Origin of the sequence: Facklamia sp. P12932, assembly GCF_050409545.1 — a bacterium.
Lineage (GTDB): Bacteria > Bacillota > Bacilli > Lactobacillales > Aerococcaceae > Facklamia.
In genome coordinates this window covers 1-57,233 of the sequence record NZ_JBNUPG010000005.1, presented here as the reverse complement: position 1 = coordinate 57,233, position 57,233 = coordinate 1, and the positions used below count along the sequence as shown (strand labels likewise).

Sequence of the window (57,233 nt, the reverse complement as noted above, 5' to 3'; positions counted from 1 at the left end):
ACAGCGAATTACCAAGGGAAAGAAGTGCTGGTAGTAGGTATCTTACGTGGAGCCGCTCTTTTTATGGCAGATTTAATCCGTCAGATGGATTGCTATGTAGAAATTGACTTTATGGATGTTTCAAGTTATGGATCAGCTACAGAGTCTTCTGGTGAAGTCAAAATAATAAAAGACTTGAATAGCAGTGTAGAAGGCAAGGATATCTTAATAGTCGAAGATATTATTGATACTGGAAGAACTTTAAAGTATATCATGGATCTACTAAACTTTCGTAAAGCCAATTCTATCAAAATATGCAGTCTACTAGATAAGGCAGAGCGTCGTATAGAAGCAGATGTCAAAGTAGACTATGTCGGAGTTGAAGTTCCTAATGAGTTTGTAGTAGGATATGGATTAGATTATGATCAAAAATATCGTAATCTACCTTATATTGGGGTCTTAAAAGCTGAAATCTATTCTTAAAATAGTCAGTGAGACTAATTATTTTTATCAAAAGATTAAGTATATTTTTAATCAATAATCGAAGTTAAGGAGAAAGAAACGAATGCAAAAACCTAATCCAAATCGAAATCCCTTTCGAAATCCCTTTCGAAACACCCTCGTTTCTATTTTAATCGGTTTGGCTATTTTAGGCGGCTTTAGTTTAATGACAGATGGTGGATCGTTTTTAAATTCTACTAAAAAGATCACGATATCTGAATTTGTTCAACAACTTGAAGCCGATAAAATTGCTGAATTTGAGATGCAACCGGGAGCAGGAGTTTATCATGTGAAAGGTAAGTATCAACCGATAGAAGCTGAAAACAAAACGAGTGATAAAGCGGTTGAAGTCATCAAAGGTGATAGTAAAACTCAATTGTTTGAGACAGATATCTTACCAAATGATTCGACCATTAGCCAAGTGACTGAATTAGCCAAAGAGAAAAATGTAAAATTTAAATCAATGCCGGAGTCTTCAGCAGGTATTTGGTTAAATTTTTTACCTATCCTACTATTACTGATTCCTAGCTTTTTCTTGATGTATACCATGATGCAAGCTAGTGGTGGTGGCGGAAAGGGTGTCATGAACTTTGGTAAGTCTAAGTCTAAAGATGTCTCAAAACAAAAAGTCAAAGTTAGATTCTCTGACGTTGCCGGTGCCGATGAAGAAAAACAAGAGCTAGTTGAAATTGTTGAGTTTTTAAAAGAGCCTAAGAAGTTTACAGCTCTAGGTGCAAGAATACCAGCTGGAGTGCTTTTAGAAGGACCTCCAGGTACAGGTAAAACCTTACTTGCAAAAGCCGTTGCTGGTGAAGCAGGTGTGCCTTTCTTCTCAATCTCAGGTTCTGAGTTCGTCGAAATGTTTGTTGGAGTGGGAGCTTCACGTGTCCGTGATTTATTTGAAAATGCAAAAAAAGAAGCACCAGCTATTATTTTTATTGACGAGATCGATGCTGTAGGCCGACAAAGAGGAGCAGGTATGGGTGGGGGCCACGATGAACGTGAGCAAACACTTAACCAACTGCTTGTTGAAATGGACGGCTTTGAAGGAAATGAAGGTGTCATTGTTATGGCTGCGACTAACCGTTCAGATGTCTTGGACCCGGCTCTTTTACGTCCTGGGCGCTTTGACCGTCAAATACTAGTAGGCAATCCAGATGTTAAAGGCAGAGAAGCCGTGTTGAAAGTTCACTCTCGTAATAAAAAGTTAGCTTCTGATATTGACTTGAAAGTGATTGCTCAACAAACACCCGGTTTTTCAGGAGCCGATTTAGAAAATCTTTTAAACGAAGCAGCTTTAATTGCAGCCCGCTTTGACCGTAAAGAAATTACAGCGCCTGATTTAGACGAAGCACATGATCGTGTGATTGCAGGACCTGCTAAAAAAGATGCTGTCGTTTCGGAGCGTCAAAGAAAAACGGTTGCTTACCACGAAGCAGGACATACTGTAATTGGTATGGTTTTAAGTGAAGCCCGTACAGTCCATAAGGTGACTATCGTTCCACGTGGTCGTGCAGGTGGCTATGCTATTATGCTTCCTAAAGAAGATCAATACATTGTTACCTATAAAGAATTATTTGAGCAAGTTGTAGGTCTTTTAGGAGGTCGTGCGGCGGAAGAAATTGTCTTTAACCATCAGTCAACAGGAGCCAGTGATGACTTCCGTCAAGCGACAGCTATAGTACGTAGTATGGTGACTCGTTACGGGATGTCTGAAACAATTGGAACCGTTCAATATGAGAGTGATAGCCAACCATTTGCAGGACGTCGCTATGGTACAGAAGACCATACCTCTTATTCTGAGCAAGTGGCTTATGAAATTGATAAGGAAATTCACCGTATTATGAAGGAAGCTTTAATGGAAGCTTATCGTATTATTAATGAGCACCGAGAACAGTTAAATCTGATCGCAGAAAAGCTCTTAGAAGTTGAAACCTTAGATGCTCGCCAAATTAAAGCTCTTTTTGAAACAGGTGAAATGCCTAAATTAGATGAAACGGAAGCAGCAGAAGTTGTGGAAGATCCGTCTGACTTTGAAGAGTCTAAACAAAAATCTTTGGAAGATGACCCTAAAGAAAATTCTAACGAAGATTTGGATTCAAAGGACGAAGTCAAATAGTTAAGTTAAAAGACAGGCCCTCGCCTGTCTTTTATCATCGAATGAAATAGAAAGAAGGGAAAAAATGAAAGGGCAGTTAATCAAAGCATTAGCTTTTGATGATCAAATACGCGTATTTGTAGTAGATGCGACGGACTTAGTTAAGCGAGCACAAGAAAAACATCAAACGTGGCATACGGCTACAGCTGCATTGGGGCGAAGCTTGGTTGCTACAGCTCTCTTGTCAGCCAATCTAAAAGGGGATGACCACCTGCTTGTTCAGATTAAAGGTAATGGTCCTTTAGGATTAATCTCTTGTGATGGCGATACCCAAGGTCGAATTAGAGGGTATGTATCAAATCCGAACGTGGCTTTAGAGTTAAATAGTAAAGGCAAGTTGGATGTAGCGAGAGCGGTTGGGCTTCCTGGTAGTTTGAAGGTCAGTAAATACCTTGCGGATTCAGAAGCTTTTACTGGCCAAGTTGAGCTTATTTCAGGTGAACTGGGCGAAGATTTTACTTACTATATGGCAGTATCGGAACAAACTCCCTCTTCTATTGGCTTGAGTGTGCTTGTCAATCCAGATGAATCAGTTCAATCAGCTGGGGGCTTTATGATTCAAGTTTTACCTGGGACATCTGACGAAGTGATTGATCAACTGGAAACAAGGATTAAGTCGCTTGGTTCGTTGTCAGAGTTAATCGACGGATCAGAAGCGATTACAGATCTTTTGGATTCATTAGTTGGATTGAATAATAGCCGAGTTATTTCGCAGCAACCAGTTGAATTTTATTGTCCATGTAGTAAAGAGCGCTTTCGTAAGTCACTTGCAGTTTTGGATTCTAATATGTTACAGCAAATGATTGACGAGGATAAGGGAGCAGAGGTTATTTGCCAATATTGTAGTGCGACTTATCAATTTAGTGAAGAAGAATTAAAAGCGATCTTAGCTAATCAATAAGATCGCTCTATTATCACCATGACAAACTGAACGACTTCATGTAAAATGAAAGGGACAGTATAAAGAAATAGTGGGAGGAAAGCCAATGTCTGATGTAAAAGATAATCCAGAATTTGAAGAATTAAATGACCAGTTAGTAGTCAGAAGACAAAAGATGCAAGAAATGTCTGAAGCAGGAGTCAATCCTTTTGCTGCAGGATTTGAACGCAGTGACTATTCAAAGGCTTTAATTGAAAAGTATGATCACTTATCCAAAGAAGACTTGCAAGAAAAAGAAGCGATTGAAGTTTCTATTGCTGGCCGTATCGTTTCTAAGCGCGGAAAAGGAAAAGCAGGTTTTGCTCACCTGTTAGACATGAAAGGTAAGTTGCAGATTTATGTTCGCCAGGATCAAGTGGGTGAAGCTGCCTTTACTTGGTGGAACGCTGCCGATTTAGGAGATATTGTGGGGGTTCGCGGTAACTTGTTTAAGACAAAAACAGGGGAACTTTCAGTTAAAGCAAAGGAGTTTATTCCTTTAACAAAAGCTTTAAGACCACTACCTGATAAATTCCATGGTTTGACAAACGTTGAACAGAAATATCGCCAACGTTATTTAGACCTAATTGCCAACGAAGAAAGTTTTGATCGCTTTGTCAACCGTTCAAAGATTATTCGCGAAGTGAGACATTATTTAGACGATTTAGATTATCTAGAGGTTGAAACTCCTGTCTTACATAATCTAGCAGGTGGAGCGTCAGCTAGACCTTTCATTACACATCATAATGCATTAGACATGGAACTATACTTACGGATTGCTTTAGAATTACATTTGAAGCGTTTAGTAATAGGCGGTATGGAAAAAGTATACGAAATCAGTCGTGTCTTCCGTAATGAAGGAATTGATACTACCCATAACCCTGAATTCACTATGATTGAAGTGTATACAGCTTATACAGTTTATACGGATATTATGGACTTAACAGAAGGGTTGATTCGCCATGTTGCCAAGAAAGTCTTAGGGACTGCTATGATTGATTATGATGGTAAAAAGGTAGATTTGGAAACGCCGTGGGCACGTCGCCATATGGTTGATTTAATTAAAGAAGAAACTGGTGTCGATTTCTGGCAAGAGATGACTCTAGAAGAAGCTAAAGCTTTAGCTAAAGAACATCAAGTCCCAGTTGAAGACCACGATTTGTCAGTAGGACATATTATTAATAACTTCTTTGAAGAAAAGGTAGAAGATACATTAGTTCAGCCTACTTTTGTTTATGGACATCCGGTTGAAATTTCACCATTGGCTCGAAAAAACGAAGAGGATCCACGTTTTACCGACCGCTTTGAATTGTTTATTGTTGGTAAAGAATATGCGAATGCCTTTACAGAGTTAACGGATCCAATTGATCAAAGAGAACGTTTTGAAGCTCAAATGGCAGAAAAAGATGCTGGAAATGACGAAGCGCATCCAGTTGACGAAGATTTCTTAGAAGCATTAGAGCACGGAATGCCTCCAACTGGAGGTTTAGGAATTGGTATTGACCGTTTAGTAATGTTATTAACGGATTCACAATCCATTCGTGATGTCCTCTTATTCCCAACATTAAGAAATAATTAAGAATTGAATTGATTAAGAAATTACCACAAACTGGATAGAGATTTGTTTGTGGTGTTTCTTTTGAAATAGTTAAAAATCTAAACCTCTCAACATTAAATAAAGGAGAATACTATGAATACAAGTAGAGCAGAAGCGTTTAGCGATGGAGTTTTAGCAATTGTTATTACTATCATGGTTTTAAAATTACAACCCCCAGCTAGTTTAGACCTAGCTGGATTGAAAGAAATATATCCGACTCTATTAGCCTATATACTAAGTTATGCATATGTGGGGATATACTGGGCCAATCATCATCACTTATTAGCCGTTTTAAAAACAGTCAATGGTAAAATTTTATGGCGTAACTTATTTTGGCTCTTTTTTATGTCTTTGATACCAACTTTCACGGAATGGATGGGCTTAAACCCTTCTGTTAAACTACCAGCCTTTTTTTATGGATTCATCTTACTAATGTGTGCTGTTTCTTATAATATTTTACAAACAGAAATTATTCGGGTGAATGGCAAGGATTCAGATTTAGCTAAAAAGATTGGCAAGGATTTCAAAGGGAAAGGTTCGATTGTTTTTTATATTCTTGCTTTGATTTTTGCTTTTTATCAGCCTCTAATTTCTTATCTAATATATGTGGCGATAGCTTTATTATGGATTATTCCAGATAAGCGACTAGAAAGCACCTTTTATAAATAGTCTTTCATTTATTTCTACGAATTTTTAAATATTGATATGGCAAATCATATTTTTTTAATTTTTGCGATTAATAGGTTATTATAGAATTAACACAATTAAGGAGGGCTAGTAATGGAATTTTTAAGAGAAGATCATGCCATTGTTTTACGTAATGAAGAAAACGAGATGATTGCCGAGATAACTTATCGAGATACTGATGATGAAAAGTTAGTGGTGGCTAACCATACCTTTACTTCAGATAGTCTTAGAGGTCAAGGAATTGCTGGTAAGCTTTTAGATGAGTTAGTAGCAGATATGCAACAGCAAGGTAAAAAAATATATCCCAGTTGTCCATATGTCATTAGAAAATTTGATGAGGAAGCAGAAAAATATAGGCATATAGATGCTCGTAAACACCCAGCTTAACAGTTGCTAATCATATAACCAAAAGTAGTTTCATCTACTTTTGGTTTTTTTAAGGTCTTTAATTAGACAATAAAGCGCTTCCGTGATAACCTTTTAATTAGTAGGTCTATTTCAAATATTTTAATAGTAAGTTGGAAAATACAGTGCTTACGACCTAAGTATTGATTTTATTTACAAAATATAGAAAGGAAGGATCAAGATGAGTTACAGTTTTATTGCAAATTTAAGAGAGTTACAAAGTCAAAAAGATTTGATGCGCCTTTCCCTTTATATGCCTACTAATCGTGGAGGTTTAAATAGGCAAGAAGACCTGATTCAATTTAAAAATCTAATTCAGCAAGTTAAATCTAAGCTGGAAGAAGTTGATAAAGATGAAGCAAATAAGATTTTAAAAGAAATTGAAAGAATTCGAAACGATAAAAATTTTTGGGATCAAACTAAAGAAGGTCTAGCCCTTTTTATCAGTCCTAAAGATGTTGAAGTTGCCTATTTACGTAATGAATTTAAACCTTCGATTCATCTAGGAAATGAATTTTATCTTTTACCTTTATTGGCTTATTATGAGGAACTTCATGAAGTAATCATTGCAGATATATCTAAAGATTCGGTGGACTTTTTTGATGCCAACCAGTTTAATGCCGAAGCCCTTACTCTAGACCCTGCGATTGAAGTGAAAGACTTTTCAGAGATTTATGATGATTTAGACGCTGACTCTCAAGTCAATGTACACTCTTATGGCGGACGTCAAGAGCCTGGTATGCATCATGGACACCGAGCTACTCCAGAAGAAAAAGATCTAGATCGCGCAAAATATTTCAATTACTTGCATAAAAAAATGCAAGAAGTAGCTAAACATTATCACCGGCCAATTTTATTAGCAGGAACAGTTGAGAACATAGGCCATTACCAAAAAGTTAATGAAAACACCGCTATTTATTATGATTCAACAATCGACAAACCCTTCCAATCCCTGGATGCTAAAGCGAAAACCAAACTTTTAAAAGAGACCCTTAGTCAAAATCAGCAAGAATTCGCAAAAGAAAAGATTGATCAAATTGAAAAAGCTCGTAATCAAGGGAAAGTCATTCATGATTTTGAAGAGATTAAAGGGCTGATCCATGAAGGGCGTATCGAAGAATGGGTGATTCAATACTTTACAGACAACTTATTAGATGGAGAGGCTTTAAATCATTGGGTGATCAAAGCCATGGATCAAGGGGTTAAAATTTCTCTCGTTTTGGAAAAAGTTGAAGGGATTAAACAACAGTTTTCTGCTCTTTTAAGGTACTAAAAAAGAGATGAATTTATCCCTTTATAGCAAAAGATTACCAAACATTTTGGGCCATGTAATAGAATGAAAGCGATGCATGATTCCATAGTTATGCATCGCTTTTTAATTGTTTAAATAGATAGAGGAGTGTTTCTATTTGAATCGAAAGACATTGACGATAGCTTTTGCCTATGTGGGAGTAGTAACAGGGACGAGACTGACTTCAGGCCAAGAGCTACTGCAATGTTTTATTAGTTTTGGTTCTGTTGGCCTATTCGGCCTATTCTTGGTAGGGCTCATGCATGCCTTAATGGGTGCTATTGTCCGGAGCTAGTTTGCAGCAGCAATTTAATTTAAATAGCATTTGGGGTAGCGCCTTGTGTGTTCTTTTAGTTTTGATTATTGCATCCTTTGATTTTGAAAAATCCAACAAATTATTGTTTTTTTACGCCGGTCTTAATTATTTTATTATCCTAGTTTTTATCGATACTTTATTTAACTATCGGTTTGATTTTGAAAAGATTGAAGTGATGAGTCAAGAACTCAATCAGCTTTTCCCTTCGATAATTTTGCCTAGCTTAAACTATTTTTCAATGTGTTTTATAACGGGTTTTTCCATGGCAGTTGTTATCAGTGGTGATGCCCTGCGCCTTCAGTTTACTTTCGCTTGTGCGCATCGCCTATCTAGTAAGCAACCCGACAAGTTTTATACCTACTATGTAGCAGTTACTTTAGCGGGGTTTGCTCTAAGTTTTTAGGATTTAAAGAATTAGTTGCTAGCATGCATCCTATTTTAGGCTTTATTTCTGTCAAGGATTGCTCCGCTTTCCTCTTTGACAAAAGTAAAGAATTTGAGGGCTAGACGCTAAGACATAAGCATGCCCATTTAGAAGCACCTTGTGTAACATATGTTTGACAACTCTAGAAAAGTTTTTAAAATATATGCGAAATTTAATTGACGAGGAAAAAACTACATGGTAAGATAATAAAGGTGTTTTTATTGACAGATACCTGAAACTCAGTCGTGCTGACTGCTATAGATTCACCCTGAAGCGCAGTTTTGAAAATTTCAAGCCTGCGGAAAATTTATATTTATAAATGACACACTTGGATGTGTGGACTAAGAAAATAATGGAAGGAGGACTTTTGATGCCAACAATTAATCAATTGGTTAATAAACCTCGTAAATCAAAAGTAAGTAAATCAAATTCACCCGCATTAAACGTAGGTTACAACAGCTTCAAACGTTCTAACACAAAAACAATGTCTCCGCAAAAACGTGGGGTATGTACACGTGTAGGGACTATGACTCCTAAGAAACCGAACTCTGCTTTACGTAAGTATGCCCGTGTTCGTTTATCTAACCTTATGGAAGTAACAGCTTATATTCCAGGTGAAGGCCATAACTTGCAAGAGCACAGTGTGGTACTAATCCGTGGCGGACGTGTGAAAGACTTACCAGGGGTACGTTACCATATCGTTCGTGGAGCGCTGGATACTGCCGGTGTTAATGACCGTAAGCAAAGCCGTTCTAAATACGGTACTAAGAAACCTAAATCATAATTATAACAATCACCGATTTTTCGAAAGGAGGAGTTTAAATGACTCGTAAAGGGAATATTCCTAAACGTGAAGTGTTACCAGATCCAATTTATAATTCTAAAGTAGTAACTCGCACAATCAACCGTTTAATGGTTGACGGTAAGCGAGGTAAAGCATCATCTATTTTATATAGTGCATTTGATGTAATCCGTGAACAAACAGGCCAAGATCCAATGGAGGTTTTCGAACAAGCCATTGAAAACATCATGCCATTATTAGAAGTTAAAGCTCGTCGTGTTGGGGGTTCTAACTATCAAGTACCAGTTGAAGTAAGACCTGAGCGTCGTTATACTTTAGCGATTCGTTGGTTAGTGACATATTCTCGTTTACGTGGTGAAAAAACCATGGAACAACGTCTAGCACGTGAAATTATGGATGCAGCAAACAATACAGGTGCTTCTGTACGTAAGCGTGAAGATATGCATAAAATGGCAGAAGCTAACAAAGCCTTTGCGCATTATCGCTGGTAAGATTTATAATGGTATTGTTAACTTAGTGATTCTTTGTTAACAGATAATGATTCAAAAAAGGAAAGAGGGGTAAATATACATGGGAAAAAGAGCATTTTCTCTTGAGAAAACTCGTAACATTGGAATTATGGCCCATATAGATGCTGGTAAGACAACGACTACTGAACGTATCTTGTATTATACCGGTAAGATCCATAAGATCGGTGAGACCCACGATGGTGGAGCTCAAATGGACTGGATGGAGCAAGAGCAAGAACGTGGTATTACCATTACTTCTGCTGCAACAACAGCTCAATGGAAAGAACACCGTGTAAATATCATCGATACACCAGGACACGTGGATTTTACGGTTGAGGTTGAACGTTCATTACGTGTATTGGATGGAGCGGTTGCCTTATTAGATGCTCAATCAGGTGTAGAACCTCAAACTGAAACAGTTTGGCGTCAAGCTACTACCTATGGAGTACCTCGTATTGTATTTGTTAATAAAATGGACAAAATGGGAGCTGACTTTGAATATTCACTAAGAACCCTTCATGAGCGCTTAGACGCAAATGCAGTAGCTATGCAAGTTCCAATCGGATCTGAAGATGAATTCAAAGGAATCGTCGATATTGTTCATAAAAAAGCATATATTTATAATAACGATTTGGGGACAGAAATAGAAGAAACAGATATCCCAGAAGAATATCAAGAAAAAGCTGCTGAATATTATACAACTTTAGTTGAAGCAGTAGCTGATACTGATGAAGAAATTATGATGGCTTATCTTGAAGGGGAAGAAATTCCTGAAGATGTTTTGAAAAAAGCTATCCGTAAAGCAACAGTTAATGTTGACTTATACCCAGTCTTCTGTGGTACAGCCTTCAAAAACAAAGGGGTTCAATTATTACTAGATGGTGTTATTGATTACTTACCAAGTCCACTAGATGTTCCACCAATTATTGGTTTCGAACCAGGAAGTGAAAAGGAAATTGAACACCATGCGGATGACAGTGAGTCATTTGCAGCTTTAGCCTTCAAAGTTATGACAGACCCATTCGTTGGTCGTTTAACTTTCTTCCGTGTTTACTCAGGAACATTGGCATCTGGTTCATATGTTCAAAACGCAACTAAAGATTCGCGTGAGCGTGTAGGTCGTATCTTACAAATGCACGCTAACTCTCGTGAGGAAATTGCTGAAGTATTCTCGGGAGATATTGCTGCAGCTGTTGGTCTTAAGAATACAGGAACTGGAGATACTTTATGTGACCCAGATAACTTAGTTATTCTTGAATCAATGGAATTCCCTGATCCAGTTATTGAGGTAGCGATTGAACCTGATTCAAAAGCTGACCAAGATAAGATGGGCTTAGCCTTAGCTAAGTTAGCTGAAGAAGATCCAACCTTCCGTGCTTCAACTGACCATGAGACTGGTCAGACAATTATTGCCGGAATGGGAGAATTACACTTAGATATCATCGTTGACCGCTTAAAACGTGAATTTAAAGTTTCAGCTACGGTTGGTGCACCACAAGTTTCTTACCGTGAGACCTTCCGTGCCGCGACACAAGCTGAAGGTAAATTCGTTCGTCAATCAGGTGGTAAAGGTCAGTATGGTCACGTTTGGATCGAATTTGAACCAAATGAAGAAGGCGCTGGCTTTGAGTTTGAGAATGCGATTGTTGGTGGGGTTGTTCCTCGTGAATACATTCCAGCAGTAGAAGCAGGATTGAAAGATGCGATGGAAAATGGTGTCCTAGCAGGATTCCCATTAGTAGATATCAAAGCTAAGCTTTACGATGGATCTTATCACGATGTTGACTCTTCTGAAACAGCTTATAAGGTTGCGGCTTCAATGGCACTTAAGGCTGCTGCTAAGAAAGCACAACCTTCAATCCTTGAACCAATGATGGCTGTTGAAGTAACAGTTCCTGAAGAATATTTAGGAGATGTTATGGGACACGTGAACTCTCGCCGTGGACGTATTGAAGGTACTTCAACACGTGGAAACGCACAAATTGTTAAATCATTCATTCCTTTATCAGAAATGTTTGGCTACGCAACGACTTTACGTTCTTCAACTCAAGGTCGTGGTACATTTACAATGCAATTCGACCACTACGAAGATGTTCCAAAATCAATCGCTGAAGAAATCATCAAAAAATACGGTGGGTCTTCAGAAAATTAATCATAAGCAATAAAGGCTTATTAAGAAGAAAGACCAAGGTTAAGGGAAATATCCGTTGAATTCACTTCAATATCTTTGGTATAATAATTTTGATAGATTACATAATCTATAAACACTTTAAAATTAGGGGGATTTACTCAAATGGCAAAAGAAAAATACGAACGTACGAAACCGCATGTTAACATTGGTACTTTAGGACACGTTGACCACGGAAAAACAACTTTATCAGCTGCAATCGCGACTGTATTAGCTAAAAACGGATTCGGTGAAGCTAAGGACTATGCTTCAATCGATAACGCTCCAGAAGAAAAAGAACGTGGAATCACAATCAACACTTCTCATATCGAGTATGAAACTGCTAACCGTCACTATGCACATATTGACGCTCCAGGACACGCGGACTACGTTAAGAACATGATCACTGGTGCTGCTCAAATGGACGGTGCGATCTTGGTTGTATCTGCAGCTGATGGCCCAATGCCACAAACTCGTGAACACATCTTATTATCGCGTCAAGTAGGAGTTCCTTACTTCGTAGTCTTCTTAAACAAAGTAGACATGGTTGACGATGAAGAATTATTAGAATTAGTTGAAATGGAAGTTCGTGACATGTTATCAGAATACGACTATCCAGGAGATGACATTCCAGTAATCGCAGGTTCTGCTCTTAAAGCTTTAGAAGGCGACGAAGCTTATGAAGCTAAAGTATTAGAGCTAATGGAAGAAGTAGATGCATATATTCCAGAACCAGAGCGTGACACTGACAAGCCATTCATGATGCCAGTCGAAGACGTATTCTCTATTACTGGTCGTGGTACAGTTGCTACAGGACGTGTTGAACGTGGACAAGTTCGTGTAGGTGACGAAGTTGAAATTGTAGGTATCGCTGAAGATACTATGAAGTCTACAGTAACTGGTGTAGAAATGTTCCGTAAGATGTTAGACTATGCTGAAGCAGGGGACAACATTGGTGCATTATTACGTGGAGTTACACGTGATGATATTGAGCGTGGACAGGTATTAGCAGCTCCAGGAACTATTACTCCACATACTAAGTTCGAAGCGGAAGTATATGTACTTTCTAAAGAAGAGGGTGGACGTCATACACCATTCTTTACTAACTATCGTCCTCAATTCTACTTCCGTACAACTGACGTAACAGGTGTTGTAGAATTACCAGAAGGAACTGAAATGGTTATGCCTGGTGACAACGTATCTATGACAGTAGAATTAATTCACCCAATCGCTATCGAAGACGGAACTCGTTTCTCAATTCGTGAAGGTGGACGTACTGTAGGTGCAGGTACTGTTACTAAAATTAATGCTTAATTAAATATTAAGAACAAAAGCCAAGCAAAGTACTTGGCTTTTTTATTTTAGATTAATGTTTGTTGTATCAAGCTTAATCATGCTATACTAAAAGTAAATAAAATTTAGAAAGGGGAATGACGATGGATTTTAACAGTGTTGTTAGCTCTATTCCTGGAATAATAGGCTCATTACTTTTATTAATAGCAGCATTGATTTTGGCGCATTTTGCGAGAAAATATGCGATTAAGGCTATGGAGAGTATCGACTTTGACTTGAAATTACAAAAATGGGGGTTAGCTAGAACCGATGAGGAATCTAATGCCTTCTTAGAAACAATAGGCACTTTATTATATTTTATTATTGTACTTTTCTTTGTACCTTTCATTTTAAATGGATTAGGATTGGCAGGGGTTGTTGATCCAATATCTAATATGTTTGCGAAGTTTTTTGCTTACATTCCAAACATTATTGCAGCCGTTTTAATTATATTCATTGGCAACTTATTCTGTAAGTTTGTTAAACAGTTAACGCAAAACTTACTAGAAGGTTTCAATTTAGATAAGTGGTATAGTAAGATGACGGGGCAGGAAGAAAAAGAAAGAGTCAATGATACACATCTAGCTGAAGTGTTTTCGACCGTTGTTTATGTCTTAATATTTATTCCGATTTTAACAGTGGCCCTTGAAACACTAGGTATTCAGACTATTTCAGCACCGATTGTCGGTGTATTAAACTCTGTAATGTCAGCAATTCCTAATATAATTGTGGCAGTTATTCTTGTTTTTGTCGGTGGCTTCATTGCAAAATTGTTAGGTGATTTATTAGAAAGCCTATTAAAGACATCTGGTATCGACCAATATTCAAAATATTTAAATTTTAAAGGTGAAAGCCATATCCAAATTTCAAGCGTGATTGCTCAAGTGGCTAAATCACTATTACTTATTTTCTTTATTGTCGAAGCTATTTCAGTTCTTAACTTAGAAGTATTAAATGCGATAGGCACTTCTATTATTGCCTACATCCCTGATGTAATAGCTGCGGCGTTAATCTTAGCGGTAGGAGTAATTGGTGGTAATATTCTTGCAAGCTTTTTGAAAGAAGTTTCTGGTAGTAAAGTATTTGGAGAATTTGTTCGTTATGCTATTATTGTATTGGCGATTTTCATGACATTGAACCAATTAAAGTTTGCTCCAACAATTGTTAACGCGGCCTTTATTATTATTCTTAGTGCGGTAGCTGTTGCCTTCGCTCTTGCAGTTGGAATAGGTGGTAAGGATTTTGCTGCACGTCAACTAGAAAATATTGAAAAAAGCATTGAACACGAAGAAAAAGAAGAAGAACAGCAAAGATTCTAAAACTAATCAAAACAAAAAGCTCGCTATTCTTAATTGAATGAGCGAGCTTTTTTGTGATTGTAATTACGATTTATTGAATCAGTCGATTATAGTGACCAATGATTTGTTCAGATAACTCTTCAATCGATTGATTCTCTACATTAATCACGGTGGCACCTAGTTGATGATATAAATCATCTGCGAACATCAATTCTTGCTTTACTCTCTCAAGTGAAGAGTAAGTAGCTTTTTCACCTAACCCCATCATTTCGACTCGTTTTTTACGAATGTTTTGGATATATAGAGGAGAGGCAATCAAACCATATATTCTTCGTGAATCAGCCTGATAGATTTCATCAGGAATGTGAACTTCTGGAAAAATTGGTAAGTTGGCTACCTTATATGATTTATTAGCTAGGTACATACTTAAAGGTGTTTTGGAAGAGCGTGAAACTCCTAGCAATACAATGTCAGCTAATTCGAATCCTTTACGATTTTTACCATCATCGTACTTCACTGCAAATTCAATGGCTTGAATACGATCGAAGTAGTGATCATCGAGTCGATGTAGGGTTCCTGATTTTTCAGTAGCTGTCATATTTGTTTTTTGTGAAATAAGGTCTAGAATGGGGTGGATTACATTATGATAATCTAATCCGTTTTTCTTTGAGAACTCACTGGCGTAATTTTCTAGACCTTCATCAACTAAAGTAGTGATTAAAATCGCATTCACTTTAGCAGCCTCTTCAAGTATGGGTTTTAATTCATCCCGGGTGTTAATAAATGGAAATCTTTTTAAACTGATGTTGGTTAACTTTGGGAATTGGGCTAAAGCGGCGTTGGTAGCGCGTAGGGCTGTTTCACCGACAGAGTCGGAAATGACATAGAATTTGTAAGAATTGGTTACTGACATATTATTCCTCCGATTGGCTTAATTCAACCAAAAGATTCACGATATGAGTTTTTGATACTTTGCCAAGTATTTCATAGTCAGCGGTTACGATTGGCAGTGAATCAATCTGGTGTTCAGATATTAGGCGTGCCGCATCAAGCACCGTTTGATCGGGTTGAGCGACAATAATATTTGGCATTCTGGTCATTATAATGGTTAAGGGTGTATCCATTAACTGACCAATCGCTGAGCGGAGTAAATCCTTACGCGACACGATACCTGCTAGCTTGTGGTCTTCTTCATCAATTACATAGATAGAACCAGCATCATACATAAATAAGTGAGTAATTGCGTTTTGGACTGTAGTATCAGGTGTAACTGTGATAGCCTGGACCATAATATCTTTAACAAGATACTCTGAAAATGCTTCATATAATAAGGATTTTTCAGTTAATCCAGAATAAATATAGCCTACTTTTTGACGAGCATCGAGGATGCCCGTCATGGTTAAGACAGCGAAATCACTACGCAATGTTGATTTTGTTAAACCAAGCTTACTAGCAATTTCGTCGCCGGTGATTGGTTCATTTTCTTTAACGATTGAGATGATTTCTTCTTGTCGGGGTGAAAGTTTCATAGTTCCCCTCCTAGTTAATTAATTATACGTTTTTAATAGCGCTTTGTGCAGCGGCTAATTGTGCAATTGGTACACGGTAAGGTGAGCAAGATACATATGAAAGCCCTACTTGGTGGAAGTGTTCAATGGAACGAGGGTCTCCTCCTAGTTCTCCACAAACACCAATTTTCAAGTTTTCTTTCACGGATCGTCCTCGTTCTACAGCTATCTCAACAAGTTCTTTAACAGCAAAAGTATCAATAGTTTGGAAAGGATCATCTTTTAAAATGCCTTGGTCAAGGTATTGATTTAAGAATTTACCAGCGTCATCTCGTGAGTAGCCAAAGGTTAGTTGAGTCAAGTCATTGGTTCCGAACGAGAAGAATTCAGCGTCATTTGCTAATTGATCGGCAATTAAGCATGCACGAGGTGTTTCAACCATTACTCCAACTGTAAATTCCATACTTACCTTTTCTTGCTTTAGAACATTTTCTAAGTGTTCTTTTATTTTTGCTTTCAAGTGAATTAATTCAGCTTGACTACTCACTAAAGGAATCATGATTTCTGGTTTAACTTTAACACCGTCTTTTGCTACTTTCATAGCTGATCGGATAACTGCTTCTGCTTGCATGATATATAAGTCAGGGTAGGACATTCCCATACGACAACCACGGTGGCCCATCATAGGGTTAACTTCCTTCATAGACTGCACCCGGTCACTCAATTCAGAAGCATCAATTTGAAGTTGTTTAGCAACTTGTTTGATTTCATTTTGACCATGCGGTAAAAACTCATGTAAAGGAGCATCTAACAAACGTACTACCACTGGTTTTTCTTGCATTAACTCAAAGATATGTGAAAAATCTTCGGTTTGGAAATTACGGATAGCATCTAAAGATGTTTGACGATCAGCAGGGTTTTTGGCAAGTAAGAATTTGCGGATGGCTATTAGACGGTCTTCTTGGAAGAACATATGTTCAGTTCTAACTAGTCCAATACCAACTGCTCCAAAACGTAAACCGTTTTCAATATCTGAAGCTGTTTCGGCATTCATACGAATAGCTAATTGAGCATGCTGACGAGACCATTCTAAGACCTTATCTAAGTCTTCATTTGCTCCGCCTGCAACTGTTGGGATTTCACCGATGTAAAGACATCCTGTCGTACCGTCTACAGAAATGATATCTCCTTCATTTAGTTGACCACCAGGATAAGATAAAGTCTTCTTATCTTCATTGATGTCCAATTCACTACAACCAGCTACACAGCATTTACCCATTCCGCGAGCAACAACCGCTGCATGAGAAGTCATTCCTCCTTGACTGGTTACAATGCCATTAGCAGAGTTCATACCCACAATATCTTCAGGTGAAGTTTCATGACGCACTAAAATAACTGATTTGCCAGCATCTGCCCACTCTTTTGCAGTGACTGCATCAAAAACGATTTGTCCAGTTGCAGCACCCGGACTGGCTGGCAAGCCCAACTTAGAAACTAATTCAGCTTGATTTAGAGCATTCGGATCAAAGGCAGGGTGTAGCAATGTATGGAGGGATTCTGGATTAATAGTTAGAAGGGCTTGGTCGGGTGATAAGATGCCTTCATTTACAAAGTCCACCGCAATTTTGACAGCTGCTTGAGCAGTCCGCTTGCCATTTCTTGTTTGCAGAATATACAATTTTTTATCCTCAATCGTAAACTCAATATCCTGCATATCCGAATAGTGCTTTTCAAGTTTCTTAGTTAATTCTATGATTTGTTGATAGATGTTAGGGAATTGGTCACGTAGACGATTAATTGAAACAGGGGTACGTATACCAGCAACTACGTCTTCTCCTTGTGCATTAGTTAAGTACTCACCGTATAATTCGTGCTTACCGTTTGCGGGATTACGTGTGAAGAGAACACCTGTACCAGAAGTTTCGCCACTATTACCAAAGACCATTTCTTGGATGTTAACAGCAGTACCTAAGTCATCTGGAATATTGTTTAAGCGACGGTAAACAATAGCCCGTTGATTATTCCAAGATTTGAAGACAGCTTCAACCGCTGCGTAAATCTGTTGGTAAACATCTTGAGGGAATGGATGGTTCAATTCTTCTTGATAGATAGCTTGATAATCTTTAACAATTCCTTTAAGGTGTTCAGCTGTCAATTCGTAATCATAGTGCAAATGATTGTCTAATTTAACTTGCTTAAGAATTTTTTCAAACTTAGCCATATCGATTTCATAAACGACGTTCCCATACATTTGTAGAAGACGACGATAACAGTCGTATGCGAAACGTTCATTGTTGGTGATTTGAGCTAATTTTAAGACATTTTCATCGTTAAGCCCTAAGTTTAATATAGTATCCATCATACCTGGCATAGAGATTTTTGCTCCAGAGCGAACGGAAACTAATAATAATTTTTCTGGATCATTAAAGGTCTTGCCTGAGATTTCTTCAAGATGGCTCACGGCTTCGGCAATTTCATCTTTAAGCTCAGTTTTTAACCCCTTAGCTTCCTCTAAGTATTCCAAACATGCTTGAGTCGAAATAGTAAATCCTTGGGGAACAGGGAAGCCTAGACTAGTCATTTCAGCCAAGTTGGCTCCTTTACCGCCTAATAGATCCTTCATTTTGGCATTTCCTTCACCAAATGCATAAACACGTTTCATCAACAAACCTCCTAAAAATTTAAGTAGTGCAACTTATCGTATTATATAATGCACACTATTACTTGTCAATCTAAAATAAGCCACAAAAATTATTGTTTTTAACGCTATGTAAGTTTAATAGTGTTGCTTATTTAAACGCTAAAATGTTTAATGAAAGCACATGATAAAAAGAAGGGTAAAAATTGTCTTATTTTCGAGAGTATGGTAAAATATAGGCGTACAATTAGCTTGTGAAAAAAACAATTTGGAGGCAGAAATATTTATGAAAGTGATCATCATTGGAACAAACCATGCTGGAATAGCAGCGGCAAATACTTTGTTAGAAAATTATCCAGAGCACGAAATTGTGATGTTGGAACGTAATTCAAATCTTTCTTATCTTGGCTGCGGAACAGCTTTATGGGTAGGTCGTCAAATTGATGATTATAAGGGTCTTTTCTATACAAACGAGGAGGCTTTCGCTAAAAAAGGAGCCCGAATTTATACTGAAACTGAGGTTTCTAACATCGATTTTTCGAATAAAAAGGTATACGCTCTGAAAAAAGATGGCGAAAAACTTGAGGAAAGCTATGATAAATTAATCTTAGCTACAGGATCATTGCCAATCACTCCTAAATTTCCGGGTTATGATTTGGAAGGATTACACTTCTTAAAATTATTCCAAGAAGGACAAGCGGTTGATAAAGCCTTAGCAGATAAAGGGGCAAAAAATGTTTGTGTAATTGGTGCAGGTTATATCGGTGTCGAAATTGCTGAAGCTGCTAAGAGACGTGGAAAAAACGTTCGCATTTTTGATGCTGAAAAAACTTCACTAGCTAGTTACTATGATCCTGAATTCGCTAAGATGATGGACCAAAACTTAGAGCGTAATGGCATATCAACACATTTTGGTGAATTAGTTCAAGAATATATCGGTGAAAACGGTAAAGTTAAGGCTGTGAGAACAGATAAGGGCACTTATGAAGCAGATGTGGTAATTAATTCAATCGGCTTCCAAGCGAATACCGAGTTAGGTAAAGACCATCTCGACTTATTTGAAGGTGGAGCATATCTTGTAGACCGCCATTTTAAAACATCAGATGATGATGTCTATGCGATTGGAGACTGTGCCAGCAATTACTCCAATGCCATTCAGGATACAACATACATTGCCTTAGCTTCTAATGCGGTTCGATCAGGTATTGTTGCAGCTCATAACCTTGCAGGTACTGAGTTGGAAGGAGCTGGTGTACAGGGATCAAACGGAATTAATATTTTCAACTTAAAATTAGTCTCAACTGGTTTGACGTTAAAGGCAGCTGAACTAGCAGGTGTTGATGTAGACTATGTAGAACATGAAGATACACAATTTCCCGGATTTATGCCTGAAAATCATCAAGTCAAAATAAGAATTGTCTATGAAAAGACAAGTCGTCGGATAGTAGGGGCTCAGCTAGCTTCAGATTACGATGTATCTTTATTAATCCATATGTTTTCACTAGCTATTCAAGAAGAAGTTACGATTGATAAGTTGGCCTTATTAGATACCTTCTTCCTACCTCACTTTAACCAACCGTATAATTACATTACTGTGGCTGCTTTAAAAGCTAAAAAACAATTAAAGTAAGATAATTTAAAATCCTCTATATAATAAGGTAGCAATTATGTTTTTCTAGGAAAATTGATATTAGTTTTCCTGCAGCTAAAAAACATAAAAGCTATCTTTTTTTATAAATACTCAAGAAAGCTTTGATTATCGCTTGCATTAGCAATCTATCTTCGGTATAATATCGGTTGTGTCAATTGGAGGGTTCTGCCCCGAAATGGGCACAATCCCTCGAGAAGAGGGAGATATGCAGTGAAACGAGAGGTTGTGACACGCCAGGACAAGTTGCCAAGGGCTGGTTTGTTAGAAATTCTTGTGGAGCAAGTCACATATTTTATATTGACGAAGGAGGAAATAAAAATGGCAAATCAAAAAATTCGTATTCGCTTAAAAGCATATGAGCACCGTGCTCTTGATGTTTCTGCAGCGAAAATAGTTGAATCTGCTCAAAGAACAGGGGCTAAGACATCGGGTCCAATCCCTTTACCAACAGACCGTTCTGTTTATACAGTTATTCGTGCAACACACAAGTATAAAGATTCTCGTGAGCAGTTCGAAATGCGTACACACAAACGTTTGATCGACATCGTTAACCCTACTGCTAAAACAGTAGACGCTTTAATGAAGTTAGACTTACCAAGTGGTGTGGACGTAGAAATCAAATTATAAAAAATAAAATAATGGAGGTGTACTCATGACCAAAGGAATCTTAGGAACTAAAGTCGGAATGACTCAATACTTTACTGAAAATGGTGAATTAATTCCTGTTACTGTTATCCAAGCTCCTGCAAACGTTGTTTTACAAGTTAAAACAGTTGAAACAGATGGCTATGAAGCAGTTCAAGTAGGATACCAAGATTTACGTGAAGTATTGACTAACAAACCACATAAGGGTCATGTAGCAAAAGCTAATGCTACTCCTAAGCGCTTCGTTCGCGAATTTCGTGATGTTGAGCTAGGAGAATATGAAGTAGGGCAAGAAATCACAGTTGAAACATTCGCAGTTGGTGACATCGTCGATGTGACGGGTACATCCAAAGGTAAAGGTTTCCAAGGAGCTATTAAGCGCCACGGACAATCTCGTGGACCTATGGCTCACGGTTCTCGTTACCACCGTCGTCCTGGATCAATGGGTATGGCGTCAGACGCTTCTAAAGTGTTTAAAGGTAAAAAATTACCTGGACAAACTGGTGGCGAACGTATCACTATTCAAAACTTGGAAATCGTATCAATAGATAGCGAAAACAATGTGATTCTTATTAAAGGAAACGTTCCAGGTGCTAAGAAGTCACTCGTTGAAATTAAACAAGCAATTAAAACAGTTAAATAATATCTAAGAGGGGAGGAACGAGCAAATGCCAAAAGTTACATTATTTAAACAAGATGGAACACAAGCAGGAGAAGTTGAATTAAACGAAGCAATCTTCGGAATTGAACCTAATGAAGCGGTAGTTTTCGAAGCAGTCGTAATGCAAAGAGCTTCACTACGTCAAGGGACTCACGCGGTTAAAAATCGCTCAGCCGTTAGCGGTGGAGGACGTAAACCGTGGAGACAAAAAGGAACTGGACGTGCGCGTCAAGGTTCTACTAGATCACCACAGTGGGTAGGCGGTGGAATTGTCTTTGGACCAACACCTCGTTCATACAGTTACAAATTACCTAAGAAAATGCGTCGTTTAGCCTTAAACTCTGTACTATCTCAAAAAGTTATGGTTGAGAAGTTAACAGTTGTTGATGAATTAGTCTTTGACGCACCAAAATCAAAAGAATTCAAAGCGGTATTAAACAACTTAAATATTGATAGCAAAACATTATTAATCTTAGAAGGTGCAAATGAAACAGCGTACTTATCTGCACGTAACATTCCAAATGTAAAAGTGATTGATGATTTGAATGTGAATGTTTTAGATGTAATTAATGCGGATCGTATCTTAATTACAAGAGCTGCGCTTTCAACAGTAGAGGAGGCTTTAGCATAATGCAATTATCAGAAGTTTTATTACGTCCAGTAATTACCGAACAATCAATGCTAGCCATTGATGATAATAAATATACTTTCGAAGTTGACCGTCGTGCTAATAAGACTCACATCAAGCAAGCTGTTGAAGCAATGTTTGAAGGTGTTAAAGTAGCGAAAGTTAATACTATTAATGTAGATGGAAAAGCAAAGAGAATGGGACGTTATCAAGGTTTCACTCGTAAGTACAAAAAAGCAGTGGTTACCTTAACAGAAGATTCAAACCGGATCGAATTGTTTGGCGAAGACGCTGAGTAATTCTGGAAAATATTAAAATAGGAGGGTAACGCAGTGGCAATTAAACATTATAAAGCGACGACTAATGGACGTCGTAACATGACTGGATATGATTTTTCAGAGATCACTACAAAAACACCTGAAAAAAGCTTGTTAGAGTCAAAAAAACAACGTGCAGGTCGTAATGGTCAAGGAAAAATAACCGTACGTCACCACGGTGGTGGAAATAAACGTGCTTACCGTGTGATTGATTTTAAACGTAATAAAGATGGAGTAGTCGGAACAATTAAAACAATTGAATACGATCCAAATCGTACTGCTAACATTGCTCTAGTGCATTATGAAGACGGTGTTAAAACATATATTCTAGCACCTAAAGGCCTTAAAGTAGGCCAAAAAATTGAGTCCGGTGACAATGCGGATATCCAAATAGGAAACGCTTTAGCACTATCTAATATTCCGGTTGGTACAGTTATTCACAACGTGGAATTAAAACCAGGAAAAGGTGGACAATTAATTCGTTCAGCTGGTACAAGTGCTCAAGTTTTAGGACAAGAAGGCAAATACACTCTAGTTCGTCTGAACTCAGGTGAAGTTCGCATGATCTTATCAACTTGCCGTGCAACGATCGGAACAGTTGGTAACGAACAACACGAATTGATTAATATTGGTAAAGCAGGACGTTCTCGTTGGTTATCAAAACGTCCAACTGTTCGTGGATCTGTAATGAACCCTAACGATCACCCACACGGTGGTGGTGAAGGTCGTACTCCAATCGGTCGTCCATCACCAATGACACCATGGGGTAAAAAAGCTATGGGTGTTAAAACTCGTAACGCTAAGAAGAAATCTAGCAAATTAATTATTCGTGGACGTAAGAAATAATAACCAATAAATTCTGAAGGGAGGCTACATTGTGACTCGTAGTTTGAAAAAAGGACCTTTTATAGATGAACATTTAATGAAAAAGGTAGAGGCTCAACAAGATGCCCAAAAAAAACAAGTGATTAAGACATGGTCTCGTCGTTCAACAATTTTCCCTAATTTTATTGGGATGACAATTGCTGTATATGATGGCCGTAAGCACGTGCCTGTATTTATCCAAGAAGATATGGTCGGTCATAAGTTAGGAGAGTTCGTTCCTACACGTACATATAGAGGCCACGTTGACCAAGATAAGAAAACTAAGAAACGCTAATAAGAGGAGGTATATAAGATGTCTGAACAAATTACATCTGCTAAGGCAATGGCAAAAACAGTTCGAATTGCTCCTCGTAAAGCTCGCTTAGTAATGGATCTTATCAGGGGCAAGCAAGTTGGAGAAGCAATGGCTATTTTGAAGTTCACTCCAAAAGCTGGTTCACCAATTATAGAAAAAGTATTAATGTCAGCTATTGCAAATGCTGAACATAATTATGACTTAGATTTAGAAACGTTGTATGTAAGTGAAGCATACGTTAACGAAGGACCAACCATGAAACGTTTCCGTCCTCGTGCTAAAGGGTCAGCTTCACCGATCTTAAAACGTACAAGCCACATTACAATTGTGGTATCAGAAAAAGAGGAGGCTTAATTAATGGGTCAAAAAGTACATCCGATTGGAATGCGAGTTGGCATCATCCGCGATTGGGATACTAAATGGTACGCAGACAAGCAATATGCAGACTATTTACACGAAGATATCAAGATTCGTGAGTATCTCTACAAGAAATTAGCTGATGCCTCTGTATCCGTTATTCAAATTGAACGTGCAGCAAACCGCGTTGTAGTTTCTGTTAACACAGCTAAGCCAGGTATGGTAATTGGTAAAGGTGGATCAGAAGTCGACGTATTACGTGCTGAACTAAATAAATTAACCGGCAAACAAGTTCAATTAAACATTGTTGAAATTAAAGAACCAGCATTAGATGCTAAATTAGTTGCAGAAGATATCGCTCAACAATTAGAAAACCGTGTGGCATTTCGTCGGGCTCAAAAGCAAGCCATCCAACGTGTGATGAGAGCTGGCGCTAAAGGAGTTAAAACGATGGTTTCTGGCCGTTTAAATGGTGCGGATATGGCAAGAACTGAGCACTATACTGAAGGAACAGTTCCATTACATACGCTACGTTCTGATATTGATTATGCTTGGGAAGAAGCAGACACTCAATATGGAAAACTTGGAGTGAAAGTATGGATTTGTCGTGGTGAAATCTTACCAACTAAAAATAACTCTCAGAGAGGAGGAAATTAATCATGTTAGTACCTAAACGTGTAAAACACCGTCGTGAATTCCGTGGTAAAATGCGCGGAGAAGCAAAAGGTGGAAAGCAAGTTGACTTTGGATCATACGGTCTAAGAGCTACAGAAACAGGTTGGATTACCAACCGTCAAATCGAAGCTGCCCGTATCGCTATGACACGTTATATGAAACGTGGTGGGAAAGTATGGATTAAGATCTTCCCTCATAAATCATATACAAGTAAAGCTATTGGTGTTCGTATGGGTAAAGGTAAAGGGGCACCCGAAGGATGGGTAGCACCTACAAAACGTGGAAAAGTTCTATTTGAAATTGACGGTGTGAGCGAAGAGATCGCTAGAGAAGCCTTCCGTTTAGCTTCCCATAAATTGCCAATCAAGACAAAATTTGTAAAACGTGAAGAATATGGTGGTGAATCGAATGAAAATTAATGAAATAAGAGAATTATCCACTGCTGAAATGGTTGAAAAAGAAAAAGAATTCAAGCAAGAATTGTTTAACCTTCGATTCCAATTAGCAACAGGACAATTAGAAAACACTGCCCGTTTACGTCAAGTACGTAAATCTATTGCTCGCATAAAAACAGTCTTGCGTGAGCAAGAATTGTCTAAGTAAAAACGACAAAGGAGGCACATATTAAATGACTGAACGTAACCAACGTAAAGTTTACCAAGGACGTGTAGTGTCAGATAAAATGGACAAAACCATTACTGTGCAAGTAGACACACGTAAAATTCATCCTAAATACGGTAAACGTGTAAAATATTCTAAGAAATATAAAGCTCATGATGAGTTAAATCAAGCTAAAGAAGGCGACATCGTACGTATCATGGAAACTCGTCCATTATCTGCTACGAAACGCTTCCGTTTATTAGAAATTGTTGAAGAAGCAGTAATTATCTAATAATTGCGAAAATCGGAAGGAGGATAACGAAATGATTCAACAGGAAAGTCGATTAAAAGTTGCTGATAATTCAGGAGCTCGTGAAGTGTTGACAATTAAAGTGTTAGGCGGATCAGGGCGCAAAACAGCTAATATAGGCGACGTCATCGTTGCAACGGTTAAACACGCAACGCCAGGTGGAGTTGTCAAAAAAGGTGATGTTGTTAAAGCAGTAATCGTTCGAACTAAATCAGGAGCTCGCCGTAAGGATGGTTCTTATATTAAGTTTGACGAAAATGCATGTGTAATTATTCGAGACGATAAGAGCCCACGTGGGACACGTATCTTTGGACCAGTTGCACGTGAATTGCGTGATAACAACTTCATGAAGATTGTTTCATTAGCTCCAGAAGTTCTGTAATTTTAAGAAAAAGGAGGAAACAGTTCATGCGTATTAAAACAGGAGATAAAGTCCTTGTGATTTCTGGTAAAGATAAAGGGAAACAAGGTACGGTTATTAAAAGTATTCCAAGTGAAGATAGAGTTGTTGTAGAAGGAATTAACATTGCGAAGAAACATCGTAAGCCAAGTCAAACACAAACTGGTGGAATTGAAGAATTCCCAGCAGCGATTCATGTATCAAATGTTCAATTAGTGGATCCAGAAACTGGCGAAGCAAGTCGTGTAGGTTACCGCTTTGAAGATGGCAAAAAAGTTCGTTTTGCTAAAAAATCAGATAAAACTATCAATTAATTAGAAGGGAGGAACTTTAAATGACAAATCGTTTAAAAGAAAAATATCTTAATGAAGTTGCCCCAAAATTGGTAGAGCAATTTAATTATTCTTCAATTATGCAAGTCCCAAAAGTTGAGAAAATCGTAGTCAACATGGGTGTGGGTGACGCAACTGGAAATGCTAAAAACTTAGAAAAAGCAGTGGATGAATTAACTTTACTTTCTGGGCAAAAACCAATCATTACTAAAGCTAAGAAATCAATCGCTGGTTTCCGTTTACGTGAAGGCATGCCAATTGGTGCAAAAGTAACTTTACGTGGCGAAAGAATGTATGATTTCTTAGATAAATTAATCTCGGTCGCACTACCACGAGTAAGAGACTTCCAAGGGATTTCAAGCCGTGCATTCGACGGTCGTGGTAACTACACACTAGGTGTTAAAGAACAATTAATCTTCCCGGAAATTAGTTACGATAATGTAGATAAAGTACGTGGAATGGACATTGTTGTTGTAACTACTGCAAACACTGATGAAGAATCACATGCCCTTCTAAAAGAATTAGGCATGCCATTCAAGAAATAAAGGAGGCATTATCTTTGGCTAAAACATCAATGAGAATTAAAAACCAACGCAAACCAAAGTTCAAGGTTCAAGAGTATTCTCGCTGCGAACGTTGTGGTCGTCCGCACTCTGTGTACCGTAAGTTCAAGCTTTGCCGTATTTGCTTCCGCGAACTTGCTTATAAAGGACAAATTCCAGGCGTTAAAAAAGCAAGCTGGTAAGAAATATATAATTAATCAAAGGAGGTAAATCCACATGGCAATGACAGATCCAATTGCAGATTTTCTAACAAGAATTCGTAATGCAAACAGTGTAGGACATAAAATAGTATCTGCACCTTCTTCAAATGCTAAAGTTGCGATTGCTGAAATCTTAAAAAGAGAAGGTTTCATCAAAAACTTTGAAATCACTGAAGATAACAAACAAAATGAAATCACTATCTTCTTGAAGTATGGCCGTAATGATGAAAAGGTTATTACTGGTATCAAGCGTATTTCTAAACCAGGATTACGTATTTATGCTAAGTCAGAAGATATTCCTAAAGTACTAAATGGTTTAGGGATTGCAATTATCTCAACATCAAATGGTGTGATAACAGATAAAGAAGCTCGTCAACAAGGTATTGGTGGCGAAGTGTTAGCTTATATTTGGTAAAACTTATAAAATTAAAGGAGGTGCAGCCCCTGTGAGTCGTATAGGAAATAATCCCGTAACAATTCCAGCTGGCGTAACCGTTTCAATGGATGGTCATACAGTGACTGTCAAAGGACCAAAAGGTGAATTAACTAGAGAAGTTAGTCCAAACATCAAGATTGAAATTAATGAATCAGAGATTACATTTAGCCGTCCAAACGATTCAAAAGTAAATCGCTCATTACATGGAACAACCCGTTCTTTAATTAATAATATGGTTGTTGGTGTTTCTGAAGGCTTTAAAAAAGAACTTCAATTAATTGGTGTTGGATATCGTGCTCAATTACAAGGTACTAAGTTAGTTCTAAACGTAGGTCTTTCACACTCGGTTGAGTTTGAAGCTTCAGAAGGTGTATCATTTGAAGTTCCTTCAAACACACAAATCATTGTTAACGGTTATAATAAAGAAAAAGTTGGCGAATTAGCAGCTAATATTCGTGGCATTCGACCACCTGAACCATATAAAGGCAAAGGAATTCGTTATGTTGATGAATATGTTATTCGCAAAGAAGGTAAAACTGGTAAATAATCGAATTATTTATCAAATTAAATTCAAAATTAAATTAAAGAGGTGACCATTGTGATTACTAAACCAGATAAAAATAAGTCGCGTAAAAAACGCCATAATCGTATTCGTAATAAGATTTCTGGTACTGCTGAGTGCCCACGCTTAAACGTATTTCGTTCAAATACAAACATCTACGCTCAATTAATTGATGACGTAGCGGGTGTGACGCTAGCAAGTGCCTCTAGTAAAGATGAGTCAGTAGCTAAGGCAAGTAAAACAGAACAAGCTTCTGCTGTTGGAAAATTAATTGCTGAACGCGCTGCTGAAAAAGGAATTAAAGTCGTAGTATTTGACCGTGGCGGATATATCTATCACGGACGTGTTAAAGCCTTAGCTGAAGCTGCACGTGAAAATGGACTCGAATTTTAAGAAAAGGAGGAAACCGATCGATGGTTAATATTAAACCAGAAAATTTAGGTGAAATTGAAGAACGTGTAGTAGCGATTAACCGAGTAACTAAAGTTGTAAAAGGTGGACGTCGTTTACGTTTCTCAGCACTTGTAGTTGTTGGAGATAAAGAAGGACACGTTGGTTTTGGAACCGGTAAAGCTCAAGAAGTTCCAGAAGCAATTCGTAAGGCAATCGAAGCGGCTAAGAAAAACCTAGTAACTGTCCCAATGGCAGGAACAACGATTCCTCATGAAGTTATCGGTGAATTCTGTGGTGGACGCGTTCTGCTTAAACCAGCACAAGCCGGTTCTGGAGTGGCTGCAGGAGGGCCTGTTCGTGCCGTTATGGAATTAGCAGGTGTTGCTGATGTAACTTCTAAATCATTAGGTTCTAATACACCTATTAATATGATTCGCGCGACTGTTGAAGCTTTGAAGCAACTAAAAGTGGTTGAAGAAGTGGCTCAATTGCGTGGTAAAACAGTAGAAGAATTATTAAGTTAGGAGGAAAGTCCATGGCAAACTTAGAAATCACTTTAAAACGTAGCCTAATTGGTCGTAAAAAGAATCATGTAGCTACTGCCAAAGCTTTAGGGTTAACAAAAACTTATAAAACCGTTATAAAACCTGATAATGAAGCTATTCGTGGAATGCTCCAAACAATTAGTCACTTAGTAGAAGTAAAAGAAGCTTAAATCTAGTATACTAGTATAAGGAGGTGCCAATATGAAATTACACACATTAAAACCCGCTGAAGGTGCGCGCAAGGAACGTAACCGTGTAGGTCGTGGACAAGGTTCAGGTAACGGTAAATTAGCTGGTCGTGGACAAGGCGGACATAAACAGCGTTCAGGTGGCGGTGTACGGTTAGGATTTGAAGGAGGACAACAACCTCTATTCAGACGTTTGCCAAAACGTGGTTTCACTAATGTTAATCGTAAAGACTATGCAATTGTTAATCTTGAGACATTAAATATGTTCGACGAGGGAACCGTTGTATCACCGGCTTTATTGATTGAATCAGGTGTTATTAAAAAAGAATTATCAGGAGTAAAAATCTTAGGTGAGGGTAACTTAGAGAAAAAATTGACTGTTCAAGCTAGCAAGTTCTCTAAAACTGCAGAGGAAGCTATTACTGCAGCTGGCGGTTCAATCGAGGTGATCTAATGTTCACATTTATTAAGAATGCTTTTAGTTCGCGAGATGTTAGAAGAAGAATTCTTTTCACCTTGTTTATTTTAGCAATCTTTAGATTAGGATCGCATATCCCTATGCCAGGAGTAAATGCGAAAGTTTTAGATTCAATAGCAAGTAATGGTCTTTTGGGGCTCTTAAACACATTTGGTGGAGGAGCCTTAGGCCGGTATTCACTGTTTGCTATGGGAGTCTCGCCTTATATTACAGCTTCCATTATTGTTCAACTCTTACAAATGGATATTATTCCAAAGTTTACTGAATGGGCCAAGCAAGGTGAAGTGGGACGACGTAAATTAAACCAGTGGACGATATACTTAGCCATAGTCATAGGCTATATCCAATCAGCTGGTCTTTCATATGGTTTAAACCGTATGTCCGGTTTAGGTTTAATTAAGAATCCACAACCTTCCACCTATTTAACAATTGCTCTTGTCTTAACAGCTGGCAGCATGTTACTCGTTTGGTTAGGTGAACAAATTACACGTAAGGGTGTCGGTAATGGGATTTCTATTTTAATTATGTCAGGTATTCTAGCACAAATTCCACAGGAAGTTGTCGCTTTTGTGAATACGATGATCATTGGAGCTGGCGACAAATTGGGAATCAATATTCTAATTGGTTTAGGAGTTGTTCTAGCTCTTATTGTTATGACAACCATTGTCGTCATAATGGAAAGGGCTCAGCGTCGCATCCCGATCCACCACTCCAAAAAAGTATCTGGCGCTAGACATATGGCGCATTTGCCGCTAAAAATTAACTCTGCTGGAGTTATTCCAGTCATCTTTGCGACATCATTTTTAACTACGCCTCAAACGATTATCGGTTTAATTAATCCAAATCCTGAAGGTGGCGTGATGGAATTACTTAGCAAGGTATTAAACATTCAGCATCCGTATGGTGCGGTATTCTATACAATTCTTTTAATCGCATTCACCTTCTTCTATTCATTAATTCAAGTGAATCCAGAAAAGGTAGCTGAAAACTTACAGAAACAAGCTGCATATATTCCGAGTGTACGGCCAGGAAAAGATACTGAAGATTACATTACTCGTTTAATTAATCGCTTGAGTGGTGTAGGTTCAATTTACTTAACAGTGATTGCACTATTACCAATTGTCGTGAGCTTCATTTGGAAAGTTCCCGCTAATATTGCTTTGTCAGGTACAAGTTTGCTAATTGTAGTTGGAGTAGCGATTGAAACAGCTAAGCAAATTGAAGGTCGTATGATTAAACGTCGGTATCAAGGTTTCTTGAATTTATAATTGCGTAATAGACAAATATAAAGGATGATTAATTAATGAATATATTATTAATGGGTTTACCTGGGGCTGGTAAAGGAACTCAGAGTGAACAAATTACTCGAGACTATCCGGTTGTCCATATTGCTACTGGCGATATATTCAGGCAAGCGATTAAAGATGAGACGCCACTAGGACTAGAGGCGAAATCATATACCGACAATGGTAATCTCGTTCCAGATGAAATTACTAACGGACTTGTTAAAGAACGTTTAAATCAAAGCGACGTAAAAGAAAATGGCTTTATGTTGGATGGCTATCCAAGAACTTTACAACAAGCCCGCGCTTTAAGTGACAACCTTGAAAGCCTCGATTCTAAAATCGATGCCGTTATTTACATTGATGTGGCTCCTGAAGTTCTAAAAGAACGCTTAAGTGGAAGAATTATCTGTGGATCTTGTGGAGCAAGTTACCATAAGATTTATAATCCACCAAAAGTAGAGAACACATGTGATTCATGTGGCGCTCATGACTTCTATCAACGTGAAGATGATAAACCTGAAAAAGTTGCTCATCGTATTAATCTCCAAATGGAATCGATTCAACCAATTCTAGCTTATTACGAAGAACTTGGATTGTTGCACCGAGTGAGTGGAGAAAATTCTATCGATCAAGTTTATAGCAAGATTCAAGAAGTGTTAAGTAAATTATAAAACTTCGTCCATAGGAGGTAAGTGAATGGCAAAAGATGATGTAATTGAAGTAGAAGGTATTATTATGGAAACTCTACCGAACGCTATGTTCAAGGTAGAACTTGAGAATGGTCATGAAATATTAGCACACGTCTCTGGTAAAATCCGTATGAATTATATCCGTATTCTACCTGGAGATAAAGTCACTGTTGAATTATCCCCTTATGACCTTTCTCGTGGCCGCATTACCTATCGCTTTAAGTAGTCTACGAAATAAGGAGGAGTATAATGAAAGTTAGAGCATCAGTAAAACCAATTTGTGAAAAATGCAAAGTTATTCGCCGTAAAGGAAAAGTTATGGTGATTTGTCAAAATCCAAAACACAAACAACGTCAAGGATAATAATTAAGAAGGAGGAAATTGCATGGCTCGTATTGCAGGAGTAGATATTCCCCGCGAAAAACGTGTGGTTATTTCTTTAACGTATATCTTCGGTATCGGCAACTCAACTGCTAAGAAAATCTTAGAAGAGGCAAATGTTTCTGAAGATACACGTGTAAAAGATTTAACGAACGACGAATTGGATCGTATCCGTGAAATCATTGATAAGATTCGTGTTGAAGGAGACTTACGTCGTGAGGTCAGCATGAACATCAAACGTCTTCAAGATATTGGTTCATTAAGAGGTATCCGTCATCGTCGTAACTTACCTGTACGTGGACAAAACACTAAAAATAATGCACGTACTCGTAAAGGTCCTAAGAAACCAATTAGATAGAACTTAACAAAGGAGGTTAAAATTCATGGCAAAACAACAAGCACGTAGAGGTCGTCGTCGTGTTAAAAAGAATATTGAAAAAGGAATTGCTCATATTCGTTCAACCTTTAACAATACGATTGTTATGATCACTGATGTGAATGGAAATGCTGTTTCATGGTCATCAGCTGGATCACTTGGATTCCGTGGTTCGAAGAAAGCAACTCCATTTGCAGCGCAAATGGCATCTGAGGTTGCAGCTAAAGGAGCAATGGATCATGGCATGAAGACAGTCGAAGTAACTGTTAAAGGTCCAGGTTCAGGTCGTGAGTCTGCAATCCGTTCATTACAAGCAACTGGATTAGATGTTACAGCTATTCGTGATGTTACACCAATTCCACACAACGGATGCCGTCCACCAAAACGTCGCCGTGTATAATGATAATTGTGTAGAATCCGTTTAGAAACGAAATTATCATCGCGACAAACGTTTTGAAAGGGGCAAATAATCGATGATCGAAATTGAAAAACCAGATATTAGAACGATTGAAATCAGTGACGATGCTAAGTATGGTAAAATTGTCGTTGAGCCACTTGAACGTGGTTATGGAACAACCCTTGGAAATTCATTACGTAGAATTTTGTTATCTTCATTACCAGGATCAGCGATTACAAGTGTTCAAATTGAAGGCGTAGTTCATGAATTTGCTACAATAAAAGGCGTGGTTGAAGACGTTCCAACCATCATTTTGCATTTAAAAGAAGTAGCTTTCAATACACATACAGAAGAAGATAAGGTGATCGAATTAAATGTTGCAGGTCCTAAAACAGTAACAGCAGCAGATATTATTCATGATAATGAAATCGAAATCCTAAACCCTGACTTGTATATTTGTACCTTAGCAGAAGGTGCTCAATTGAATATGCAAATGAATGTGTCAAATGGTCGTGGATTTGTTCGAAGTGAACATAATAAGCGAGAAGATACACCAATTGGTGTATTGCCGATTGATTCGATCTACACTCCAATCAAAAAAGTAAACTATCAAGTTGAAAATACTCGGATTGGACAGCGAAATATTTATGATAAGCTTACATTGGATATATGGACCGATGGGTCAATAAGTCCAGAAAAAGCTCTAAGTTTAGCTGCAAAAATTTTAACTGAACATTTAAATATCTTTGTAGATTTGAATGATGAAGCACGTAATACTGAAATTATGGTAGAAAAAGAAGAAGCAGAAAAAGAAAAAGTTCTTGTCATGACGATAGAAGAACTTGATCTGTCTGTTCGATCTTATAATTGTCTAAAGCGTGCCGGAATAAATACAATTCAAGAGCTAACTAATAAATCCGAAGCTGAAATGATGAAGGTTCGTAACCTCGGCCGTAAGTCATTAGATGAAGTGAAAAATAAATTAGCTGGTTTAGAATTAAGCTTACGTGAAGAAGACTAGTAGAGAGTAAAGGAGGAAACTGAATGTCATATCGTAAATTAGGTCGTACGAGTTCACAACGTAAGGCTTTACTACGTGATTTAACGACAGATGTGATTATCAACGAGCGTATCGAAACAACTGAAGCCCGCGCTAAAGAAGTTCGTAAGACAGTTGATAAAATGATCACTCTGGGTAAAAAAGGTGATTTAGCTTCTCGTCGTCGTGCAGCAGCATTCTTACGCAATGAAATTGCAGATGCTCGTATCGAAGGTGATGAGGTAGTGGTTGAGACTGTATTAAATCGTGTGTTTGATACTTATGCTGAGCGTTACGCTGAACGTAATGGTGGATACACACGTATCCTTAAGAAAGGTCCTCGTCGTGGCGACGGTGCACCGATGGTTATCTTAGAGCTAGTTTAAGATAACGCTATTTCTTAAGTTGACTAATTCACTTTGATGATGGAGAGTGTTATGATTTCAAGAGATAATCGAGGAGTCTAGCTCTATAGCAACCAATATAATTGGTGGATTGGGATTAGCCGAATTTCTAATCTCAATCCTGCTATCATCTTCAAGTGTTTTTTTTATACATAAAACTTGTATTAATAGTTAAGGAAAGCAAACGACTTTAACTATTAATATAAGAATATCTTTTAAGGAGACAATAATGAAAGAAGAAATTATCCGAATCGATTCAGTTTCTTTTCAGTATCCTGGTGCCGAGAAAGACGCTATTAAGGATATCTCTTTAAGTATCAATAAAGGGGAATGGGTAGCGCTCATTGGTCCGAATGGATCGGGCAAGTCTACTCTTTCAAAGACGATTAATGGTCTTCTAGTGCCTTACGAAGGAGAAATATACGTTAAAGGCATGAAGTTACAAGAAGAGACTGTTTGGGATATTCGTCGATCAGTTGGTATGGTCTTTCAAAACCCTGATAACCAATTCGTCGGTGCGACTGTCGAAGATGACGTGGCCTTCGGTCTTGAAAATAACGGGGTCAATCGTGAAGAAATGAAAGTTCGCGTAAAAGAAGCTGTTCAACAAGTCCGAATGCTTGATTTCTTAAAAAAAGAGCCAGCAAGACTTTCAGGTGGGCAAAAACAAAGAATTGCCATTGCTGGAGTTGTTGCTTTACGTCCAGACATTATCATCATGGATGAATCAACGGCTATGTTGGATCCTTTAGGACGTAAAGAAGTGGTCGAAGTCGTTCGAGAAATCAAAGAAAAGTATGGATTGACGGTCATTTCCATTACTCATGATATTGATGAAGCCAGTCTAGCTGATCAAATCATCGTTTTAAAAGAAGGAAAAGTAATTTATAAAGATATTCCTGCTAACATTTTTTCTATGGGTACATCCCTAATTGAAATGGGTTTAGATCTTCCTTTTGCTGAGAAATTACGTTTGCAACTAAAAGAAAAGGGAATGGATGTCCCAGACTACTACTTAACAGAGGAGGAAATGGCAGAATGGCTATCTCAATCGTATTTGAACAAGTAGATTTCACTTATTCGCCAGGAACCCCCTTTGAAGTTCCTGTACTTAAAGGGATTGATTTAGAAATCCCACAAGGAAAAGTCACAGCTATTATAGGTCATACAGGATCAGGTAAATCTACCCTTATCCAACACCTAAACGTCTTATTAAAACCAACTAGGGGCAAATTGATTATTGACGGTCGGGTGATCACATCCGAATCAAAAGATAAAAACCTTAAAGCACTAAGAAAAAAAATAGGTGTAGTTTTTCAATTTCCCGAAAGTCAACTCTTTGAAGAAACAGTGTTAAAAGATGTTATGTTCGGTCCACAAAATTTTGGTGTTTCTAAAGAAGAAGCCGAGCGAATTGCCCGTGATATGCTAAGTTTAGTGGGAATCGATGAAGAACTTTTTGAGCGGTCACCATTTGATTTAAGTGGAGGTCAAATGCGGAGAGTTGCTATCGCCGGTGTACTGGCATTGCAACCAGAAGTTTTAATTTTAGATGAGCCAACGGCTGGTCTGGATCCACTGGGACAAATCACCATGCTGGAAATGTTTATGCAATTGCAAAAGGACTATCATCTTTCTCTCGTATTAGTTACTCATCAGATGGATGATGTGGCCAAGTATGCCGATAATGTGGTGGTTTTGGAAAATGGCCAGATTGTTAAGCAAGGAACTCCTTCAGAAGTATTCTCTGATCCCGAATGGTTGAGAGAAAAGCAATTAGGTTTACCACAGACTTTAGCGTTTATTGATTTATTAGATGATAAAATTCCTGAAGATCTCATGAAAAAAATTAAGCAATCTCCTCTAACAGTAGAACAACTAGCAGAGATTCTAATTGACATTAATCATCAACAAAATGATTGGGAGGCTAGCGCTAATGAATGATAAGATATTAATCGGCCGCTATATTCAAATTGATTCATGGATTCATGCGCTCGATCCTCGCACTAAATTGATTGCTACTTTCTATTTTATTTTACTTGTTTTTTTTGCAAATAATGTAGTAGGATATGGAACTTTATTTCTAGTATTGTTAATAGGCATCAAATTGAGTCGGTTGAAGCTTAGTTTTTTCTTTAAGGGATTAAAGCCTATGCTATGGATTATTCTTTTTACGGTCATTTTTCAGATATTGTTTACAACAGGAGGACAGGTTTATTTTAATTGGGGACCCATTTCGATTACATCGCTAGGATTATTAGGCGGCTTTTATATCTTTATGCGTTTGTTCTTAATTATTATGATGTCAACCATTTTAACTTTAACAACTGCTCCGCTTGAGTTAACTGATGGTATTGAACATCTGTTGCGTCCTTTAACACATTTTGGATTTCCATCGCATGAAGTAGCCTTAATGTTGTCAATTGCCTTACGTTATGTACCGACACTTTTAGATGAGGCTCAAACTATAATGAATGCTCAACGTTCAAGAGGAGTGGATTTTGATGAAGGGTCTATGATGGAACGGATGAAAGCAATTGTTCCTATACTTGTTCCACTATTTGTTTCCGCTTTTAATCGAGCAGAGGAACTAGCTACGGCCATGGAATCACGTGGGTATCATGGTGCTGAGGGGCGAACAAAGTACCGTTACTTAGATTATGATCGCAACGACGTGATTGTTTTAATTGTCATGATTTTAATCACCGTAATCATTCTAACTATTCGGTTTTATATTTAATTTAAAACTACAATCTTATTGCACCCTAAACCTAGTGTTTAGGGATTTTTAATAGTTTAACAATATTAAAATCAAGCCCTTACAATTTAATAAAACACTCATTTATTTCTTATATTCACTATCAAATTTAAAAAAAATCTGTTAAAATGTATCCATATGAAAACGTTTGAGGAGGAATTTTATGAATAATCGATTGAAGGTGCTTAGTTCTTGTGGGCTTGCGTTAATGATGATGGCACAGGCTAATCAAGTTAATGCTGAAGAACAAGAAGTAAAAGTGGATCAAGTTCAGCTTCAAGAAAACAGTCATCAACAGACTACTAGGGAGTCGGATCAAAAAGTTACCACGAATTCAGTGGAGGAAAAACAGCAAGCGAAAGAATTTTCAAATGAAAAATTGAAAGCGATTCCTAAAAAAGAGATCATAGAGACAAGTGAAATAGTGGAGACATCAACTTCAATTGAAAAAACTGAGACTATTGAAAACACTGAGATAGTTGAAACAAGTGAAACGGTTGAAACAAGTGAAGCTGTTGAAACAACAGTCTTAGAAGAAACAGCAGAGCCAACTAAAACAACAGAAGCTAAAGATGATGAAGCAGTAGCCGAAGATAAAGTTAAGATAATTGTGCGCACCAATAACCTAGCAGCTATTGATCGAGCAGACTATCGTGACGAGACACTCTATCAGTTAGCTATTAAAGAAAGTGAAGAAGAAGTAAAGAAAACCATCAAAGAAATTACTGATCTTCTCGCTGGTCAAGGGCTTACTTTAGAAGGTGAACAAGAATATTCAGCTTCATTTACAGGTTTCTCAGCTGTAGCTAACCAAGCTACAATTGATCAACTTAAGTCGATGACTCAAGTCTTGTCTGTAAATGTATCGCAAAGTTACACACGCCCAGTAGCCGAAGCTAATATGATTAATTCTGGTCCTTTAATTGGAATGGATTTATTAGCTGATTACCAAACAGAATATAAGGGTGAAAACATTGTTGTGTCAGTTATTGATACAGGCTTTGATCCTTATCATCGTGATTTCATTTTAGCTGATGATATCGAAAAACGTTATGATGAAGCAGAAATGAATGAAATGATTCAAAAATTAGGATTACCAGGTAAATGGTACTCTAATAAAATTGCATATGGTTATAATTATGCTGACAATGTAGACACTTTACAGTCTAAAGATGAGCATGGAAACCACGTAGCTGGTACGATTGGAGCAAATGGTGACCCAGAAGAGGGTGGTATTCGTGGAATCGCGCCACATGTACAATTACTATTAATGAAAGCCTTCTCAGAAGATCAAGTAAACGCAACAGTTTATGAAGACATTTGGATGAAAGCGTTTGATGATTCGGTTAAATTAGGTGCTGATATCATTAATATGTCTCTAGGTATGTCAAGTGGCTTTAACATTATGGGTGATACTCCAATGGCAAAAGCCGTTCAAAACGCTCGCGATAAAGGAATTCTTCCAATGATTGCAGCAGGTAATGACCGTAACGCTACTTGGGGGACAGATTATACTCAACTAGGTAAAAATCCAGATAATAGCACGATGGGCTATCCAGCCAGTGTGGATCCTTCCATGTCGATTGCTTCATTCGATAACTTAAAAGAAATGAAACGCTATGTTCAAGTAAAAGCAGGAGAAGAAGTTAAATACTTCCCAGGCTCCTTTACCTATCCTGAAGGATTCAGTGAAGAATTACCACTTGTAGAATTTGGCAAAGGTAATGTAGAAGATTACGAACTGTATAAAGATACCAACAATGCAGAGGTCGATTTTACTGGGAAAATTGTTCTGGTCCAACGTGGGGATGCTTCATTTAATGAGAAATATCAGTTAGCTAGAGAACGCAATGCGGCAGGACTAATTATTTATGATAATTTAGAAAGCCCTTATACTATGGAAATGACAGGTTTAGAGAATTTAGATATTCCAATTATGTTTGTGACTAAGGAGTCTGGACAGAAGCTTAAGGAAATTGCTAGTTCTAATCAAGATGCCCTTTTCAAAATTTCTAAAGAACTACAAGCATTTGATGCTTTCACGGCAGGTAATCTCAGCGAGTTTTCTTCTTGGGGGCCTTCTACAGACTTACTATTAAAACCGGACATCGCCGGACCAGGTGGTTTCATTTATAGTTTAATGAGTGATGATCGTTATCAGAATATGTCGGGAACATCGATGGCAACACCTCACTTATCGGGCATGGCTGCTCTTGTAATGCAAAGACTTTATGATGAAGGTATTTTAGTCCGTAATGGGAAAGAAAAAGATCCATTACAGGATGACTTAGCAATGCTGATTTTAATGAATACAGCCGTTCCAAAGTTAAATACACTTGAAGAGGGTGCTTCTTATTACACTCCTATTCAACAAGGTGCAGGTCTTGCGAATATCAAAAAAGCCTTAGATAATCTTGTGACTGTTGTGGCAACTAATGAGACAGATACAAAAGAAGACGGAAAGCTTGAAATAAAAGAAGTTCAAGATCAATTTGTAGCTAATCTAAAACTGAAAAACTATGGTAAAGACGATCAGACCTATACTGTTTCTTATGTTTTATTAAAAGATAAGATTAATGAAGAAGGTCGCTATACAGAAACAACCGAAACGATTAAAGAAGAGAGTTTAGGTGAAATTACTGTTAAAGCTGGTCAAACAGCAACAATGGAACAAATCATTTCAACTATGGGTATCGATCAAAATCAATACGTCCAAGGATACTTCTTCTTCAAGCCAGTTGATTCTAAAGCCACTGAATTGTCATTGCCTTTCTTTGGTTTCAAGGGGGAATGGGATAAATTACCGATTATTGATGAAATGATTGATTTTGCCGACGCTAAAGATGTCAACTTCTTACCGATTGAATACGAGGATGGTGGTGTCGACAAAACAGCCTTTGTTCGTAAGCGTTTAGAACAGGGTTGGGATTACTTTAATGCATGGCGAGTTGAAGATGATAAGGTGATTTTTGTGAATAGTAATGAGAAAGATGGCTTTGAAAACAAAGTAACGCCGAAATTAGCTTTCTTACGTGACGCAGTCGATGTAACTTTCCACGTGGAAAATGCTGCTGGAGAAAAAATACGTGATCTTTCCATCATCAATCGTATGTTTAAAGTTGCTCGTTTATACCAAGATCAATATCGATTCTTACAAGATCCTTGGGGAACTGGCTGGGATTTCACCGATACATTTGGTGAGAAAGTAGATGAAGGTGAATATTATTATGTAATCGAAGCACAAATTGATGCGCCAGATGCTGAAAGACAGCGTTATGAGTATAAGTTTGTACTAGATAATAGTGATGCTATGTTAGAAGCCAAACGTGAACAAAACAAAGTAACTTTATCAGTAGAAGATAACTTATCTGGCATTTTTGCAGTAGAGGTTTATAGTGGCGATCAATTTGTATCTTGGCAAGAAGTTAATAAGAATGATAATCCACAATTACTAAAAGAAACATTTACAATTAATCTAGAAGAAGGTTTTGAAGATAAAGACTTAGATATTTGGGTATATGACAACGCTCGAAATATTAAACAATATCGCTTATTAGCCGATGGTACTTTAGAAGAAGTCGAAAGAGGATCTGATATTAAACCAGGAGAAGAACCAGAAGCAGAGGTAACTGAAGAGAACAAAGCTTATGGTGAGGCTCCGAGCAATCCAGAAGAATATATTGCAGAAAAAGGCTTAGATACAACCGACTTACCATCAATTGTTACTAATAGCCCTTGGTACTTCCAGCCATATGGTGAGTATCAAGAATTCATTGACCTTTCAGGTGAAATCTCAAATTATAATGAGCTTCATTATTTAGAGTATCGAGTGAGTGACGAAGACGGAAATATCATTATAGAAAATCACCCAGTCGCTTTTGAAGAAATAGAGGGTATGATCTACTTTAAGGAAGATATATCTACTGAGAAGTTAACCGAAAATAAAGTTTACAGTATTGAAATGATTGCTTATGTTAAGAGTCCTAACGATAAATTAGTTAAGCAGCAAGTGGCTCAAAGAATAAGACGAGATATTGAAGCGCCAAAACTTAAAGTTAACCAAGTCTTTGGTCCAGATAAGGATTTATTATACTTCGAGATCGACTTCAGTGATAACATGAACTATGTTGAATTATGGGCGGATAATGACATGATCGGTCGCGTAGATAAGACATTCGATTCACTATTAAATCCTATCCCAGTCGAAGGAAAAGTTTTATATACTATTCCTAAATCTAAGTTAGGAAAAGAGCTAACCTTTACTGTTTATGATGACTTTGGTAATGAAAGTGAAGCAACATCTATCCCAGTTCAATTAAGAGATTTAAAAGCTATTCCATTTAAAGTTGTGAAACGTTTTAATGCAGATTTAGCTGTGGGTGAAATGAACGTTGTCCAAGAAGGTCAAGAAGGAAAAGCTAATATCGATGAAGATGGTGAATTAGTTATTCTTATAGACGCGACTGATAAAGTTGTGGAATATGGTCCAGTAGAAATTGATTTTGAAACGGATAAAAAATCAGACTCTTATTTATTAGAAGGAATCGAATTAACTATTCAAGAAGGAGTTAAAGGGTTGTTGAATCCGTTAACCGGAGAAGTTATTCGTCCGGCTCAAACAGAGATCATTCTAATGGGTACTAAGGTAAATGATGAGCATTTAAGTCCGGAAGAACCATCCAGTCCAACTGATCCAACAAAACCAGAACAAGCAAAAGAAGACGAATTATCAGAAGAAATTAAAAACTTCAATGCTTACTTTGAAATGTTTAAATATAAACTAAAGAATATCGAAGATTATCGTAAGCCTAAAGATTTTGATCTTAAGAAAGCTCAAGCTTTAGTGAATGAAATTGAGGCAAGTAACTTAAACGATTTAACAAAAGCTCAATTATTAGAATTGCAAAATCTTGTAATGGGATATTCTAAAGACTTGAAGCCTAAGGCTGGTTCAAGACCACAGCAAGGTGAAAGTTTTGATAAGAATCAAGGTGTAGGATCTGATGCTGAAGGCGCTAGCGTCTTACCAGCTACTGGAGAAACGAGTCAGCATGCTTATCCTATCGTAGCAACAATACTTTCCTTCTTAGGTTTAGGCAGCCTTGCGTATTCAAAGAAAAAATTAAAAGATTAATAACACATTACTTTTTTCTCTCTCATTCAAATTGAATGAGAGAGTTTTTTTGTTAGGCAACCATTAGCCTTTATAATGAAGAAAAGAATGTCTATAATTAAATGAGATGGAAAGGAGTGGGAGTTTGCCACGTTATGTAGCTAAAGTTCAATATGATGGAAGTCACTATCACGGTTATCAAATTCAAAAAAATGGTATATCTATTCAAGAGAAAATTGAAAATGCCTTGCTTCTTATTGCTAAAAAAAGCCCAGAAAACCCTATTAAAATTATAGGTTCCGGTCGAACAGATGCAGGGGTTCATGCCATGGGGCAAGTGATCCATTTTGATTTTCCTGCTTCGATTCCGGCTATCAATCTTTTGCGTGCTTTGAATTCTATTCTTGAAAAAGACATTCGTATTATTCAATGTAACCAGACGAAGATAGATTTTCATGCCCGCTACCATGCTATTGGAAAGTCCTATCGCTATCGCGTGGATACTCAAGCTTTCCCAGATCCTTTTAAACGAAATTTTACCACTCACCATGGTTATCCTTTTGAAATTGAGCGCATTCAAGAAGGTTTAGCTTATCTACAAGGAGAACACGATTTCACAAGTTTTTGCTCTACTAAAACAGATAAAGAGAATAAAGTGAGAAACTTATATGAAGTAAAGGCTAATCTAGACGTTCCTAATCAAGAGTTAGTTTTTGATTTTAAAGGGAACGGATTTTTATACAATATGATCCGTATTATTGTGGGAACTTCCCTTCAAATAGGTGACGGCCTTAAAGAACCTATCGAGATGCAACGACTTCTAGATATAAAAGATCGCAACCAGGCAGGTCCTACAGCGCCTCCACAAGGTTTATATTTAATGCATGTAGAATATGAGGAGGATCCTTTTGAGTAAGATAAAAAAAACAAGTGACTGGCAGGTTCGTCGAGTAGAATTAAAAGATATCGATAAGTTGCAAGCCATTTATGATCAAGCACGTCGATTTCAATTGGCTACTGGTAATCTCAATCAATGGATTGATGGCTATCCTGGCAGAGAGGTCATTCTAAATGATTATCGTTCAGCACATTCTTATATAGTAGAAGATAGGCTCGATCATGAAATATTAGCAGTGATGGCTTTGCTAGCAGGGGAAGACCCTACTTATAAAAACATTCAGGGACAGTGGCTGAATGATGAAGAGTATGTGACTATTCATCGACTAGCATCTTTACCATCAGCAAAAGGTAGTGGGCAAGCATTATTAGACTGGACCTTGGAACATTATTCGAATATCAGAATTGACACACATGAGGAAAATCAACCAATGAAACATATTTTAGCAAAGCTAGGATTTCAGTTTTGTGGCATTATTTTTTTAGAAAATGGCGATCCTAGAGATGCTTACCAATATTACAGAAAGAAGGAGAATCCATGTTAAAAGACTTTGATTTTGAAAAAATTGACCAACGCTTTGATAACTATAAAAGATCAGAGTTGGGTGAAAGGCTCGATCAATTACAACGAACAGTTAAAGGACTTGAAATTCCAGTTTTAATTTTAATTGATGGCTGGGAATCGGCAGGTAAAGGCTATGTGATCAACGATTTAACGCGTGAACTCGATCCACGTTATGTGAGAGTAGAAGTCTTTGACAAGGCCAATCAAATGGAAAAAGCGCATCCTTCTGTTTGGCGTTTTTGGCAAAAAATTCCCTCTAATCAAGAAATAGTTGTCTATGATCGTTCCTTTTACTATCAAGTCTTTAATCATGATCAAAAAAATGATGAAAAACTAGAGCAGCGTGTTCGTGAATTAACAGAACTAGATAGTACTTTGATAAATAACGGTATGATTGTTATTAAGTTTTTCATAAATATAACGGAAAAAACACAAAAAAAACGCATCAAGAAACTTGAAGAGACAGTTGAAGGAAAGCATTTGTTATCTGAGGTAGACTATGAACAAAATAAAAACTACCAAGACCACCAAGAATGGTTTGAAAAGATTCTTACCCAAACTAATAATAAACGATCACCTTGGCATATCGTTGCAGCTGAGGACAAAAAATATGCTTCTAAAATGGTCTTAGGGACGGTAATTGATGAAATTCATCGTGGTATAGAACGGATCGTTCAGTGCCGGACTAGGGATGAAGCGATTAAAAGAGATCGTGATCAGGTTTACGATGTTCTTGACCAATTTGACTTAAGTAAGAGTCTTTCAAAAGATGATTACCACAAGGAGTTAGCTAACTTACAAGAGCAAGCGGCTAAATTGGTTTACCAATGCTATGATCAGAAAATCCCCATTGTTTTAGCCTTTGAAGGAATGGATGCAGCTGGTAAAGGTGGGGCAATTAAGCGGTTGACCCGGCACATTGATCCTCGTTCTTATAAAATATTTGGAATTAACGCACCAGACCCTATAGAAGAAAAATTTCATTATTTATGGCGTTTTCAAAAAGAAATGCCCGAAGATGGTCAGATGGTTATTTTTGATCGTTCTTGGTATGGGCGGGTCTTAGTTGAGAGGGTAGAAAATTTCACCCCTGAAAGAGATTGGGAACGCGCTTATGAAGAAATTAATCAAATGGAAAGAACCTTGGCCGACCACGGCACGGCTGTCATGAAGTTTTTCTTATATATTGATAGTCAAGAGCAATATGAAAGATTTGAAGATCGGGTAGAAGATCCAGCCAAAAACTATAAAATAACAGCTGAAGATTGGCGCAATCGTGAGAAAATGCCACAATATTTAGAGGCTATGAATGAAATGTTGGTTCGCACAGATACCGAATATGCTCCTTGGTATATCGTAGCCAGCAATGATAAACGCTATGCCCGTATTCAAGTCTTGAAATACTTCATTGAGCACTTAGAAAAAATAATAGCTAAATAAAAGCAACTCTGAAAGATACCTACCCTTTGACTGTTTATCCAGCAAAAGTGGTAGGTATCATCTATGAGTTGCTTTCGTTTTATTTTAAGTGTTTACGAAGCATATCGTGCTTAGCAACAGGTTGACTGACTTTCATAGTAACAATTTGCATAGCGTGAGGAGCCACTTTGATTTCAGCTCCTGTGTCATCCCACATTTGATCTAATGTTTCTTGATGACGGCGCATGCCAGGACCATAAAATTCAATGGTTTCACCAACTTTAAAGTTATTGCGTTGTTGAATAGTAGCGATGGTTGTATCAGGGTCATAATCTAAAACTTCCCCTATAAAGGAATACTCTGGTCGACGTCGACGCTTGCCAAACAATTGCTCTTTTTCACTTGGTGCGTCGTAATAAAAGCCAGTTGAAAGCTCGCGTTGAGCAATTTTCCATAATTCATCAGACCATTCTTTTTTTACTTCATAATTTTTAGGATCAGCAAAGAAGCTATCAATAGCCTTACGATAAACGTTAACAACGGTTGAGATATAATGGATGGATTTCATACGGCCTTCAATTTTCAGCGAATCAATCCCTGCCTCAATGATTTCAGGGATATGGTCTAACATCCCCATATCAACAGCTGACATCGAGAAAGGTTCTTTAATACCCGGTTCACCTGCCCCCACCATTACTTTTTGGTCCAACTCAGGCAGTTCGAATAAGCCATAGTGCCAACGACAAGATTGACAACAGCCGCCTCGATTAGCGTCACGATTAGCCATATGGTTGGAGAGAGTACAACGACCGGAATAAGATATACACATAGCACCATGAATAAAAGCTTCGATTTCTACATCCGTATTAGCACGGATTTCTTTAATTTCTGCCATAGAGACCTCACGTCCTAAAACGCAACGTGTCAGTCCGGCTTCCTGCCAAAAGTTCAAGGTTTCATAATTGACAGCTGATTGCTGGGTGGAAAGGTGAATGTCTAGTCCCGGAGCTTCACTGGCACATATTTGCATAAGAGTCGGATCAGACACAATGACCGCATCAATGCCAATATCCCTTACTTGCCGGAAAAAATCACCAGCACCTATCTCATCATTTTCATGAGTAACCATATTAGCAGCGACATATACCTTCGCATCTCTTGCATGGGCAAAAGCGACTCCCTCAGCCATATCCTCAAAAGAAAAATTACCGGCTCTTTTACGAAGTCCGTAATCATTACCGCCAATATATACTGCATCTGCTCCATAGTGAATCGCAGTTTTTAGTTTTTCGAGCGTTCCTGCGGGTGCTAATAATTCTGGTTTTTTAAAAGTTAAGTTTTCCATAAGCGCCTCCTATTGTACCTGGTCTGCTTCATATAAGAAGAAACCTGTACCCAATTCCCGATTTTTAGTGTGATATTGTTCAACCGCTACACGATGTAGTTTTAGTCCTTCTAAAGTCACTTGGTCTTGTTCAATTAATTCCTTCACACGTATAAAATGTCTTGCGACTTGTTTGAACGCTTCTTCGGGTGTAAATAATCCATCTAAATACCAATGCGTTTGTTGAACATTTGCTAAATCGGGTAAATATTCAATTAAATTTAAATCTTTATTGGCAAAGATATGTGTACCGTGTTGATCGGTGTAGATCGAATAATGGCTATCCTTTTTATTAGGCTCAGACAAGAAAAGATCACGATCGGTTAACTCCTCAACATCCTTATGAATATAGTTAAAGTAATTATTCAATAAGCGTCTTCGACTTTGATGAATACAAGTAGAGCCATAGACTTGATAAACAAGAGGAATTTGACTTTCAGCTAACATATCCTTTAATTCAACAAATGGCACTTCACTTGCGACAAAGGCTCTCTTTGCGCCATATTTGGCCCAAAAATTTACTTGACCGGATGAGGTCATTAAAACAGAAGCATTATAAATATATGGTAAGTAGAGGTCTTCATCTTTAAGAATTTGAATTAAGCCAGTATCGCCAACCATAATTTGGTCTGCACCGATTTCTTTGATCTTCTTTAGAAAAGATCGTGCTTGCTTAATTTGTTCATTATGCAAAATAGCATTCATGGCAATGATGACTTCTTTTTTGTATTGGTGGGCGTAATCGATAACCTCTTTCATTTCGTCAAAGGAGAAATAAGCCGGCAAGCGCAAACCAAATACTTCCTCACCAATAACAACTTGATCGATCCCAAGATCGATTAGTTTTTTGGCTTGTCCTATCGATTCAGCTGTTGCAATCAACTTGATCATTAGAACCCTTCTTTCTAATCGTTATTTTATTCATCTATCAATTATATACGAGTAAACAGAGATAATAAACAGCATTTTAATACATAGTAACTTTTTCACAAACTAAATAATATTGGAAACGGAATCAAAATTCATGTTATAATATCAGTGTCGCTAATTATTTATTTCCTATTTGAAATAGGAAAAGAAGGGTGGTGAACGAATGGCAAATTTAATTGAGACAGTTAACGAATTAGAGGCATTAAGTGCTGAAAAAGTTGCTGATTATCAAAAAAAATTGCAAGAAATGCAAGAAAACTTTGAAGATCAAAAACTCACATTTAAAAGGCAGGTTGATTCGGAATTCGCTCAATTTAAACAAACGACTAAAGAAAAATATAATCATCAATTTCTTGAGGTTGAAAATGACTTAAGAAATGAAAATCAATTGTCGGTTGTTCAAATTGAATCCGATATTGCTAACCGCCGTGAGGATTTGACGCAAAAAATTGCTGAAAAGGTGGTGAAAGAAATATGGCAATAGCTAAAATGGCTAAGGTTTTAGCAATTGTTGAGAAAGAAAATCGTGACGACTTGATGCAGGCATTTCAAAAAATGCAAAACATTCAAGTGAAGACAATTAACTCTGAATTGTTGGACCAAGAGCCAAAAATGGAATCAAAACAACTGACAGAATATCTCGATCAGTTAGAAAATGTCCGATCAGCAAAAAAATATTTAGAAAGTTATCTAACAGCTGAATCCTTTAAAGACAAGTATCTAACGCCATTACCAGAAATGAGTATGGCTGAAATTGAAGAAAGTCAAATGGATGAGCAAGCCAAGAAGATTACTGATAAAGTATGGGAAAAGAAAAAGATGCTAGAAGAAATTGATTCCCAAATTCAAATTTGCGAGAATGAAGCCGATTTTTATCATAAGTGGCGCAATCTAAAAGCACTTCCAGATTACGCTAAAGATTATCGCTATACACGCTTGTTATTAGGGACAATTCCTCAAACAGCGGATAATGAATATTACAATGCTTTGAAAGAAGAAGACCGAATTGCACTGGAAGAGGTCTATCAGTCTAAAGAAGAAATTGGCCTGGCAGTTGCTTTTGATAAGGATGATGCCTTCGAAGTGAATCAATTTCTTAATCAAAACCGCTTCCAGATCTTAGATTATCGCTTCAAAGACCTTCCGGTTAAACTGCTAGAAGAATCCCATATAGAAGCGGAAAACTTAAGAAACAAAGCCAGAGATCTAAGAAAAGAATTGGGAAGTTTCAGACAAGAATATAACCAATTAAAAATCGCTGAAGAAGTTTTTTATGCCAAAGTAGAAAGACAAAAAGCAACAGAATTAGGATTAAACAAAGGGGAGTTGTTCGCTCTAGAAGGTTGGATTGAAGAGCAACAAGCTCAAGCAAGCTTAGAAGAAGTTATAAAAGCGCTAAATGGAGAAGTTTATTTAGACTATGTGACACCAACTGAAGAAGAAAGCGAAGAAGTACCCATTCAATTAAAAAATCACCCTTTGGTTGAACCTTTTGAAACAGTTACTTCAATGTATGGTCTACCTGGATATAAGGGGTTTGACCCGACATCCTCTTTAACGCCTTATTATTGGACATTCTTTGGAATGATGATTGCCGATTTAGGTTATGGAATTTTACTCTGGTTAGGAACCTTTATCCCATTAAAATTCTTTACGATCGATAAAGGGATGAAAAAAAACATACGTTTCTTCCATCTCTTATCATATGCTGTTTTGCTATGGGGCTTAATTTACGGGTCGTTTTTTGGTGAATCCTTGCCTTTCAAGTTGCTATCACCTACTGAAGACGTCATTCAGGTATTGGCCTTGTCGATTGGTTTAGGATTTATCCAAATCATTCATGGACTCATCCTAAACACACTCCTAAATTGGGAAAGTAATCGATTAGATGCAATTAAGGATGGACTATCATGGATTATCATGCTATTTGGCTTTTTAATTGCAGTCCTTGGACCAATGTTATTAAACATTGAAAGTCTACAACAATTAGGCCTATATTTAGCTGGGTTTGCAGCCATAACAATTTTGGTAGTAGCTATTATTAAAAGTAAAAATAAATTTGCCGGTTTCGGAGCCGGTTTATACGATTTGTATGGCATCTCTTCTTATTTAGGAGATTTAGTATCGTATAGTCGACTAATGGCCCTTGGTATAGCTGGAGGATCAATTGCCTTAGCCTTTAATATTTTGGTGGCATATTTACCTCCTGCAGCAAGATTTTCAGTGGGTATTCTATTAATCATTGCTTTACAGTTATTTAACTTTGGCTTAACGGTCTTAAGTGCTTATGTTCACTCTGCACGTTTAATCTTCGTTGAGTTCTTCGGTAAATTCTATGAAGCTGGGGGTCAAGCCTTTGCCCCATTAAAATACTTAGGCAAATACATTAATATTAAATAAATTTACTAGGAGGTAATATAATGGAATTTTTACAAGAGTATGGTGGTTATTTATTCGCCGTTTTAGGGATAGCAGTGGCAGTTATTTTCTCAGGTTTTGGTTCAGCTAATGGGGTTGGTACTGCAGGTACATCCGCTGCAGCTTTAACTAAAGATCAACCTGAAAAATTCGTTCAATCTTTAATCTTACAGTTACTACCAGGTACACAAGGCCTTTATGGATTTGCGATTGGCTTCTTAATTTTCTTACAGTTACAACAAGGCATGGAACTACAAACAGGACTTAATCTATTAATTGCTGCTATGCCTGTTGGTTTTGTAGGTTGGGTATCAGGTATTCACCAAGGTAAAGTAGCTGCAGCAGGTATGCAGATTTTGGCTAAACGTCCTGAAAAAGTTATTAATGCAATTATTTATTCAGTAATGGTTGAAACTTATGCAATTTTAGCATTCGTATTCTCATTCTTACTTGTTCAAGGATAGGAGGTCAAACTTGTGGGAAACATTGAAACTTTACAAAATAAAATCTTAGGGAAAGTTCAAGCCACAGGTGAAGCACAAGTTCAAGATCTTCAAAATGAGTTGTCCCAAGCAATGGACGATTACAAAAATCGGATTAATAAACAATTTGAGCATGATAAAGAAAACTTTATTCGTAAGCAAGAGCAACAATTTGAAATTCGTAAGCAATCATTGGCTAATGAATTGCGCAACTCACAGCTTACTCATAAGCAAAAATTATTAGAAGAAATTATCCAAGACGTTCCTGAAGAAATAAACCATTCGATAGCTAATAATTTGGGTCAAATGATTCAAGCGGCAATGCAAAAGTTGGATTCAAATCAAGCTTTTGAACTAAGAATCGGTGAAAAATCACGTCAATTTATTTCTGATGATCAAGCGAATAAATTTCATGCAGATTATAATATGATGCAATGGGGCGAAAACGTTGCGGATAAATCTGGTTTTATTCTTACCCAAAAAGGGATGAATATGAATTATTTATTTGAAGATATTATTAATGAACTGAAGCCTCAACTGCTTATTGAACTTGAAAAACAACTGAAAGCATAAGGGGGGCTTATAATGAAAGAATTAGAGTATGCTGGTTTAAATACGACCCTGCGCCTCTATGAAGCTCAACTTCTCAGTCAATCAGACTATGAAACGTTATTACAAATGGACCATTCTGATGCTGTTTTAGACTACTTAGGTAAGACGGCTTATTCTATTCCGGAGGAAGTGCGTTTAAATCGTAGTTTTGAGCCAATCATTCAACAACGTTTGGTTTATGTATATGAAGAATTACTTGAGGCATCACCTGATAGGCGTATAATCGAAATCTTCTCATTAAGATATACTTATCATAATTTGAAGCTTTTAATTAAAGAAAAATATCTGGATGAAGATTTGTCTCATTTGTACATTCCGATTGGCAGTTTTTCAAAAGAGGAACTTGCTCAAGTTGTGTCTACAAAAGGACAAAATGAAGACCTTCATCCTGTATTAGAAGAAGCTGTCTATGACGCTATCACAGCAGTAGAAGACACAGGCGATACCCATTCGATTGATGTCATTTTGGATACAGCCTATCTAAGACATATCCGATCTCATGCCGATGCAATGAAGCATGAAGAACTCAGTAGATTTGTAAAAATGAAAATTGATTTTCAAAATTTATTAACTTTTGTCCGTGCTTTTAAACAAGGTCAAAGTACATCATTTATTTTCACCTCTTTATCAAGTCAAGGGGCAGTGAGTCGTGATGATATCATTGAAAATTGGCGAGAAAAAGATTTGAACGGTTTAGTTGAAACTTATCAAACAGCTGAATACATGATTAATTTAGACCCTGTTTGGGATCAATTGAATGATGAAAAGGTTAACCCAACTGAACTAAATGCTTTAATTCAAGGCGAGTTTAGTCGGATTTTAAGATCATTCTCATTTGATGCCTTCGGGCCGATGCCAGTACTTACTTATCTATATTTCTTGGAAAATGAGAGTGACAACGTACGCCTCATCTTAATTGGGAAAGAAAATAATTTAGACAATCAACTAATTAAAGAAAGGATGCGACCTATTCATGGCATATAAAATAGCAGTAATCGGTAACCGTGACGTCGTATTAGCCTTTAAACTATTAGGATTTGAAGTCTATCCAGCAAGTAGTGGCGAGGAAGCTAGAAAAATTCTACACGATTTAAAAGAAGAAAATATTGGTGTCGTATTATTGACAGAAAATCTAGCTCATGAAATACCCGATACGATTAGTCACTTTGACACTTTACCAACCCCTGCGGTTATTCTAATTCCAACTCATAAAGGATCTCTTGGAATAGGTAAAGCCAAAGTCAATGACAACGTTGAAAAAGCAATCGGACAGAACATATTATAAAAGGAGGAAAAAAATGACAACTGGAATTATTCAAGAAATTTCAGGACCTTTAGTGAAGGCTAAAGGAATGAAAGACTCCTCAATTCGTGAAATTGTTTTGGTTGGAGAAATGCAACTTACTGGCGAAATTATTGAAATGCACCAAGACGTTGCATCCATTCAAGTATACGAAGAGACCTCGATGTTGAAACCGGGCGAAATCGTAAGACCTACAGGACATCCTCTTTCAGTTGAATTAGGACCAGGTCTATTAACCAAGATGTTTGATGGGATTCAAAGACCATTAGAAGATTTCATGCAAAAAACAGAGAGTAATTTTTTAGTAAGAGGAAGTAACATTGATGTTTTAGATCGTGACAAGGTTTGGGAATTTGAAGCCCGTAAAGCAGTGGGTGACCATGTGGTAGCTGGCGATATTATTGGGGTCGTTCAAGAAACCAAAATTATTGAGCACCGCATTATGGTTCCTGTTGGCATTGAAGGAACAATTAAATCCATCGAATCTGGCTCTTTCAAAATTGAAGATACCGTTTGTGTGGTTGAAACAGAATCAGGCGAACATGAATTAAATATGGTTCAAAAATGGCCGGTTCGTTTGGGACGCCCTTATAAAGCTAAATCAACTCCCAAAGCACCACTAAAGACAGGACAACGTGTAATTGATACATTCTTCCCAATCACTAAGGGTGGGGTAGCTGCTGTTCCTGGACCTTTCGGGGCTGGAAAAACGGTCGTTCAGCACCAAATCGCTAAGTATGCTGATGTTGACGTAGTGGTTTACGTAGGATGTGGTGAACGTGGAAATGAGATGACGGACGTTATTAACGAGTTTCCAGAATTAATTGATCCTAAAACGGGCGAGTCTATCATGCAACGTACTATTTTAATTGCTAACACTTCCAATATGCCGGTGGCGGCTCGTGAAGCTTCAATCTATACAGGTATCACTATTGCGGAATACTTCCGTGATATGGGCTATTCAGTGGCCATCATGGCGGATTCTACTTCACGTTGGGCAGAAGCATTACGTGAAATGTCAGGACGTATGGAAGAGATGCCAGGGGATGAAGGTTATCCAGCTTATTTAGGTTCACGTATTGCAGAATACTATGAGCGTGCCGGCTTGGTCCAAGTATTGGGATCAGATGAGCGCGTTGGTTCAGTTTCTGCCATTGGAGCGGTTTCACCTCCAGGTGGGGATACTTCAGAACCCGTTACCCAAAACACTTTACGTATCGTAAAAGTATTCTGGAGTTTAGATTCTAAACTTTCACAACAACGTCACTTCCCAGCTATTAACTGGCTAGATTCTTATTCTCAATATTCAACCGATGTTCAAGCACATAATGATGAACACATTGACCCAAGTTGGGGTGAGAAAGTACGTCATTGCTTATCCCTTCTTCAAGAAGAATCAAGCTTGCAAGAAATTGTTCGTTTGGTTGGTTTAGATTCACTTTCTGAAAAAGATAAATTAACGCTTGCCATCGCAGGGATGATTCGTGAAGACTTCTTACAACAAAATGCTTTTGACGATGTTGATACGACAACCTCTGAAGAAAAACAATTGAAATTATTGAATTTAATTATTGATTTTGAAATTGAGGCAAGAGAAGCAATGAAACTGGGTGCTTACTATAATGAAATTATGGAAGGTACTCAAGAAGTTCGTGAGCAAATTGCTCGAGCTAAATTTATTCCAGAAGAAGAAATTCACCGCTTGGATGAGATTGATCAGCAAATTGCTACCTACATGAAACAAGTATTAGAACAAGGAGGTGGAGCAAATGCTTAAGGAATATACAAATATTTCTGACCTATATGGTCCTTTGATGATTGTAGATGGCGTCGAAGATATAGCCTATGACGAACTAGTTGAAATTGAGCTCCACGATGGTGAAATTCGTATGGGTCAGGTGTTAGAAGCTAAAGAGGGTAAAGCCGTTGTTCAAATTTATGGTGGTACTTCTTCAATGAAGCTATCCAATATTAAAGCGCGTTTTAAAGGCAAGCCCTTAGAATTTGCTTTATCCGAAGATATTGTGGGACGCATCTTTGACGGTATGGGTAATGTGATGGATGGCGGACCGCAAATCATTCCTGAAAAGTTTGCTGATATCAATGGTCAAGCGATTAACCCAATGGCGCGTGACTATCCGGATGAATTTATTCAAACAGGTATTTCAACCATCGACCATTTGAATACACTGGTTCGTGGACAAAAACTACCCGTTTTCTCTGGTTCTGGTTTGCCGCATAAAGAGTTAGCAGCCCAAATTGCACGTCAAGCAACTGTTTTAAATTCTGATGAAAATTTTGCAGTTGTCTTTGCAGCCATGGGAATTACTTATGATGAGGCTGAATACTTTATGGATTCTTTCCGTGAAACCGGAGCAATCGATCGTTCAGTAATGTTTGTTAACCTAGCTAATGACCCAGCAATTGAGCGGTTAGCGACTCCAAAAATCGCCTTAACTGCTGCCGAATACTTGGCTTTTGAAAAAGATATGCACGTTTTAGTTATCATGACAGACATGACGAACTATTGTGAGGCCTTACGTGAAGTGTCAGCAGCCCGTCGTGAGGTACCAGGCCGTCGTGGCTATCCAGGTTACTTATATACCAACCTATCTACACTCTATGAACGCGCAGGACGTTTAGTAGGATCTAAGGGATCGGTTACTCAAATCCCAATTCTTACCATGCCTGAAGATGATATTACTCATCCAATCCCTGACTTAACCGGTTATATTACTGAAGGACAGATCATCTTAGACCGTTCATTAGATAACCAAGGTATTAAGCCGCCTATTAATGTACTTCCTTCCTTATCGCGTTTGAAGGATAAGGGAACCGGTGAAGGAAAAACACGTGAAGATCATGCACCGACAATGAACCAGCTATTTGCAGCTTATGCCAAAGGTAAAGAAGCAAAAGAATTAGCGATTGTATTGGGTGAGTCAGCCCTTTCAGATATCGATAAACAGTATGTTAAATTTACTGATGAATTCGAGAAACGCTATGTTAACCAAGGCTTTGATAAGAACCGTGACATCTTTGAGTCGCTTGGTATTGCCTGGGACTTATTAAAGATTTTACCGAAGAGCGAATTGAAACGGATCAAGGATCCAATGATCGAGCAATACTTACCGAAAGGAGAGTAATGCACTATGGCAAACGTATTAGGGGTAAAGCCCACCCGGATGGAGCTGTCAGCTTTAAAGAGTACGCACGCACTGGCTAGTCGCGGGCATAAGTTACTTAAAGATAAGCAAGATGAATTGATGCGCCATTTTATTGATTTGATTCGTAAAAACAATGAACTAAGAGATCAAGTGGAAGCAGAACTTTCAAATGCCTTACAATCATTTGTATTAGCGAAGTCTTTAATGAGCGATCATTTTATTGAAGAGATAGCGGCCATTTCAGGTGAAAACATTGATCTTTCAATTGACCTTAAAAATATTATGAGTGTCAATGTTCCTAAAATGGATTTTAATTTAGATGATGATATTGATGATGAGCCTTTACGCTATGGTTATTTGAATTCCAATGCGGAATTAGATGAAGCTTTAGAAGGTTTAAGGTCCATTTTGCCCAAGTTATTAGATTTAGTCGAAATTGAAAAGACTTGTCAGCTTTTAGCCGATGAAATCGAAAAAACAAGAAGACGTGTTAACGCTCTTGAATATCGAATGATTCCGGATACCGAAGAGACAATCAACTATATTTCAATGAAGTTAGAAGAAAATGAGCGAGCAAGTATCACTCGTATGATGAAGGTTAAAGATCTATAATTAGTAGAAAGATTAATAAATTAGTCTTATGAAAAAATCCGAATAGTATGTAGAAAGATTGTCAAATAAATCAATGGATTTATTACTCACTCCACTGATGCTTCTCTAAACGTTTAATCTATAAGAGAGCATCAATAGTTGGATTGAATGTTCTTTCTATAACTATTCGGATTATTTTTATTTATGAAGAGCAATTCCTTTATTAATACCTTTTATTTGGTGGAATTATTTATTGTATTATGATCGTATCGTGTACAAAAATATAAATAATAAGATTGATATTTAAACGGATGTTAACAAACAATCTCCTATTCAACGGATAGGAGGCTATTTGTTAACATAGGAATATAGACCTTTAAATTTACGTGAATTAATTACATATTCACATTATGATAAACCTTTTGCACGTCTTCATCATCTTCTAATGCATCAATTAACTTCTCAAAAGTTTCCAAGTCTTCTGCGTTGAGGTCCACTTCAGTCTGGGCAATCATTTCAGTTTCAGCCACTGAAAAGTCAGTAATACCAATACTTTCCAGGCATTCTTTAATAGTGCCGTAATCACCAGGTTGACCATATACAACCACAGATCCTTCTTCAGTATAAACATCTTTGACATCGAGATCTGCTTCCAATAAAGCCATCGTAATGGTTTCTTCATCTTGGTTTTCCATCACAAAAACAGCCACATGATCAAACATATAAGAAACGGATCCAGCAACCCCCATATTTCCACCGTTCTTATTAAAGGCCATGCGAACATTGGCGGCAGTGCGGTTTACGTTGTTTGTTAAAGCATCCACGATAATCATTGAACCATTCGGGCCAAAACCTTCGTATCGCAATTCTTGGAAGGTCTCATCGGCCGAGCCTTTGGCCTTGTCAATGGCTTTGTTGATGACGTGAGATGGTACATTATAGGTTTTAGCACGATCGACAACAAATTTTAGTTTCTGGTTGGTCTCCGGATCTGGGTCTCCTGATTTGGCTGCTGCATAAATTTCAATGCCAAATTTTGCATAAATTCTTGAGGTTTGTTGATCGGTTTTCGCTTTTTTTTCGCGAATGTTCATCCATTTACGACCCATTTAATTCACTTCACTTTCATTATAGTCTGTTTGTATTATAGCGAAAAACAAGCTTCATTTATAGAATTTTTTCAAAAATTTTTAGCTTGCAAGATTTCTGTCAAACTTTTGATAGCAAAAGAAAAAAAGCGACTGCTGAGTCGCTTAAAATTAATCGGCTCTTTGTCAAATAGGGTTGATGAGTAGGTGAGGTAACCGACTGGTTACTTCACCTCTTTTTTTACAGATCAACAATTATTATAAGCGCATGAATGATCGACC

Annotated in this window: 66 protein-coding genes (1 of these 66 running past the window's edge); 60 read left to right on the top strand and 6 right to left on the bottom strand. The window is 37.5% G+C overall.

What is annotated here, in order from left to right:
- The 14 genes from hpt to ACQV2P_RS03590 form a co-directional block, all read left to right on the top strand.
- Positions 1-462, top strand: partial view of a hypoxanthine phosphoribosyltransferase gene (gene hpt / locus ACQV2P_RS03655; RefSeq protein WP_428873216.1) — the 3' portion only. It extends 81 nt beyond the left edge of the window; only the last 462 of its 543 coding nucleotides appear in the window; its start codon lies beyond the left edge, outside the window; the stop codon is at positions 460-462.
- Positions 463-544: 82 nt separating this feature from the next.
- Positions 545-2,599 (top strand): ATP-dependent zinc metalloprotease FtsH, encoded by a 2,055-nt coding sequence (gene ftsH / locus ACQV2P_RS03650; RefSeq protein ID WP_428894637.1) that lies wholly within the window; start codon positions 545-547, stop codon positions 2,597-2,599.
- A 64-nt stretch (positions 2,600-2,663) separates the two neighbouring features.
- Positions 2,664-3,539, top strand: coding sequence for an Hsp33 family molecular chaperone HslO (hslO, locus tag ACQV2P_RS03645; protein WP_428894636.1), 876 nt, complete (start codon positions 2,664-2,666; stop codon positions 3,537-3,539).
- 85 nt (positions 3,540-3,624) lie between these two features.
- Positions 3,625-5,136 carry a lysine--tRNA ligase gene (gene lysS, locus ACQV2P_RS03640; protein WP_428873220.1) on the top strand — a complete coding sequence of 504 codons (1,512 nt, stop codon included), beginning with the start codon at positions 3,625-3,627 and terminating at the stop codon, positions 5,134-5,136.
- Between the two features lie 111 nt (positions 5,137-5,247).
- A complete protein-coding gene (locus tag ACQV2P_RS03635) occupies positions 5,248-5,823 on the top strand; it encodes a TMEM175 family protein (protein ID WP_428873222.1) in 576 nt (191 codons plus the stop codon).
- A 111-nt stretch (positions 5,824-5,934) separates the two neighbouring features.
- On the top strand, positions 5,935-6,228 hold the full coding sequence (locus ACQV2P_RS03630) for a GNAT family N-acetyltransferase (protein ID WP_428873224.1): 294 nt from the start codon (positions 5,935-5,937) through the stop codon (positions 6,226-6,228).
- A 199-nt stretch (positions 6,229-6,427) separates the two neighbouring features.
- The gene (locus tag ACQV2P_RS03625) at positions 6,428-7,519 is read left to right on the top strand and encodes a hypothetical protein (RefSeq protein ID WP_428894635.1); all 1,092 of its coding nucleotides are present in this window, start codon (positions 6,428-6,430) and stop codon (positions 7,517-7,519) included.
- A 136-nt stretch (positions 7,520-7,655) separates the two neighbouring features.
- The gene (locus ACQV2P_RS03620) at positions 7,656-7,832 is read left to right on the top strand and encodes a hypothetical protein (RefSeq protein WP_428875351.1); all 177 of its coding nucleotides are present in this window, start codon (positions 7,656-7,658) and stop codon (positions 7,830-7,832) included.
- Position 7,833: 1 nt separating this feature from the next.
- Positions 7,834-8,256: a hypothetical protein gene (locus ACQV2P_RS03615; RefSeq protein WP_428894634.1), complete on the top strand. Its 423-nt coding sequence runs from the start codon at positions 7,834-7,836 to the stop codon at positions 8,254-8,256.
- A gap of 391 nt (positions 8,257-8,647) precedes the next feature.
- Complete coding sequence (rpsL, locus tag ACQV2P_RS03610; RefSeq protein ID WP_258436774.1) at positions 8,648-9,061, top strand: 30S ribosomal protein S12; 414 nt, start codon at positions 8,648-8,650, stop codon at positions 9,059-9,061.
- A gap of 38 nt (positions 9,062-9,099) precedes the next feature.
- Positions 9,100-9,570 (top strand): 30S ribosomal protein S7, encoded by a 471-nt coding sequence (rpsG, locus tag ACQV2P_RS03605; RefSeq protein ID WP_090289529.1) that lies wholly within the window; start codon positions 9,100-9,102, stop codon positions 9,568-9,570.
- A gap of 79 nt (positions 9,571-9,649) precedes the next feature.
- Positions 9,650-11,740 (top strand): elongation factor G, encoded by a 2,091-nt coding sequence (fusA, locus tag ACQV2P_RS03600; protein ID WP_428873229.1) that lies wholly within the window; start codon positions 9,650-9,652, stop codon positions 11,738-11,740.
- Between the two features lie 141 nt (positions 11,741-11,881).
- Entirely contained in the window at positions 11,882-13,069 is a 1,188-nt protein-coding gene (tuf, locus tag ACQV2P_RS03595) for an elongation factor Tu (protein ID WP_428873231.1), read from the top strand.
- 122 nt (positions 13,070-13,191) lie between these two features.
- Positions 13,192-14,406 (top strand): mechanosensitive ion channel, encoded by a 1,215-nt coding sequence (locus ACQV2P_RS03590; protein ID WP_428875349.1) that lies wholly within the window; start codon positions 13,192-13,194, stop codon positions 14,404-14,406.
- 70 nt (positions 14,407-14,476) lie between these two features.
- Here the strand turns inward: ACQV2P_RS03590 and ACQV2P_RS03585 are convergent, their stop codons facing one another.
- The 3 genes from ACQV2P_RS03585 to ppdK are packed head-to-tail and all read right to left on the bottom strand — an operon-like array spanning position 14,477 to position 18,555.
- On the bottom strand, positions 14,477-15,298 hold the full coding sequence (locus ACQV2P_RS03585) for a pyruvate, water dikinase regulatory protein (protein WP_428875347.1): 822 nt from the start codon (positions 15,296-15,298) through the stop codon (positions 14,477-14,479).
- A 1-nt stretch (position 15,299) separates the two neighbouring features.
- Positions 15,300-15,914, bottom strand: a complete 615-nt coding sequence (locus tag ACQV2P_RS03580; protein ID WP_258436781.1) for a helix-turn-helix transcriptional regulator — start codon at positions 15,912-15,914, stop codon at positions 15,300-15,302.
- 22 nt (positions 15,915-15,936) lie between these two features.
- The gene (gene ppdK / locus ACQV2P_RS03575) at positions 15,937-18,555 is read right to left on the bottom strand and encodes a pyruvate, phosphate dikinase (protein WP_428894633.1); all 2,619 of its coding nucleotides are present in this window, start codon (positions 18,553-18,555) and stop codon (positions 15,937-15,939) included.
- A gap of 262 nt (positions 18,556-18,817) precedes the next feature.
- Between ppdK and nox the strand changes: the two genes are divergently transcribed.
- The 37 genes from nox to ACQV2P_RS03390 all read left to right on the top strand — a co-directional run bounded on the left by nox (position 18,818) and on the right by ACQV2P_RS03390 (position 44,997).
- Positions 18,818-20,161, top strand: coding sequence for a H2O-forming NADH oxidase (nox, locus tag ACQV2P_RS03570; protein ID WP_428882165.1), 1,344 nt, complete (start codon positions 18,818-18,820; stop codon positions 20,159-20,161).
- A gap of 339 nt (positions 20,162-20,500) precedes the next feature.
- Positions 20,501-20,809, top strand: a complete 309-nt coding sequence (gene rpsJ, locus ACQV2P_RS03565) for a 30S ribosomal protein S10 (RefSeq protein ID WP_428873238.1) — start codon at positions 20,501-20,503, stop codon at positions 20,807-20,809.
- A 25-nt stretch (positions 20,810-20,834) separates the two neighbouring features.
- Positions 20,835-21,470 carry a 50S ribosomal protein L3 gene (gene rplC / locus ACQV2P_RS03560; protein ID WP_428873239.1) on the top strand — a complete coding sequence of 212 codons (636 nt, stop codon included), beginning with the start codon at positions 20,835-20,837 and terminating at the stop codon, positions 21,468-21,470.
- A gap of 25 nt (positions 21,471-21,495) precedes the next feature.
- Positions 21,496-22,119 carry a 50S ribosomal protein L4 gene (gene rplD, locus ACQV2P_RS03555; RefSeq protein WP_428894632.1) on the top strand — a complete coding sequence of 208 codons (624 nt, stop codon included), beginning with the start codon at positions 21,496-21,498 and terminating at the stop codon, positions 22,117-22,119.
- Positions 22,119-22,415 (top strand): 50S ribosomal protein L23, encoded by a 297-nt coding sequence (locus tag ACQV2P_RS03550; RefSeq protein ID WP_090289517.1) that lies wholly within the window; start codon positions 22,119-22,121, stop codon positions 22,413-22,415. The genes rplD and ACQV2P_RS03550 overlap by 1 nt, the downstream gene beginning before the upstream one ends.
- Before the next feature lie 33 nt (positions 22,416-22,448).
- Complete coding sequence (rplB, locus tag ACQV2P_RS03545; protein WP_428873242.1) at positions 22,449-23,279, top strand: 50S ribosomal protein L2; 831 nt, start codon at positions 22,449-22,451, stop codon at positions 23,277-23,279.
- Between the two features lie 31 nt (positions 23,280-23,310).
- The gene (rpsS, locus tag ACQV2P_RS03540) at positions 23,311-23,592 is read left to right on the top strand and encodes a 30S ribosomal protein S19 (RefSeq protein WP_090289515.1); all 282 of its coding nucleotides are present in this window, start codon (positions 23,311-23,313) and stop codon (positions 23,590-23,592) included.
- A gap of 18 nt (positions 23,593-23,610) precedes the next feature.
- Positions 23,611-23,967 carry a 50S ribosomal protein L22 gene (gene rplV / locus ACQV2P_RS03535; protein WP_428873243.1) on the top strand — a complete coding sequence of 119 codons (357 nt, stop codon included), beginning with the start codon at positions 23,611-23,613 and terminating at the stop codon, positions 23,965-23,967.
- Between the two features lie 3 nt (positions 23,968-23,970).
- On the top strand, positions 23,971-24,627 hold the full coding sequence (gene rpsC / locus ACQV2P_RS03530; RefSeq protein WP_428875089.1) for a 30S ribosomal protein S3: 657 nt from the start codon (positions 23,971-23,973) through the stop codon (positions 24,625-24,627).
- A gap of 2 nt (positions 24,628-24,629) precedes the next feature.
- Positions 24,630-25,064, top strand: coding sequence for a 50S ribosomal protein L16 (gene rplP / locus ACQV2P_RS03525; RefSeq protein WP_258436790.1), 435 nt, complete (start codon positions 24,630-24,632; stop codon positions 25,062-25,064).
- Positions 25,054-25,248, top strand: a complete 195-nt coding sequence (gene rpmC, locus ACQV2P_RS03520; protein ID WP_090289511.1) for a 50S ribosomal protein L29 — start codon at positions 25,054-25,056, stop codon at positions 25,246-25,248. The genes rplP and rpmC overlap by 11 nt, the downstream gene beginning before the upstream one ends.
- A 25-nt stretch (positions 25,249-25,273) precedes the next feature.
- Positions 25,274-25,537: a 30S ribosomal protein S17 gene (rpsQ, locus tag ACQV2P_RS03515; RefSeq protein ID WP_428873246.1), complete on the top strand. Its 264-nt coding sequence runs from the start codon at positions 25,274-25,276 to the stop codon at positions 25,535-25,537.
- Between the two features lie 31 nt (positions 25,538-25,568).
- Entirely contained in the window at positions 25,569-25,937 is a 369-nt protein-coding gene (rplN, locus tag ACQV2P_RS03510) for a 50S ribosomal protein L14 (protein WP_090289509.1), read from the top strand.
- Positions 25,938-25,963: 26 nt separating this feature from the next.
- On the top strand, positions 25,964-26,269 hold the full coding sequence (gene rplX, locus ACQV2P_RS03505) for a 50S ribosomal protein L24 (RefSeq protein WP_428873248.1): 306 nt from the start codon (positions 25,964-25,966) through the stop codon (positions 26,267-26,269).
- Positions 26,270-26,289: 20 nt separating this feature from the next.
- On the top strand, positions 26,290-26,832 hold the full coding sequence (gene rplE, locus ACQV2P_RS03500) for a 50S ribosomal protein L5 (protein WP_428873250.1): 543 nt from the start codon (positions 26,290-26,292) through the stop codon (positions 26,830-26,832).
- Positions 26,833-26,846: 14 nt separating this feature from the next.
- Positions 26,847-27,032, top strand: coding sequence for a type Z 30S ribosomal protein S14 (locus ACQV2P_RS03495; RefSeq protein WP_428873252.1), 186 nt, complete (start codon positions 26,847-26,849; stop codon positions 27,030-27,032).
- A 34-nt stretch (positions 27,033-27,066) separates the two neighbouring features.
- A complete protein-coding gene (rpsH, locus tag ACQV2P_RS03490) occupies positions 27,067-27,465 on the top strand; it encodes a 30S ribosomal protein S8 (RefSeq protein ID WP_428873254.1) in 399 nt (132 codons plus the stop codon).
- A 31-nt stretch (positions 27,466-27,496) separates the two neighbouring features.
- Complete coding sequence (gene rplF / locus ACQV2P_RS03485; RefSeq protein ID WP_428873256.1) at positions 27,497-28,033, top strand: 50S ribosomal protein L6; 537 nt, start codon at positions 27,497-27,499, stop codon at positions 28,031-28,033.
- Between the two features lie 51 nt (positions 28,034-28,084).
- Positions 28,085-28,441: a 50S ribosomal protein L18 gene (rplR, locus tag ACQV2P_RS03480; protein ID WP_428873258.1), complete on the top strand. Its 357-nt coding sequence runs from the start codon at positions 28,085-28,087 to the stop codon at positions 28,439-28,441.
- Positions 28,442-28,461: 20 nt separating this feature from the next.
- Positions 28,462-28,965: a 30S ribosomal protein S5 gene (rpsE, locus tag ACQV2P_RS03475; protein ID WP_428873259.1), complete on the top strand. Its 504-nt coding sequence runs from the start codon at positions 28,462-28,464 to the stop codon at positions 28,963-28,965.
- A gap of 11 nt (positions 28,966-28,976) precedes the next feature.
- Positions 28,977-29,156, top strand: a complete 180-nt coding sequence (gene rpmD, locus ACQV2P_RS03470; protein ID WP_428873260.1) for a 50S ribosomal protein L30 — start codon at positions 28,977-28,979, stop codon at positions 29,154-29,156.
- Between the two features lie 31 nt (positions 29,157-29,187).
- On the top strand, positions 29,188-29,628 hold the full coding sequence (gene rplO, locus ACQV2P_RS03465) for a 50S ribosomal protein L15 (protein ID WP_428873262.1): 441 nt from the start codon (positions 29,188-29,190) through the stop codon (positions 29,626-29,628).
- Entirely contained in the window at positions 29,628-30,920 is a 1,293-nt protein-coding gene (gene secY, locus ACQV2P_RS03460) for a preprotein translocase subunit SecY (protein WP_428873264.1), read from the top strand. The genes rplO and secY overlap by 1 nt, the downstream gene beginning before the upstream one ends.
- A 35-nt stretch (positions 30,921-30,955) precedes the next feature.
- Complete coding sequence (locus tag ACQV2P_RS03455; protein WP_428873266.1) at positions 30,956-31,609, top strand: adenylate kinase; 654 nt, start codon at positions 30,956-30,958, stop codon at positions 31,607-31,609.
- Between the two features lie 25 nt (positions 31,610-31,634).
- Entirely contained in the window at positions 31,635-31,853 is a 219-nt protein-coding gene (gene infA / locus ACQV2P_RS03450) for a translation initiation factor IF-1 (RefSeq protein ID WP_090289497.1), read from the top strand.
- A gap of 23 nt (positions 31,854-31,876) precedes the next feature.
- Positions 31,877-31,990 (top strand): 50S ribosomal protein L36, encoded by a 114-nt coding sequence (rpmJ, locus tag ACQV2P_RS03445; protein WP_006908512.1) that lies wholly within the window; start codon positions 31,877-31,879, stop codon positions 31,988-31,990.
- A gap of 22 nt (positions 31,991-32,012) precedes the next feature.
- Positions 32,013-32,366 (top strand): 30S ribosomal protein S13, encoded by a 354-nt coding sequence (gene rpsM, locus ACQV2P_RS03440; RefSeq protein WP_428873267.1) that lies wholly within the window; start codon positions 32,013-32,015, stop codon positions 32,364-32,366.
- Positions 32,367-32,391: 25 nt separating this feature from the next.
- Entirely contained in the window at positions 32,392-32,784 is a 393-nt protein-coding gene (rpsK, locus tag ACQV2P_RS03435) for a 30S ribosomal protein S11 (protein WP_090289495.1), read from the top strand.
- Positions 32,785-32,857: 73 nt separating this feature from the next.
- Positions 32,858-33,802: a DNA-directed RNA polymerase subunit alpha gene (locus ACQV2P_RS03430; RefSeq protein WP_428873268.1), complete on the top strand. Its 945-nt coding sequence runs from the start codon at positions 32,858-32,860 to the stop codon at positions 33,800-33,802.
- Positions 33,803-33,825: 23 nt separating this feature from the next.
- Complete coding sequence (rplQ, locus tag ACQV2P_RS03425; protein ID WP_258436808.1) at positions 33,826-34,206, top strand: 50S ribosomal protein L17; 381 nt, start codon at positions 33,826-33,828, stop codon at positions 34,204-34,206.
- A 247-nt stretch (positions 34,207-34,453) separates the two neighbouring features.
- Positions 34,454-35,293 carry an energy-coupling factor ABC transporter ATP-binding protein gene (locus ACQV2P_RS03420; protein ID WP_428873269.1) on the top strand — a complete coding sequence of 280 codons (840 nt, stop codon included), beginning with the start codon at positions 34,454-34,456 and terminating at the stop codon, positions 35,291-35,293.
- A complete protein-coding gene (locus tag ACQV2P_RS03415; protein ID WP_428873270.1) occupies positions 35,263-36,168 on the top strand; it encodes an energy-coupling factor ABC transporter ATP-binding protein in 906 nt (301 codons plus the stop codon). The genes ACQV2P_RS03420 and ACQV2P_RS03415 overlap by 31 nt, the downstream gene beginning before the upstream one ends.
- On the top strand, positions 36,161-36,964 hold the full coding sequence (locus ACQV2P_RS03410) for an energy-coupling factor transporter transmembrane component T family protein (protein ID WP_428873272.1): 804 nt from the start codon (positions 36,161-36,163) through the stop codon (positions 36,962-36,964). The genes ACQV2P_RS03415 and ACQV2P_RS03410 overlap by 8 nt, the downstream gene beginning before the upstream one ends.
- Positions 36,965-37,145: 181 nt before the next feature.
- A complete protein-coding gene (locus ACQV2P_RS03405; protein ID WP_428893095.1) occupies positions 37,146-42,116 on the top strand; it encodes a S8 family serine peptidase in 4,971 nt (1,656 codons plus the stop codon).
- 124 nt (positions 42,117-42,240) lie between these two features.
- Positions 42,241-43,011 carry a tRNA pseudouridine(38-40) synthase TruA gene (truA, locus tag ACQV2P_RS03400; RefSeq protein ID WP_428873274.1) on the top strand — a complete coding sequence of 257 codons (771 nt, stop codon included), beginning with the start codon at positions 42,241-42,243 and terminating at the stop codon, positions 43,009-43,011.
- The gene (locus tag ACQV2P_RS03395) at positions 43,004-43,537 is read left to right on the top strand and encodes a GNAT family N-acetyltransferase (protein ID WP_428875094.1); all 534 of its coding nucleotides are present in this window, start codon (positions 43,004-43,006) and stop codon (positions 43,535-43,537) included. The genes truA and ACQV2P_RS03395 overlap by 8 nt, the downstream gene beginning before the upstream one ends.
- Positions 43,531-44,997 (top strand): phosphate:AMP phosphotransferase, encoded by a 1,467-nt coding sequence (locus ACQV2P_RS03390; protein WP_428876133.1) that lies wholly within the window; start codon positions 43,531-43,533, stop codon positions 44,995-44,997. Before ACQV2P_RS03395 ends, ACQV2P_RS03390 begins: the two co-directional genes overlap by 7 nt.
- 79 nt (positions 44,998-45,076) lie before the next feature.
- Here ACQV2P_RS03390 and ACQV2P_RS03385 read toward each other — a convergent pair whose 3' ends face one another.
- Both ACQV2P_RS03385 and ACQV2P_RS03380 read right to left on the bottom strand, forming a co-directional pair.
- A complete protein-coding gene (locus tag ACQV2P_RS03385) occupies positions 45,077-46,321 on the bottom strand; it encodes a peptidase U32 family protein (protein WP_428875097.1) in 1,245 nt (414 codons plus the stop codon).
- Positions 46,322-46,330: 9 nt separating this feature from the next.
- Positions 46,331-47,251: a peptidase U32 family protein gene (locus ACQV2P_RS03380; protein WP_428873281.1), complete on the bottom strand. Its 921-nt coding sequence runs from the start codon at positions 47,249-47,251 to the stop codon at positions 46,331-46,333.
- 202 nt (positions 47,252-47,453) lie between these two features.
- Here ACQV2P_RS03380 and ACQV2P_RS03375 point away from each other — a divergent pair, with 202 nt between their 5' ends.
- The 9 genes from ACQV2P_RS03375 to ACQV2P_RS03335 are packed head-to-tail and all read left to right on the top strand — an operon-like array spanning position 47,454 to position 55,884.
- Complete coding sequence (locus tag ACQV2P_RS03375) at positions 47,454-47,774, top strand: hypothetical protein (protein ID WP_428873282.1); 321 nt, start codon at positions 47,454-47,456, stop codon at positions 47,772-47,774.
- Positions 47,765-49,690 (top strand): V-type ATP synthase subunit I, encoded by a 1,926-nt coding sequence (locus ACQV2P_RS03370; protein WP_428873283.1) that lies wholly within the window; start codon positions 47,765-47,767, stop codon positions 49,688-49,690. The genes ACQV2P_RS03375 and ACQV2P_RS03370 overlap by 10 nt, the downstream gene beginning before the upstream one ends.
- A gap of 17 nt (positions 49,691-49,707) precedes the next feature.
- On the top strand, positions 49,708-50,172 hold the full coding sequence (locus tag ACQV2P_RS03365) for a V-type ATP synthase subunit K (RefSeq protein ID WP_428873344.1): 465 nt from the start codon (positions 49,708-49,710) through the stop codon (positions 50,170-50,172).
- Positions 50,173-50,184: 12 nt separating this feature from the next.
- Complete coding sequence (locus ACQV2P_RS03360; protein WP_428873284.1) at positions 50,185-50,763, top strand: hypothetical protein; 579 nt, start codon at positions 50,185-50,187, stop codon at positions 50,761-50,763.
- 12 nt (positions 50,764-50,775) lie between these two features.
- Positions 50,776-51,786 carry a V-type ATPase subunit gene (locus ACQV2P_RS03355; RefSeq protein ID WP_428873286.1) on the top strand — a complete coding sequence of 337 codons (1,011 nt, stop codon included), beginning with the start codon at positions 50,776-50,778 and terminating at the stop codon, positions 51,784-51,786.
- Complete coding sequence (locus ACQV2P_RS03350) at positions 51,776-52,087, top strand: V-type ATP synthase subunit F (protein WP_258436826.1); 312 nt, start codon at positions 51,776-51,778, stop codon at positions 52,085-52,087. The genes ACQV2P_RS03355 and ACQV2P_RS03350 overlap by 11 nt, the downstream gene beginning before the upstream one ends.
- Positions 52,088-52,100: 13 nt before the next feature.
- A complete protein-coding gene (locus tag ACQV2P_RS03345) occupies positions 52,101-53,882 on the top strand; it encodes a V-type ATP synthase subunit A (protein WP_428873287.1) in 1,782 nt (593 codons plus the stop codon).
- Positions 53,875-55,251 carry a V-type ATP synthase subunit B gene (locus tag ACQV2P_RS03340; protein WP_428894631.1) on the top strand — a complete coding sequence of 459 codons (1,377 nt, stop codon included), beginning with the start codon at positions 53,875-53,877 and terminating at the stop codon, positions 55,249-55,251. The genes ACQV2P_RS03345 and ACQV2P_RS03340 overlap by 8 nt, the downstream gene beginning before the upstream one ends.
- A 6-nt stretch (positions 55,252-55,257) precedes the next feature.
- Complete coding sequence (locus ACQV2P_RS03335; protein WP_428873290.1) at positions 55,258-55,884, top strand: V-type ATP synthase subunit D; 627 nt, start codon at positions 55,258-55,260, stop codon at positions 55,882-55,884.
- Positions 55,885-56,258: 374 nt separating this feature from the next.
- On the opposite strand, the gene ACQV2P_RS03330 is transcribed toward ACQV2P_RS03335, so the two are convergent.
- Positions 56,259-56,972, bottom strand: a complete 714-nt coding sequence (locus tag ACQV2P_RS03330) for a YebC/PmpR family DNA-binding transcriptional regulator (protein WP_428873292.1) — start codon at positions 56,970-56,972, stop codon at positions 56,259-56,261.
- Between the last annotated feature and the right edge of the window lie 261 nt (positions 56,973-57,233).

What these genes read in the sequence shown, in the direction of transcription:
- ACQV2P_RS03380 (WP_428873281.1), bottom strand. Translation starts at nt 47,251, where the DNA reads ATGATCAAGTTGATTGCAACAGCTGAATCGATAGGACAAGCCAAAAAA.
- rpsL (WP_258436774.1), top strand. Translation starts at nt 8,648, where the DNA reads ATGCCAACAATTAATCAATTGGTTAATAAACCTCGTAAATCAAAAGTA.
- rpsH (WP_428873254.1), top strand. Translation starts at nt 27,067, where the DNA reads ATGGCAATGACAGATCCAATTGCAGATTTTCTAACAAGAATTCGTAAT.
- rpsG (WP_090289529.1), top strand. Translation starts at nt 9,100, where the DNA reads ATGACTCGTAAAGGGAATATTCCTAAACGTGAAGTGTTACCAGATCCA.
- rplQ (WP_258436808.1), top strand. Translation starts at nt 33,826, where the DNA reads ATGTCATATCGTAAATTAGGTCGTACGAGTTCACAACGTAAGGCTTTA.
- ACQV2P_RS03350 (WP_258436826.1), top strand. Translation starts at nt 51,776, where the DNA reads ATGGCATATAAAATAGCAGTAATCGGTAACCGTGACGTCGTATTAGCC.
- ppdK (WP_428894633.1), bottom strand. Translation starts at nt 18,555, where the DNA reads ATGAAACGTGTTTATGCATTTGGTGAAGGAAATGCCAAAATGAAGGAT.
- ACQV2P_RS03410 (WP_428873272.1), top strand. Translation starts at nt 36,161, where the DNA reads ATGAATGATAAGATATTAATCGGCCGCTATATTCAAATTGATTCATGG.
- rplC (WP_428873239.1), top strand. Translation starts at nt 20,835, where the DNA reads ATGACCAAAGGAATCTTAGGAACTAAAGTCGGAATGACTCAATACTTT.
- rplX (WP_428873248.1), top strand. Translation starts at nt 25,964, where the DNA reads ATGCGTATTAAAACAGGAGATAAAGTCCTTGTGATTTCTGGTAAAGAT.
- ACQV2P_RS03330 (WP_428873292.1), bottom strand. Translation starts at nt 56,972, where the DNA reads ATGGGTCGTAAATGGATGAACATTCGCGAAAAAAAAGCGAAAACCGAT.
- rpsC (WP_428875089.1), top strand. Translation starts at nt 23,971, where the DNA reads ATGGGTCAAAAAGTACATCCGATTGGAATGCGAGTTGGCATCATCCGC.
- ACQV2P_RS03405 (WP_428893095.1), top strand. Translation starts at nt 37,146, where the DNA reads ATGAATAATCGATTGAAGGTGCTTAGTTCTTGTGGGCTTGCGTTAATG.
- ACQV2P_RS03580 (WP_258436781.1), bottom strand. Translation starts at nt 15,914, where the DNA reads ATGAAACTTTCACCCCGACAAGAAGAAATCATCTCAATCGTTAAAGAA.
- ftsH (WP_428894637.1), top strand. Translation starts at nt 545, where the DNA reads ATGCAAAAACCTAATCCAAATCGAAATCCCTTTCGAAATCCCTTTCGA.
- hslO (WP_428894636.1), top strand. Translation starts at nt 2,664, where the DNA reads ATGAAAGGGCAGTTAATCAAAGCATTAGCTTTTGATGATCAAATACGC.
- ACQV2P_RS03340 (WP_428894631.1), top strand. Translation starts at nt 53,875, where the DNA reads ATGCTTAAGGAATATACAAATATTTCTGACCTATATGGTCCTTTGATG.
- ACQV2P_RS03390 (WP_428876133.1), top strand. Translation starts at nt 43,531, where the DNA reads ATGTTAAAAGACTTTGATTTTGAAAAAATTGACCAACGCTTTGATAAC.
- ACQV2P_RS03370 (WP_428873283.1), top strand. Translation starts at nt 47,765, where the DNA reads ATGGCAATAGCTAAAATGGCTAAGGTTTTAGCAATTGTTGAGAAAGAA.
- ACQV2P_RS03375 (WP_428873282.1), top strand. Translation starts at nt 47,454, where the DNA reads ATGGCAAATTTAATTGAGACAGTTAACGAATTAGAGGCATTAAGTGCT.
- ACQV2P_RS03420 (WP_428873269.1), top strand. Translation starts at nt 34,454, where the DNA reads ATGAAAGAAGAAATTATCCGAATCGATTCAGTTTCTTTTCAGTATCCT.
- ACQV2P_RS03335 (WP_428873290.1), top strand. Translation starts at nt 55,258, where the DNA reads ATGGCAAACGTATTAGGGGTAAAGCCCACCCGGATGGAGCTGTCAGCT.
- rplE (WP_428873250.1), top strand. Translation starts at nt 26,290, where the DNA reads ATGACAAATCGTTTAAAAGAAAAATATCTTAATGAAGTTGCCCCAAAA.
- ACQV2P_RS03430 (WP_428873268.1), top strand. Translation starts at nt 32,858, where the DNA reads ATGATCGAAATTGAAAAACCAGATATTAGAACGATTGAAATCAGTGAC.
- rpmD (WP_428873260.1), top strand. Translation starts at nt 28,977, where the DNA reads ATGGCAAACTTAGAAATCACTTTAAAACGTAGCCTAATTGGTCGTAAA.
- nox (WP_428882165.1), top strand. Translation starts at nt 18,818, where the DNA reads ATGAAAGTGATCATCATTGGAACAAACCATGCTGGAATAGCAGCGGCA.
- rpmC (WP_090289511.1), top strand. Translation starts at nt 25,054, where the DNA reads ATGAAAATTAATGAAATAAGAGAATTATCCACTGCTGAAATGGTTGAA.
- rpsE (WP_428873259.1), top strand. Translation starts at nt 28,462, where the DNA reads ATGGTTAATATTAAACCAGAAAATTTAGGTGAAATTGAAGAACGTGTA.
- ACQV2P_RS03630 (WP_428873224.1), top strand. Translation starts at nt 5,935, where the DNA reads ATGGAATTTTTAAGAGAAGATCATGCCATTGTTTTACGTAATGAAGAA.
- ACQV2P_RS03355 (WP_428873286.1), top strand. Translation starts at nt 50,776, where the DNA reads ATGAAAGAATTAGAGTATGCTGGTTTAAATACGACCCTGCGCCTCTAT.
- rpsK (WP_090289495.1), top strand. Translation starts at nt 32,392, where the DNA reads ATGGCAAAACAACAAGCACGTAGAGGTCGTCGTCGTGTTAAAAAGAAT.
- rplV (WP_428873243.1), top strand. Translation starts at nt 23,611, where the DNA reads ATGTCTGAACAAATTACATCTGCTAAGGCAATGGCAAAAACAGTTCGA.
- ACQV2P_RS03415 (WP_428873270.1), top strand. Translation starts at nt 35,263, where the DNA reads ATGGCTATCTCAATCGTATTTGAACAAGTAGATTTCACTTATTCGCCA.
- rplP (WP_258436790.1), top strand. Translation starts at nt 24,630, where the DNA reads ATGTTAGTACCTAAACGTGTAAAACACCGTCGTGAATTCCGTGGTAAA.
- rplD (WP_428894632.1), top strand. Translation starts at nt 21,496, where the DNA reads ATGCCAAAAGTTACATTATTTAAACAAGATGGAACACAAGCAGGAGAA.
- rplN (WP_090289509.1), top strand. Translation starts at nt 25,569, where the DNA reads ATGATTCAACAGGAAAGTCGATTAAAAGTTGCTGATAATTCAGGAGCT.
- ACQV2P_RS03590 (WP_428875349.1), top strand. Translation starts at nt 13,192, where the DNA reads ATGGATTTTAACAGTGTTGTTAGCTCTATTCCTGGAATAATAGGCTCA.
- ACQV2P_RS03585 (WP_428875347.1), bottom strand. Translation starts at nt 15,298, where the DNA reads ATGTCAGTAACCAATTCTTACAAATTCTATGTCATTTCCGACTCTGTC.
- ACQV2P_RS03455 (WP_428873266.1), top strand. Translation starts at nt 30,956, where the DNA reads ATGAATATATTATTAATGGGTTTACCTGGGGCTGGTAAAGGAACTCAG.
- ACQV2P_RS03550 (WP_090289517.1), top strand. Translation starts at nt 22,119, where the DNA reads ATGCAATTATCAGAAGTTTTATTACGTCCAGTAATTACCGAACAATCA.
- rplO (WP_428873262.1), top strand. Translation starts at nt 29,188, where the DNA reads ATGAAATTACACACATTAAAACCCGCTGAAGGTGCGCGCAAGGAACGT.
- rpmJ (WP_006908512.1), top strand. Translation starts at nt 31,877, where the DNA reads ATGAAAGTTAGAGCATCAGTAAAACCAATTTGTGAAAAATGCAAAGTT.
- tuf (WP_428873231.1), top strand. Translation starts at nt 11,882, where the DNA reads ATGGCAAAAGAAAAATACGAACGTACGAAACCGCATGTTAACATTGGT.
- fusA (WP_428873229.1), top strand. Translation starts at nt 9,650, where the DNA reads ATGGGAAAAAGAGCATTTTCTCTTGAGAAAACTCGTAACATTGGAATT.
- rpsM (WP_428873267.1), top strand. Translation starts at nt 32,013, where the DNA reads ATGGCTCGTATTGCAGGAGTAGATATTCCCCGCGAAAAACGTGTGGTT.
- ACQV2P_RS03635 (WP_428873222.1), top strand. Translation starts at nt 5,248, where the DNA reads ATGAATACAAGTAGAGCAGAAGCGTTTAGCGATGGAGTTTTAGCAATT.
- rpsJ (WP_428873238.1), top strand. Translation starts at nt 20,501, where the DNA reads ATGGCAAATCAAAAAATTCGTATTCGCTTAAAAGCATATGAGCACCGT.
- lysS (WP_428873220.1), top strand. Translation starts at nt 3,625, where the DNA reads ATGTCTGATGTAAAAGATAATCCAGAATTTGAAGAATTAAATGACCAG.
- secY (WP_428873264.1), top strand. Translation starts at nt 29,628, where the DNA reads ATGTTCACATTTATTAAGAATGCTTTTAGTTCGCGAGATGTTAGAAGA.
- infA (WP_090289497.1), top strand. Translation starts at nt 31,635, where the DNA reads ATGGCAAAAGATGATGTAATTGAAGTAGAAGGTATTATTATGGAAACT.
- ACQV2P_RS03345 (WP_428873287.1), top strand. Translation starts at nt 52,101, where the DNA reads ATGACAACTGGAATTATTCAAGAAATTTCAGGACCTTTAGTGAAGGCT.
- ACQV2P_RS03385 (WP_428875097.1), bottom strand. Translation starts at nt 46,321, where the DNA reads ATGGAAAACTTAACTTTTAAAAAACCAGAATTATTAGCACCCGCAGGA.
- ACQV2P_RS03625 (WP_428894635.1), top strand. Translation starts at nt 6,428, where the DNA reads ATGAGTTACAGTTTTATTGCAAATTTAAGAGAGTTACAAAGTCAAAAA.
- rpsQ (WP_428873246.1), top strand. Translation starts at nt 25,274, where the DNA reads ATGACTGAACGTAACCAACGTAAAGTTTACCAAGGACGTGTAGTGTCA.